Consider the following 57671-nt stretch of genomic DNA (forward strand, 5'->3'; position numbering starts at 1 on the left):
AGCGAGGCTGGCGATACCCATGCAACGCCCGAACAGCTGCCCCACAAGTAGCCCGCCTGGCGATCGAAGGACGGCGGCGAGGGCGAGTTGGCCAACCGACGTGGATATTGACTGAACGAGGGTCCTGGTCGCCACTGCGTGGTAGTCACGCTTCCGGATTGCAGCCTGACTAAGAATCACGTACACCGCGGTTAGCCAGACAGTCGGCGGAAGGAGCCACAACCATGGGAGAAGTGACAGGCTCGACTGGTCATCCAGATAGGGTCCGCCGAGAGCAACTCCACCGGTAAGGGCGAGGGAAAAGATCGTAGCGGATACCAGAGCCAGTCGTATTAGCAGTCCACCCTTGATTTCCGAATCCGGGAGTGGCGCCGCCAATTCAAGACGTAGTCCAGCGACGATGGACAGCACCGCGACCATCGGCAATTATGTAGGAGAACACTCCGAAGTCATCCGGCGAGTACAGCCGGGTAAGGAACGGAGCCACCAAGAGTCCCACAAGCGAGGCGACGAGGGTGCTCCCCGACATCGCAGCCAGGCTCCGCGTCAGCGGGTTGGCTGTCAGGCGGCGCCATGATCGCAGGGCCATCGTGCATTCTCCCCGAACTCTCATCCACCTTGAATCGAACATACTTGACTGCACTGAAGGGGCTTTCAAGATCCTCGTGAAGTTGGTGGGATCGTACGCGACGCGCGCGGCTGGAAGGACTGACCTGTCCCCGCTTTTCCGGACGGTTTCGGTGTGGTGATCATGCCGCATCCTCGGCGGCGTTGTACTGCTGTTCGTAGTCGATGGGGCTGAGGTAGTCCAGGGCGGAGTGGCGTCGGGTGGGGTTGCGTAGTGACCCCCGTCGTGGTTGACCACGAAATCGACGGCGGCGGTGACGCGGGTGCTCACGTCAACCGCCGCGATGCTTTTCCCAACAGGTCGTCGTCCAACGCCAACTGACCGATCGTGCGTTCGGCTTCCGACAACTGCTTGGCGAGCAGGTCTTCGCGAGAATCCCGCGAGCCCTTGTCCGCCAACGCGGCCTCCATCCCGGCCACGGCCTGCTCGCGCCACCGCGCGAACGTCGTCTCGGAGATCCCCAGCTCCCTACACGTCTGCGACACCGTCTTCCGCTTGGTCAATACGCCCATCACCGCGTCACGCTTCTGCGCCGCCGTGAACGTCGATTTCCGTCCCATCTGCATGAGCCGCCCCGGGATGTCCGGAGGCATTCGGTTGTGTCTCATCCGGTGGGGATGGGACGGTTGCGGGCAGCGTAGTGGACGTCCTCGACATGTTGCGGGGTGAGATCGTCGATGGACTCGTGGGGCCGGTCGTTGTTGAACCAGTCGACCCAGTTCGAACGTCTCGATTTCGACGTGTTCGCAGTCACGCCAGGGGCCTTCGGGACGGATCAGTTCGGTCTTGGAACAGCCCGATCTGCGATTCGGCCAGGGCGTTGTCGCAGCGCGTAACCGACCGAACCCGACGGAGGCGTCGACCCCGGCGTCGATCAGGCGGTTGGTGAACGCGAACGACGTGTATTGGGCGAGTTCAACCGGTCGTTGCAACACCGGGTTGTTGAAGTGAGCGTAGCTGCTCCTCGAAGACCTCGGCGGGGGTCTTCCAGCCGAGGATCTTGCGGGGTCGGTTGTTGAGCGCGAGAGCGACGGCCTCGAGGTCTTCGGCGGACCAGCGCGACAGGTCGGTGCCCTTGGGGAAGTACTGCCGCAGCAGCCCGTTGGTGTTCTCGTTCGTCGGGCCGCTGCCACGGCGAGTGCGGGTCGGCGAAGAACACCTTCGTGCCGGTCTCGAGCGCGAACTGGGCGTGGCCGGACAGTTCCTTGCCGCGGTCCCAGGTGAGCGTCTTGCGCAGCTGCTCGGGCAGCTTCGTCATCGACGCGGTCAGCGCGGCGTTCATCGCGACGGCGCCGTAGCCGCCCAGCGCTGGGCCGTTCTTCACGTGGCGGCTTCTCGCCCCAGCCTTCCAGCCGGGGCAGGTGCACCAGCAGCGTGGAGCGGCTGCTGCGCTCGACGAGCGTGCCGATCGCGGACCGGCCCGTGCCGATGATCAGATCGCCCTCCCAGTGCCCAGGGACGGCGCGGTCCGCGGCCTCGGCGGGACGCTCGCTGAGAACACGACATCCGCGGTGACATGCCCTTGCGGCTTGTTCTGCGATCGGGCCCGCGGCTGCCGCAGTGCGCGGCCGGTGCGCAGACAGGTGACCAGCTCGCGTTTGAGCGCGCCACGGCCCTGGATGAACAGCGACTGGTAGATCGCCTCGTGGCTGATGCGCATGGACTCATCATCGGGGAAGTCGACCTTCAACCGGTGCGAGATCTGCTCCGGGCTCCACGCCGTCGACCACCGCCGGTCCTGCCGGTGCGGCTTGTTCAGCCCCTTCCACGCCGGCGGCTGTCGGACCCGACGACGATGCGTGCCGTCGGGCCGGCGGACGTTGCCCGGCGAGCCGCTCCTGGACGTACTCGCGCAGCCGGTCGTTGGTCACGAGCTTCGCGGTCTTCGGGCGCTTCGCGGCCTGCTGCGCCTTCCACTGCGCCACCACCGCCCGGTACTCCTGCTTCCCGCTCCGGGTGGCCGCGTTGCGGCGCAGCTCGCGCGAGATCGTGCCCGGGTCGCGCCCGATCCTGCGGGCGATCTCACGCACGCCCGATGTCCTTGGCGCGCAGCAGCGCGATCTCCTCGCGCTCCTCGAACGACAGGTAGCGGCCAGTGGGCTCGGCCAGGCTGATCGGTGGCATGCCGCCAGCGTGGCGAAACCAGCGCGATCCCGACCGGCACCGACACGCCCACCGTCAATCGCCGCCTCCGCCGTCGTGATGCCCGTCGCGATCAGACGCCAGAACTGCCGCTGCACCGCCCGCGACGGCTCAGGCCGCCCCGGTGAGCGCATCGGCGGCCGCAACGCCCGATCCGCACGCCACTGCCGCCGCGCCCCCTCCGGCGCATCGCTGGTCTTCGCTGCTCCAGTCGCTCGTCGCCACCGCGAACACCTCCATGATCAAGGTGTTGCGACGACCAGTTGAATCCGCCTTGGACTGCCGCGCGTCGCGGTGATGGACCAAGCCCGGACAGGTCGCTGACCCCGCGTCGGCGCCGGTGCCACATCGCCATGTCGAGCGCGTCCAGCGACCAGATCGGTGCGTCATGGTCGTGGCCGCCCGCCAGCCCACGATCATGCGGGAGAACACGTCGAAGATGAACGCGACGTAGACCCAGTCCCGGCGGGTCCCGACGTAGGTGAAGTCAGCGACCCACAGCTGGTTGGGCGCAGTGGCGGTGAAGTCGCCGGTCCACCAGGTCCTGGGACGCCGGCTCGGCGCCGGTCGGCGATCGTGGTGCGCACCCGCTTGCGCCCGCTGACGCCCTCGGCAGCCCTTGAGCCGCATCAGCCGCTCGACGGTGCAGCGCGCCACGTCGTGAGCCGCGCTGCCGCGCAGATACAGCCAGATCTTGCGCGCCCCGAAGACGTCGCGTCAGCTTCTGCTGGTCGCGCTGCGGCGATCATACCGCCACGATCTGCTCGGTCGCCGCGCCGCCGCGCGACGGCGGTCGCGTCGACGGCGTCGTAGTAGGTACTCGGGGCGATCTGCACCCGTGCTGCGACAGCACCGTGCAGATCGGCTCGACCCCGAACTCGCGCGCGGTAAGTCGGTCGATGAACTCCACTAGAACCGGTGTGGGCGGTCGAGCTCCGCCGCGAAGAAACTCGACGCCGCCTTGAGGATCTCGTTGGCCCGCCGCAACTCCGAGTTCTCCTTCTTCAACGCCCGGATCTCAGCGATCTCCTCGCTGGTCTTACCCGTACGGGCACCGCCGTCGATCTCGGCCTGCCTCACCCACTTGCGCAACGTCTCCGGCGATCCGATCCCCAACTTCGACGAGATCGAACGCAACGCCTGAGACTCGTTGACGTAGTCAGACCTGGACTCCACACACCATCCGCACCGCGCGCTGCCGCAACTCCAACCGATACCTCGTAGAACGTGACATGAGACTGCATCCTTCCAAGGAAATCAGTCTCCGGACATCCCGGGGCGGCTCAGTCGTCGTCTGAGTCGGGCGACGAGCCCGGCCCCCAAACAAAATGAGTCTCCAAACTACATCGGTGGTCCAGGGCTCAGGCGATGCCGGCCGACCCCGCGGAAACCCAGCCACGTGGCTTGGGTGGGGAGAGCCGGGCTGCGCCGGAGATCGTGGTCGGACTTTGGCCAGAACCATGGACAGCGCCCTTCTGGTCCTTGCCGGGGTCAGGGTCCGTTCCGCTTGGAAGTAAGTTCAAGGATCCGCCAGCCGAGTGCCGACGCCCCAAAGAAGACTCGTGCGTTGAGGTCGCCGGAGAACGCAACGGCGACCGCCATGGTCACAGCTAGCCCCAGACCGAGCAGGGCCAAGTCGGACGTTCTTGCCTTTGACCCCAAGACCACGATGGTTCCCAGCGTCAGCGCCGATGACTATGCCGCCCACAATCCATCCGCCCTCGACAAGGGCCTCCGGGCGAGGGTTCTGCATCAGAGAACTCTGAACCCGGACATCCAACTCCAGTTGCCGTATCCGATACCGTTCGGAAACTGCTGTATGATTGGCCGAGGTTCCGGAGAAGAAGGGCAGGCGAGCCTCGGTCGCCAGCGACGCGTCGCTAAGGGCACTGGAGACTTCGCATCTGGCTCAAGCCCACTGGCAATGCTATGAAGGCCAACGAAGCAGCCAGCGCGGCAGCGGCCACGGCCGCTCGGCGCCCCGACCGGCCAGCGAGGAGGATGACGCATGTCACCCCTAACACCGCTGCGAGCGCCGGGCCTCGGGAATCGAGTCGGAGAAGTGCTGCGAGGAGGATGAGCACCGAAGGCACCGCAACAGCGGCTCGGAGCCGAGCGTTGAACGACGAGCCAGACACATGCCACGAGGGCGGCGGCGACCACCCTCGCAGACCAGATGGGATTTGCCCCGAAGACAGCGGTGCGTCCGTCCATCACTTCTGCGCTCAGGAGCGTCGCGATGCCCAGGAAGACCCCAGACCCGTCAGGCTCCCTGCGAAGGCAAGGACATCCTGCGGACCTTGGAGAACCTGTCGGCCAGGGCTGTAATGAGACAGGACGTCGCGATCGCCGATATCCTTCTCGGCCCCGTACTCGGACTGAACCGGGGTGAGGAGGCTTGGGCAGTAGCACCACGAAAATAAGGCCCAGGGTCAACCAGAAGGACGGCCGCGAGAAAAGTCGCACGGCCAGCATCTCCCCGGCCGCTAGAAACACCACAGCACCGACTAGCAAAGCGGCAATCGCGGTTACTCGGAGAGGGGGAAGGGCGGTACCGGCGAAAAGCAGGGTGCAAGAGGCCCCCCCTGAAGGCGTGAGCCCAAGGCAGTCCAGCGCCGTCTCGCGATATGGCCACGCCATCACTCCCGGGGAATCGGGCCTCCCACTTGGAAGCACCGAGGAAATGATACCCACCAGGGGCGACAGAACGTCCTTGGACGACGTCTACGCACGTCCCGGGCCGCAAAGTGGCTACTCCTTACATGGCTCCGCTGGCCGGTGCGGCCGTGTCGGCGGTGAACGCAATAGATGGGCTCCTGCCGCTATGCGCCTCGCGGTCTGGTTACCGAGAGTTCCGGCGATCCGGGAGGGGCTGGCCGGAATAATCGCGATGATGGCTACGCCCGTTCGATCGCGGCTGATGGTCACTTCCGCCGCTGTTCTAGACTTCCGGTCGGATGTATCGGACAAGTGGATCCGCTGGAACTCGCTACTGTTCCCGGCTGAATGTGGTTCGGTCACTTGGTTCACCCGTAGCCCCGGCACTCTACCTCTGAGGGGCATTTGGAGTGATCGGCTGAAAGGCAAGGAGTTGTGCATGCTTGAGGCCAGAGCCGTTCGGCGGACGATCACGCCGGAGCGCCTACCTATCGAACTGGGTGGCTATGCCCAGGGCGAGAGGGCCTCCTCTATTGACTCCGACCTTGAGATGAACTGCGTGGCCCTGACAGATGGAGTCGAGACCGCAGTGATAGTCAGCCTGGATCTTCTGTACGTGACCCACGCTCTTCGTAAGGCTGTTCTCGCTGGGGTGGCCGACGCCGGAGTCGACGACTCCAGCCTGTTCATGGCCGCATCCCACACGCACTACGCTCCTGCGATCGATGAGACGAAGCCATTGCTTGGAACGCCCGACATCGGCTTCCGCGACCAGATGCTCAGCACCATTGTCGAGGCAATCCGAGACGCAGTCCTTCGCGCCCGAATCGGCCGTTGTCCTTGCGAGTGCCTATGGGCGCGTGGCCACAGGCGTCAATCGTCGGAGGGGGCGCGTGGTACGGATTGGCCGAGGTGGAGTTGAAGTCAACAAGACTGCGATGTGCCCCAATCCGAGCGGATCGACCGACCCCGTCGTTTCCGTTCTCGCACTTCGAGACGGGGATCGCGCACTCGCGTATATCTGGTCGGGAGCCTGCCACCCAACGGGGCTCGCGGAAGGTGACACCATCAGCGCTCACTGGCCGGGCGATGTGCGCGACGAACTCCGTCGGGTTGAGCGCGCAGGCCATGTGGGCAGCGAGCACGTTCCTGTCCTCTTCCTCCAGGGTTTCTCCGGAGACGTTCGGCCTCCGAGCGGGCACCCAAAAGGAGGCCGCGCAAAGACGCTCCTGCGCCGAATCCTGTCTGGCCCCACGTTCGAGCCGCTCGATCCCGCCGAATACTCGCAGTGGGCAGGCGCGGCTGCCAGTGGGATCGCCCGACTCGCACGCGACTGCGTTCCTCAGGCCGCCACGGCTTCAGTCAGTTTCGCCAGGGTTGAGTTGCCCGCATCGCAGTTCGCTACTGACGCTACCCACTTGCCCCCAGTCTCGTTCCATCGGGTCACGGTTGGCGGCGTTACTCTGGTCGGCGCATCAGCCGAACTGGTCAGCGGCTACGCAGTACATGTCCGTGCGATGGCTCCGGAGATGCACGTAATTCCTGTGGGATGCATCGACCACGTCATCGGCTACTGGCCCACCAACCAGATGTTTGAGGAGGGAGGCTATGAGGTGGTCGAGCACTGTCCGAGTTTCGGAATATCCGCCTGTAGTTCCGACATCGAGGAGTCGGTCTTGAAGCAGTTCGCGAGAATCCTGTCTGGCACGTGTAATCCACAGAGTGGCCACGCGATCGAGACGGAAGGCTCGTGACCCCTCCAGCCTCCTGTCTACCTCCCACAGTAGCCAGCTCGTCGTTGCGAGGATCACGAACAGGGCTTGGGCGGCACCCAAACCGGTCCAGCGGATTGCGCCCCCGTCAGATGCCCTGCGAACTATCAGCCAAGGGGAGTCTCGGTTCCTGTCGCGCAGGAGCACGGGCCTATTCGACGCACGTCGGAGGACTTCAGCGAGAGCAACGGCGGCCTTGTCCGACTCTGCCCCGATCTGCGGACACCACCTGACTACATCAACCTGGGGCGGCCGATACGCTTGGACTCGTGATTGACCAAATCGAAGCGGATCTACGCGCCTTGGGCCTGACAAGTGGTGATCACGTGCTCGTGCGCGCGGCCGCCAGCAAGTTGCGGCTGCAATCTGTCGAGGGTGGAGTCCGCCGTGACTCCGCTAGGGAACTGCTTGACGCCGCGCTGAAAGTCGTCGGCCCTGAAGGAACGGTGATAGCACTTACTTTCACGCCGAGTTCCTTGATGGCGATTGGTGCCAGCAGAATGGCCCCGTACAGTCTCGCTAGCCCTCCCGTGACTGGACACTTCGCAGGTCTTGTGGCAAGTCACCCTGAAGCACGACGGAGCACCCATCCAACCAACTCGTTCACCGCGATTGGGGCGGCCTCCGACAGCTTTGTCCGCTTTCATACACCAGACGCGCACGCGTTCAGGCCGATGGAGGATCTGGTTGCCTACGCTGGCAAGATGCTTCTAGTGGGGTGCATCGAATCGTCACCTGGATTCAGTACTGTGCACCTCGCACAGTTCCATCTAGGACTGAGCTCACGCTCCCTGCTCTCCAGACATGTGAGCAGCAGATACATTGAGCTTTGCTGGACATCTGAGGACGAACCTCGCAACAGACATCCCAGGTTGCTCGATGGGGTTCGGACGTCTATACGCGGAGTACCGTGCTCGGGGAATCCTCTCGGAAGGGACCGTCGCTGGAGCGGCCTCAATGCTAATCGAGGCGCCGGTCGCCTACACAACTGAGTACGAATGTCTCCGGCGCGATCCGACATGTGTGCTGTGCGAAGATCCGCAATGCATGCGATGCCGAGGAACCCTGACCTACAACAGAGCGGAATGGGCCAGTTATTGGGGGCGCACCGCGCCGAAGCAGATCAAGGCACGACTGAAAGCTCATCCGAAGTCTCCAGAACGCGGCCCACGATGAACAAGCGTTCCTTGAAACTAGGCGATAGCGTCGCGCTCCGTACTCAGGTCACAAGCCAGATGGTGAGTGAGTTCGCACACCTCAGCGGTGACCATAATCCGTTGCACCTGGACCAAGACTTTGCGGCACGGACTCGCTTTGGTAGATGCATCGTCCACGGTCTCCTGTTGGCTTCGTTCTACTCAAAACTCCTCGCTGAGGATCTACCAGGACCAGGAACGATCTATCTGTCGCAGTCGCTACACTTCCTCCGCCCCGTCTTCGTCGATTCAATGGTCACGACGTCGGTTGAACTAGTCAGCATCGAAACGGCAGAGGGTAAGCGGAGCTTCGACGTTCCACCACACTCGACAGCGGCAAGGAGGCCGTCTCTGGCGTGGCCGTCGTTCTGTATCGGTAACCTCCGGCGGGTTGACTCCACCCGGTACGATTAGCGACCCAAGGCCGGAGCGCGCCCGGTTGTCGGTTCATCCGGGTCATGAGCGCTGCGTACGTTCTTACGAGTCCACGCGAGATTCCCGGGCATTTCGGCGTGACCTCTGAGTGATCCGCGGATTTGTAGAGTCTTGCTCGGCCCGGCTTCGGGTCAGGAAGCTCGAGGATTCGATGTCGGCGAGGAAGAAGCATTCCCGGAGGAGACCGTTCGGAGGTTGTAGTGGACCGAATTCAAAGTCTCTTGACGCTTGGCTTTGGTCAGGATCTCGTCGGCTGATTTCGGTCCAGACGAAGGGGTGGCAGCGGTCGTTCCAGCCGTCGATGAAGGCGCGGATCTTGGCGTTGAGGTCTTTGACCGAGGTGAAGGAGCCGCGGTGGATGGCTTGGCGTTCGATGATCGAGAACCAGACCTCGACCAAGGTTCAGCCACGACCCTGAGGTCGGGGTGAAGTGCACATGGACGCGGGGATTCGCCGTCAGCCAGTCTCGGATCTCGACCCGTTTGTGCGCGGCGTAGTTGTCCATGACCAGGTGCAGTTCCTGATCGGGGTAGGCGCGTGCGACTTGCTTCAAGAACGCCAGGAACTCCTGGTGGCGGTGCCGTGGCTTGCAGGCGCCGGTCACCTTACCGGTGGCGATCTCCAACGCCGCGAACAATGTGGTGGTGCCGTGCCGTTTGTAGTCATGGGTGCGCCGCTCGACGCTGCCCTCACGCATCGGCAGCATCGGCTGGGTGCGGTCCAAGCGCTTGGATCTGGGACTTCTCGTCGATGCACAACACCACCGCGTTCTCCGGCGGCGCCAAGTACAAACCCACGACGTCGGTGACCTTGCCGACCAACTCCGGGTCAGTGGAGAACTTGAACGTCTGCGACCGGATGAGCAAGACCGATCTGCGCGCGCGCCCCATGTTCGCGCGCACCAAAGAGGCCATCGAGGCGCACCTGACCGTCGTGTTCGCCGCCCTGGCCGTGGCCCGCACCATTCAGCAACGCACCGGCCTCGCCCTACGCAACGTCATCCGTCAACTCCGCCCGCTGCGTTCCGCCACACTGGCCATCAACGGCGCCGAGCAGACCTTCCCACCCCAGATCCCACCCGAACAGCAGACCATCCTCGACGCCATCAACCGCGCCGAAGCCACGCACTAAGGAAATGAGCAAACACGGGGTGCTGCGACAGTACTTCCCCAAGGGAACGGACCTGTCGCGCTGGTCCGCCGAGGACCTCGAGGCCGTCGCTCACGCCCTAAACAACCGGCCCCGCAAGATCCTCGGCTGGAAGACGCCCGCCGGAGGTCTTCGACGAGCAACTACGCTCCCTTCAACAACCCGGTGTTGCAACGACCCGTTGAACTCGCCCAATACACGTCGTTCGCGTTCACCAACCGCCTGATCAACGCCGGGGTCGACGCCTCCGTCGGTTCGGTCGGTTAAGCGCTGGACAACGCGATGGCCGAATCGCAGATCGGGCTGTTCCAAACCGAACTGATCCGTCCCGAAGGCCCCTGGCGTGACTGCGAACACGTCGAAATCGAGACGTTGAACTGGGTCGACTGGTTCAACAACGACCGGCCCCACGAGTCCATCGACGATCTCACCCCGCAACATGTCGAGGACGTCCACTACGCTGCCCGCAACCGTCCCATCCCCACCGGATGAGACACAACCGAATGCCTCCGGACATCCCGGGGCGGCTCAGACCTGCGCACTAACTTGATAAGAGTCGGGTATTCGATCGTGGCGAGATCATTATCGTTGCTCTGATTATGGCGTTTGCTCCAGAGTGGAAGGACCCCTTGAAGTGGTCCAATGACCGTTCAACTCTCAGTCCTCGCGAGGCCGGAATCACAGATGCGATCCTTCACAGCGGGAGATGGGTAGTTGATCAGCACAGCCCTGTAGGTGCCCTTGAAGACGAAGAGGCTTCCGGCTGCGGCACCGACCACGCCGCACTGGCGCCGAGCAAGCGCCTCGATGTCCGCCAGTCGAGCCAGCTCCGCCGAGGATCGTCAGAGGGATGTCGATCATGGCCGCATCTCGGAGGCAAGTGCCAGGTCGTAGCCCTGCATCTGGCCGTCGCGATCGATGGAGTTGACGACAATCTCGCCGGCGCCGGCCTCCTGCATTTGCAGAGCCGCCTCAAACGGGACTCGTGCCTGGTGCCTCTTGGTGCCGTTTACTGGTGCGGCAACTCGTAGCCTCTTGCGAACGCAGCGCCGCTCGTTTCGTCGGCACATCGAGAGTGACCACAACGCTCTGGCGGCCGACCTCGTCGGCCGTTCGTGTCACCAGCGATGGGTCGGCGATAGCGGCGGAACTCATGGAGACCTTCTCGACGCCGAGGCCGACGATCCTCTTGGCCTGGTCGGGGCTGAGTTACTCCACCGCCGTAGCACAGGGGCATCCGACATTCCGCGGCCAGACGCGAGATCATCCGGTAGTCCGGCTCCGACGCCCTTCGCGGTGGCATCGATGTCGAGGACGATCAGTTCGTCGGCTTCCTTCTCGTTGAAGATCCGCACGGCGTTGATTGGGTCGCCGACGTACTTGGGGTCTGTCGAAGCCGACGGTCTTGACCAGACCGCCCTTGTGGACCAGCAGGCACGGGATGATGCGCGGGCGCAGCATGTCAGAGACTCGCGAAGTTCTTCAGGAGAGCGACGCCCCAGTGGTGGCTCTTCTCCGGATGGAACTGCACGCCGAAGACGTTGCTCGCGCTGCACCGCGCAGTCGAATGTGAAGCCGTAGTCCGCTGGTCGCGAGGACTGCGCGCGGTCGTGCACAGTCGAAGTAGTAGGAGTGGAGGAAGTAGAATCGGGCGTCGTCATCGAGTCCCGTGAACAGGGGCGTCCGATGGTGTCGGCCGCGACGTCGTTCCAGCCCATGTGCGGGGTAGCGGTAGGCTCGCCGCCGCTCGGGTGGCTGCGAAGCTCCTAACGTGCGCCGTCGATCCATCCCAGGCCGGGCAGCGACTCCTTCGTCGCTGCCGTTGGCCAGGATCTGCATCCCGACGCAAACACCGAGGATCGGGACTTCTTGCCTGCTCGACCAAGTCGCTCCAGGACTGGCTGCATGCCCGAGGCCTCGAGCAGCTCCATCGCGTGATCGAACGATCCGACGCCGGGCAGGATCACCTTGGTCGCGCCGCTGCAAGCTCCTCGGCGTCCGAGCCCGGGCCGCATTCGAAGCCCAGGCGCTCGAACATCGTTGAGGAAGGCCTGCGACGTTGCCCAGGCCGTAGTCGACGACGTGGATCATCGGAATGAGCCTCCTCTCGACGCCCAGTCCGGCGCAGCACGTCTGCACCCAAGTCCGATGAGCCACCGCTTGTTCTTGTAGTCGCGGTAGGTCTTGTTCTCGCCCTTCGAAGATCTCCTGCAGCTCGTCGACGGTCAGAGCCCAGCTTGCTGGCGACGTACTCGAACTCCTGGCTCGAGGAAGTGCTCATCCATTTCCGGGTGCGCCAGCCGCGCGATCGCGTCCTCGCGGGTCATCTGACCTGGTCATGATCAGGCTCGAGAAGTGCGCCTTGCGCTTGTCGAACCCGAACTTCCGCGGCAGCCAGAAGTCCTCGTAGAAGCGGGTGAAGCGCGACTCGTGGTGCTTGTGCTGAAACGGCTGCCAGCCGAACAGTCGCTGCAGTTCCTCCTCAGCCTCCTTCTTGACGTACGGAACCAGGTTCAGCGGCTTGCACGACCTTCATCCCGAGGAGCCGTCTGATAGAGCACCTTGTACATGAGGATGTCGACCAAGGGGAAACGTATCGAGGGGTCGCGTCCCGAATCTGCCTGTGGATGTCCAGGAATAAGCGTCTTGTCGATGCCTGGGTAGCCGCCCCACTCTTCTGGCTCGCGACAACACTCCGTGGAGTAGTTGGAGCCGGTCAGAACGTACTTCACCCCGTGCTTGTCGTGCGAACGTATAGAGGGCAGAGAAGAAGGCAGCATCTTGCACTAGATCCTGGTCGGGAATCTGAGACCTCAGGAAAGCCAACTTGCAGGTCCTTCACTTCCTCCCAGTTGACCACCTCCGTGTACAGGTCAAGCCCCAGCCCATCGACCAGCTTCTCGATGTTCGCCGACCGCCTGGTCCGTGTTCCAGCCGGCATCAACGTGGAACAGGAGGGGTCTGAGTCCCATCTTCTCCGTGGCCACATAGGTCGCGTAGGAACTGTCGAGGCCACCACTCAGGCCGATGATGCAGTCGAAATCCCGTCCTTGCCCTGCCGCTCTGATCTTTGAAGCCAGCTCACCCAGTTCTCTTTCGCCTCTGGAATCCGTGTGCCAGTTAGGTGCGATGACTGACGTGTAGTTGCGGCAGTAGTCACACACACCGTCGTTGTCGAACCGAATATTTGGGTCCGTCGTGTCCATGACGCATGTTTCGCATCGTTGGTAGTGGGTCGGGGTCAACGCCGTCATCAAGTCACCTCCCGCTCAAAGTCGAGTAGAACGTTCTGCGAATCCTATAGAGGAAAGGGTTCGTGCTGGACAGTGCGCGCAAGCGGTCAACCACTGCCACTCGGGATGTGAGCACTCCAAGCATGCTTCCTCGTCTGCGCATCCGCTCGCATCTCTGTTTGGCCCGGATCCGTTGGGTCTCCCCTTGGGTCAAGTCTGCGCGGTAATGCTCGAGAAACAGATCGAGGGCTACCATTCTCTCAGCGATTTTCCTGCTGTATTCCTCAAAGTCCTCGGTCATGTTCGCACTGGTGTTTCCGGCGTGCACCCTCCAGTCGCAGGCGATGACATCTGAGTGAACCACACAGACCTTGTGGAGATGGGTGGCTGCCAGAGCCATCCAGGTGTCCTCGCTGGGAAGCGACTCCGGCACGGGGAACACGGTGTCCACAGCCCTGCGATTCATCATGATGGATGCTCCGCTTGGATTGCCTAAACCGGGGGTCTTCGGGACGACCACTCCATTGAATTTCGGGTCGTCCGAAATAGTACGGATCTTGGCCAAACCTATGACCGCCCGCTCGTCGCCGAATGGACGGACGCTCTCGATACGTGCGCGCAAGCTGCCAGGGGGCATGACGTCATCACCGGCAAACAGGCACACGTACTCCGCTCGAGAAGCCGCGACCCCCAAGTTGAAGGCGCTGCATTTGCCCTCCCGTGGATTATGGAACAGCCTGAGGCGTTCGTCAGATCCCGCAAGTGCTCGCGCCACCTCCGTCGTCGCGTCTCGTGAATGGTCATCGACTAGGACCACTTCGACGTTCACGCCTTCTTGGTCGAGGATGCTGCGAAGAGCCTCGGCGAGGTAGGTCTCCTCGTCTCGCGCCGCAACCACCACTGAGCAGTTGACTTCACCGTTCATCCCCGTGGTCCTCCCCTTGCATGTCTTGAGTCAGTCAAGGAGCGCGAACCTCCCCCTCCTGTCCACACAATCACTCCCGAGGGCGCGCATTCGACGCCCCAGGCGCGGCCGAGCAACCTGCTCAATGATCGAGCGTCAATATGTTACCTCTTTGATTGCGCACACTCGGGGGGGTCGCCTGGGTCGGAGTGGGGTGTACCAAGGGTTGTAGACAGGTTCTCTCGACAGAGAGGATGCGTTCATGTCGGAACGACGTCGCAAGTTCAGTTCCCAGTTCAAGGCCGAGGCGGTGCAGCTGGTGTTGGAGACCGGCGGCCCGATCGCTGAGATCGCCCGCGAGCTGCCGATCAACGAGGGCACACTCGGGAACTGGGTGAGCCAGCCAACTGGCTGCTCACACGTAACCAGGTGCGCACGAAACCCGGGGCGGTTCACCCCGGGCGGCTCAGATTCCGCAACAGCCTCTAATCGGCGAACTCCGCGAACCTTGGCGCCAAGCGTTCGCTTTCCCGGGTCGTGATGTGTGTCGCGTCCCGATAGCGAGAAACGCCTTGACGAATGGTTGAGCAGTGGTCCTCGGTGCAGAACTCATCTTGGAGATCGAGTACATCAGCCCCTGCTTCCTGTGCCACACGATCGAGGGCTGATCGCGTGGGGCCTTGGATCTGGGCAATGGCGAGCAAGTGGACCGTGCGGTCGCAGAGCCCAAGGGCGAATGGAACCACCCCACAACCAGTCGGCTCCCAGATCGGGGGAGGGTTTCTGTATGTCGGAATCGTCTGCACAAGGTGCACCTGCTGTCCTGAATGCTCAAGGACTCGCACAGTTCGGCGCATGGCTACCTCCATGACCTCTAGCTTGTCATCTTGATCACGGAGAACCGTGTCCGGACGCGTTCGCAAACCGGTGGCCGGGTCCCACCAGTACTGGTCAATTCGCGGCAATGAAAACGTCACCGGGGGGGGCGGTGCGAAGCCACCGGACAACCTCCTCCGCGTACTGTTGGCAGTGATCGAAGGCTGTCGATGGGATCGGGTCAGAGACGAACTCACTCTTCGTGGCTGCAACAGTTAAATCTAACCCGTCGACCAACGGGCATGAGGAGCCGGTAAATATCCAGACTGGGCGATTCAGGATTGCTCCAGCCCCAATAGCGGCTTCCGAGAACTGCTCCGCATTGGAGTCCCCGACCAGGTAGATGGGGCGTCCCCGTGCATCTGCATTCCACTCACACCCGGAAATTGCCTGTCGGTCGAAGGCCTGGGAGATGTGGCAGCCGCGAACCCTCCCGGCGTGCTCCTCAACTCGGTCGTGAGCGGCGTCCTTGAGGCCCTCCGGCGACCAGCCCATCGGGCCCGCTATCCCCACCACACCCGCAATGGTCAACGGGACGGCCAGAGTCACCGCCACAAGCATTGCGAAGCGTCGCCCACGAAGACTAGTGAGCGCCCGTATGGGCTGTTCTACCCAGCGGTAGGAGGCAACTGCTGGAATCAAAGAGGCGACCGCGGCCAGCACCAGAGCAAGCCCACTACTCGGCCACAGAATCCGCGCAAAGACGACAAAAGGCCAGTGCCAGAGGTAAAGGGAGTAAGACCAATCACCCACTCTCACCAACGGTCGAGTTGCGAGAAGCCGGCTGCCCCCGTTAGCAGGCTGCTTTCCAGCGGCCAGCAGAAGCAGGGTCCCACCCACTGGCAGGAGGGTCCATGGACCAGGGACCTGTGAGGTTCCAGCAATGACCCAGAGCGATAGCGCCAGCATGGCAAACCCAATGAGCGCCATCGCAGTCGCGACTTGCCGCGAAGGGGTGGCAACACTCCATGCCAGGGTCAACAGCGCCCCAGCGGCGAACTCCCAAAACCGCGTGAACGGACTATAGAAGCCGAACAGGTACTCCGCTTCGCCAAGCCCCGAGACTTCCTGCCCAATAATCGCGAGGGCGAATGAGAAGGCCGCGACGATCGCCACGAGGAGAATCGCGGACCCCACAGGCCGCTGCAACCGGCGACCTGTGAGCCATCCGATGAGCAACAGGGCGGGAAAGGCGAGATAGAACTGTTCTTCAACGGATAGCGACCAGGTATTGAGGAGTGGGTTCGTTTCGGCAGGGGCATCGAAGTACTGCCCCGTGCTCCCGGCAATTACGAAGTTTGCCGCCAGTAGCATCGCCCCGACGGCTGTCTTTGCTGCGATCTGCTGAGGACCAAAAGGCGACAACATGAGGGCGCTCAGCAGCATGGTCACGCTTACGGTGAGCGCCAATGCCGGAGTCAGGCGCTTGAACCGGCGAGCATAGAACGCGCCGAACCGAATGCCGCCGGTCGCGAGCCACTCTCGGCGGAGCATACCCGTGATGACGAAGCCGGAGATTACGAAGAAGACATCAACACCAACAAAACCGCCAGGCAGAGGGAGACCCGCGTGGAACGCAACCACCATCAAGACCGCGACAGCTCTCAGTCCCTGAACGTCGAGTCTGCGGTTCTTTGCGCCCTCCCCATGGCGAACCGACGGGGCACCCGTGAGAGCGACAGCTCTGACCGCATCGGCCATTGATCCACCTCCCCGCTGCTGAGTGTTCAAGAGTACGGCGCCGAGGGTCCACCTTAGGCCGAACACCTCCGCTGCGATGCGCGGCCCTTGACCGGCAGGACGCATGTCCGCGTTGCTTTGACCGACCAGTCCCGAAGTGAATCGCCCTGGGTTGTTTGGAGGCTCCTGACCTTGGAAACGAGGATGGAGTTATGCCGAAGGAACAGACACCGGGGAAGCCGACGACGCGTCGCTACACCGCCGGAGGAGAAGGCCGCAGGCGGTGCGGCTGGTGCGGACGCTGCGGGCGGAGTTGGGCACCGACCAGGGCACGGTGCAGCGGGTCGCCGCGCAGCTCGGGTACGGCGTCGAGTCGGTGCGCGTCGTGGGTGCGCCAGGCCGATATCGACGATGGTCACGTCGCCGGGGTGACGCACTGCGGAGGCGGCGCGGATCAAGGCAGTTGGAGCAGGAGAACCGGGAGCTTGCGCCGCGCCAACGAAATCCTGAAGCGGGCAGCCCAGTTTCTTCGGGGCGGAGCTCGACCGCCAACACAAGAAGTAGTCGGCGTTCATCGACGCCAACCGCGAGCGAGTTCGGAGTCGAGCCCATCTGCCGCGGTCGCTGCAGGTGGCTCCGAGCACGTACTACGCCGCCAAGGACCGCGACGCCGTCGCCGCGGGCGCACCGCGACGCGGCGATGACCTGGTGTCTGACGCGAGCTGTGGGAGGCGAACTACCGCGTCTACGGGGCCCGCAAGCTGTGGAAAGCCGCCCGCCGGGCCGGCCACGACGTCGGCCGTGATCAGGTGGCCCGGCTGATGCGCGCGGCCGGCATCGAGGGGGTGCGGCGCGCGCAAACGGGTCACGCACCACCAAGCCCGACCCAGCCGCCGCCCGGCACCCGGATCTGGTGAAGCGGGAGTTCACCGCGACCGCACCGAACCAGTTGTGGGTCACCGATCTGACGTTCGTGCCGACGTGGGCCGGGGTGGCCTACGTGTGCTTCATCGTCGACGCGTACTCAGCGGATGATCGTGGGCTGGCGGGTCGCCTCGCCACATGCGCACTCAGATGGTCCTCGACGCGATCGAGATGGCCCGCTGGTCACGCGGCACCCAGCTGCCCGGGCTGCGGTGTCACTCGGATGCGGGCAGTCAATTCACGTCCGTGCGCTACGGCGAACGTCTCGCCGAGATCGGGGCGGTCCCCTCGATCGGAACTGTCGGCGATTGCCTGTTAACCGGCTAATCGGGGGTTGGCTGCAGCGTTGACCGTGTGCGAGCACGCCGAGGGGTATTGGATTTCGCTGCCTGATGGGCGTAGTGCTGGAGGCATGGACCACGGTCATGTCTGGCTCAGAAGCAGTGGCTCGGGGTGGCGGCTGGAGGGGGACGATCCGCCGCTTCTCGTTGAGGCGAATGAGTACTTGCGGTATCTGGCGGATCGCAACTATTCGCCGAGGACGATCCGGACCTACGGGTACGGGCTGCAGGCGTTTTTCCGTTGGCTGGTTGCTGTCGAACTGACCGTGTCCATCGTGAACACCCAGGACGTGTTGGCGTTCCTGACGGCCTGTCGGCAGGAGATCGTGCGGGGTCGTGGCGGACCGAACGTGGTCGACATGCGGGGCAGGCGAACCGATTTGCTGGCACCTGCCACGGTGAATCTGCGGCTGGCAGCGGTCAGTGGCCTGTACGAGTTTCTGGCCATGCGTGATCCGTCGTTTGTGTCTCCGATCCCCAAGGGCCGCGCCAGTTCCTGGTTCGCCGCTGGTGAGCGCACCGGTCTGCTGGCTCACACGAAACGCCGTCCCGCACCCCGCTCCCGGCTGCGACTGCGCACCCCCCAGCGGCTGCCGCGAGCGTTGTCCCCGGTCGAGGTCGCTGCCTTGCTGGGTGATTTGCGCTCGACCCGTGATCTGGCCATGGCCGGTTTGATGTTGTACTGCGGGCTGCGATCCTGCGAAGTGCTGGCGCTGCGCGTGGTTGATGTCGATATCGGCGGCCGTTGGCTGCTGATCCAGGGCAAGGGCGGCAAGGAACGCCGCGTGCCACTGGACGGCGACATCGCCGCGGTCATCAACACGTACCTGTTGGTGGAGCGCCCCGACACTGAGGCACCGGAACTGTTCGTAGTGGCCAAGGGCCCCACTCGCGGTCAGCCGCTGACGGCGGCTGGGTTGCGTGCGGTGTTCCGCTACCACCGCAGTGTGACCGGGGTGACCGCCGGGGCTCCGCATGCCTTGCGCCATACCTTCGGGACCGCTCTCGCCGAAGCCGGTGTCGACCTGGCAGTGATGCAGGCACTGCTGGGCCATGCCCACGTCGACACCACCGCCCGCTACATCCATCTTGCCCCGACTCATGTGAAGGCCCAATACGATGCTGCCCGCACCCGGCAACGCCGCCAGTCGTAGTCCCTTGGCCGTATCCCGCCAGCCGGTGGCCGAGGCGCCGGAGCTGGTGCTGGCTGCCTACCACGCCCACCAGCAGGTCACCGGCCGCGGCAACCCGGCCTACGACTGGGCTGCACGAGCGTTCCTGCGGCGCTGGCCTGCGGTGCGGTCGTGGGAGAGCGAGCCGCTGCCCGTCCAGTTGGCGGCCAACGCGTCCATGCGACCGTTCATCACGTTCCTGCTGGTTACCGGCCGCCTGCATCCGGGGTGGGACTACCTGGTGCACCGGAAGTTTTCCTCGATCTGGCGTGACGTGCGCGGCACTGCGATCGGCGGCGACCTCGAGGCGTTCATCGTCACCGCGCGATCGGCCGGCTACACCGAGCGGGTCGCCTCGGCGATGGCCTCACAGGTGATGGCCCGGGTGTTGTTCGCCACCGGGAAACGGCTGCCGCAGGTCACCCACGCCGACTTCGACGCCCTCACCGCGGCAGGAGTCGAACGGCAGGCTCAAACCGGTCGAACCTGGAAGCATTACCGGGCCACCTCGACCGCGACCAGGACCGTGTTGTTCCACATGGGGATCTTGCCCGTCCTGCCGCAGACCTTCGAGCAGCGGTGGCCGTTCGCCCGTCGGATGGCGTCAGTCCCCGAGCCGATGCACTCGATCCTGGTCCGCTACCTGCAGGCCAAATCGGTGACCTGCAGACCGAACACCGTGTCCGGCCTAGTGGACCGAATTCAAAGTCTCTTGACGCTTGGCTTTGGTCAGGATCTCGGTCGGCTGTCTTGGTCCAGATGAAGGGGTGGCAGCGGTCGTTCCAGCCGTCGATGAAGGCGCGGATCTTGGCGTTGAGCTCTTTGACTGAGGTGAAGGAGCCGCGGTGGATGGCTTGGCGTTCGATGATCGAGAACCAGACCTCGACCAAGGTTCAGCCACGAGCCCGAGGTCGGCGTGAAGTGCACGTGGATGCGGGGGTTCGCCGTCCAGCCAGTCTGCGGATCTCGATGTGTTTGTGCGCGGCGTAGTTGTCCATGACCAGGTGCAAGTTCCTGGTCGGGGTAGGCGCGGGCGACTTGCTTCAAGAACGCCAGGAACTCCTGGTGCCGGTGCCGTGCGCTTGCAGGCGCCGGTCACCTGTGCCGGTGGCGATGTCCAAGGCGGCGAACAACGTGGTGGTGCCGTGCCGCTGGTAGTCGTGGGTGCGCCGCTCGACGCTGCCCACCCGCATCGGCAGCATCGGCTGGGTGCGGTCCAAGCGCTTGGATCTGGGACTTCTCGTCGATGCACAACACGATCGCGTTCTCCGGCGGCGCCAAGTACAGCCCCACGACGTCGGTGACCTTGCCGACCAGCTCCGGGTCAGTGGAGAACTTGAACGTCTGCGACCGCCACGGCTGCACCCGATGCTCGCGCCACACGTCCAGCACCGCCGTGGCGCTGACCTCGCAGGCGGCGCGCCAGCAACCGCGACGACCAGTGCGTGACCCCCAGCGATTTCGGCGGCGGCTCCAACGTGGCCGCCAACACCTTGGCTCGGTCCACCGTGCGCGGCTTGCCCCGACCGCGGCGCATCACCGAAGCCCGTCGACACCCGACTGCCTCGTAGCGGCTGCCGCCAGGCTGATCACCGTCGGACGCGACACCGCCAACCGACGCGGCGATGCTGGTATTCGACTCACCATCGGCCGCCGCCAACACGATCCTCGCCCGCTGGGCCAAACCAGCGCGAATCGACGACGACCGAGTCCACGACGCCAAGACATCGACATCGCCAGGACGCAGTACCAACGCAGCAGCAGGATGAGCAGGCATCCCCCATCATCACGGACAACCAAGCGTAAAGAAACTAGGCGCGCAGGGCACTAGCTACCCGCTTGGCACACTTCGGCACGACCGTGGCGGCGCTGGACCCCACCGCGACCCCGGCCACCATGGACAGTGTTCACCACATCGAACCCTGGCTGGTCGGCCTCACCCACGCACCAAACACCAAGACCGGCGGCATCTTGTCCGACCGCGGAGCAGGCGCGCCGGATCCTGGCCGTCGGCGAACTTCTTCTCCGACATCAGCGAATGGGACTGGCCCGAAGCTCCCAGCCCGGCGGTTGCTCTACTCCTCCGACAACCCGCGACTTCCCCAGCCGCTGCCCAGGTTCCTGCCTCCCGACGCCGACCGCCGCCTCACCGAGGCACTGCAGACCAGCCCACCAGCGTCTGGCCGCCGACGCGCTGCTACTGCAACGCGCCTGCGGGCTGCGAATCGGTGAACTACTCGACCTGGAACTCGACGCCGTCATCGATACCCCGCAAGCCGGTTCCTGGCTGAAAGTGCCGCTGGGCAAACTCGACACCGAACGCATGGTCCCCATCGATGACGAGATCGTCTCACCTGATCGATCGGATCACCGCGACCCGCAGCCCAGGACGGCCCATCCCGCACCCCCGCACCGGCCGACCCGCCGACTTCCTGTTCACCGCCCACGGACACCGCCTCGGGCCAAAGCGGGCTACGCGTGGAGCTGCGCCGGGCCGCGACCGACGGCTGGGATCGGCCACGTCACCCCGCACCAACTGCGCCACACCTACGCCACCGCCCTGGTCAACGCCGGGGTGTCCCTGCAAGCCCTCATGGCGATCCTCGGGCATGTCTCCGCCGAGATGAGCCTGCGCTACGGGCACCTATTCGACACCACCATCCGCACCGAATACGAACGCGCCCTCGACCTGGCCAAGACCCGCATCGGCGCCCTGCCCACAAACCAGCGCTTGCTACCACGGACCGCCACCACGGCACGGCCTGGACCGACCACCCCGACCATCAAGACCGCGCTGGCCGGCGGCTACTGCCTGCGCGCACCGGCCCAGGGAGCCTGCACCTACGCCAACATCTGCGAGCACTGCCCCAGCTTCCACACCGAAGCCGAGACACGCCACGTCCTCACCGCGTCAACGCGACACCAGCCGCAAGCCCTCGCCGACGACGCCACCGCACGGGGATGGGACACCGAAACCGAACGTCACCTACGACTCATCACCCAGACTCAACAACCTACATCGACAACGCCGCGACACGCCCGAACACCATGTGAGCGAAACAGCGCCAACAGTGGCCCAAACGATTCCCACAGGCCCCGATTAGCCGGTTAAAGCTTCGATAACGCGTTGGCCGAGTCCGTGAACGGCTACTACAAGGCCGAACTGATCCGCGGTCCCGCCCACGGCGGGCCGTGGAAGACCATCGACGACGTCGAACTGGCGACCCTGGGCTGGGTGCACTGGCACAACACCAGCCGCCTGCACGGCTACCTGAATGACCAACCGCCAGCGGAGTTCGAAACCGCGTTCTACGCTGCCAACAACGCCAGACAAGGAGCTGGTGGAAATCAAATAGCCCGAGCCTCCATCAGACCCAGTGCGACTCACCTCGTAGAACGTGACATGAGACTGCATCCTTCCAAGGAAATCAGTCTCCGGACATCCCGGGGCGGCTCAGGCGTCGGGGTGGGTGTCGTTATGTTATCGCGCTTAACGAAGAGCCTCCGTGGTTTGTCAGACCGGCCGGCGCGGGCACAGCGCGCGAGCTCTGCCGGACGCCAACGTTTCCAAAGAACACGGTGTTGCCGATCAACCGACGGAGGAGATTCAGCCCGGCCGCCGCGGATCCAGGGCGCTGGGCTAGACGACGTGGCAGTAGTATCCTCTAGGTTCTGGCGGAGGCGGGGGTACATGGCAGGCATAGGGCGCAAGCATGAGCCTGCCGCGGGGACGGGAGCACCCTGCTCGGAAAGCGCCAACCACACCGGCTTGCACTACTGAAGTCAGTACTTCCCGCCTGAGGTCTACCCGCAAACGCTCTCGCGGGTGGCCGAGAGCCTGCGCGAGTCTGGATTCGACGTTCACGTCTCCACCAGTGTCCCCAATCACCCGACCGGCGTGACCGCAACCCGGATATCGGGCGTCGCGGGGTTGCCGAGAGACCATTCAGGGGTTCCGCGTCACCCGATCCCCGGTGTACCCGAGCCACGACCACCACGCCCTGGGGCGGATCGCCAACTACGTCTCGTTTGCGGCTGGATCCTCCTGGGCCGGAAGACGGGTCCTGTCGACTGCAGACGTTTCGCTCGTCTGGGCAACCCCCGCAACAGCCGGGCTGCCGGCGTTGATCGCCGCTGTGCGTTATGGGACGCCATATGTGCTGTGGGTACAGGACCTTTGGCCCGACTCCGTGTTTGCCACTCAGTTCCTCACCCACCCGGCTGTGCGGCGAGTTGCCGAGACTGGCCTGAACCCCTACCTCCACGCGCTTTACTCGAGAGCGGCGCACGTCGTAGCAATTACGCCAGGGATGCGCGGAACGCTGGTCGAGCGTGGGGTCCGTGAGTCCAAGACGAGCGTGGTCTACAACTGGGTCGATGAAAGCGTGATGAGACCTGCGCGACCCAATGGCCGCTTGCGCGCTGCCGCCGGGATCCCGGAGGGTGGCTTCGTGATGGTGTTCGCGGGGAATATGGGGACGGGACAACGCCTCGGTGATTGGGTCGCAGCCATGGCTCTCCTGAAGGACGTCGCAGATACGCATCTAGTCTTCTTGGGGCGACGGGCTCCGACCGACCGCGATTGCAGGCGCAGGCGGCGGATCTGGGATTGGAGTCGGTGCACTTCGTTGACCCGGTCTCGATAGGGGAAGTGTCCGAGATGGTTGCCGATGCCGACGCGTCAGTGCTCTCCCTGGCGGACGAGCCGTTATTCCGAATCACGATGCCGAGCAAGACCCAAGCGGCCCTTGCGCAGGGAAAGGCGATCATCTGTTCAGCGCCGGGGGAGACGAGCGAAACAGTCAGGGCTTCCGGGGCAGGATGGTTGGCTGCGCCAGCGGACGTCGGCTCGATCGCCCACACTATCCGCGAGGCCCGGGGCTGCCAGCCCAGACGAGACTGCACGACGCGGCGAAGCGGGCCGCCACTACTACATGGCCAACATGAGCCGCGCCGTTGGTGCGGGCCGGTTGGCCAGCATCCTCAGAACCGCGATGGCTGAGGGGAAGCATTCGCGATGATCGTCGCCGTCACGGGAGCCGATGGCTTCATCGGCACGCATCTCTGCGAAGCCCTGGAGCGTGGGGGCTTCTCCGTCCATCGGCTGCAACGGGCATCCTCCCTGCAGGCGCCGGCCCTGGATTTGGCTGCCCCGGTTGCCGATTGGCAGGCAGCACTCGACGGATCGGATGTTGTCGTCAACCTGGCTGGGTTGGCGCATGATGTGCGCGGCCAGACGCCGGAGCAGGTCGACGAGTACCTGGCCGTCAACGCGCACGGGGCAGCCCGCGTCGCCTCTGCGGCCGCCTCGATCGGCGCCCAGCGGTTCATCCAAATAAGCACGATCAAGGTGTTGGGAGAAACCCCGCGTGACGGAATCCGGTTTCGTGAGGGCGACCCACTTGCCCCAGTGGGCGTGTACGCCGTATCGAAAGCCAGGGGTGAGGAACTGATCCGCAGCCAGCTGGCCGGTCGAACGGACTGCGTCGTCGTCCGACTCCCCCTCGTGTTCGGAACGCCATTCAAGGGGAACCTCGCCGTTTTGGAGAAGGCGATTAGGCGCGGGATACCCCTCCCACTGGGCCATTCGAGCATCGGAGCTCGTACCTACGTTCAGATGGGTGAACTAACGGATCTGATCCTCAAAGTGATCCGGCACAGCGAGCCCCTTCCCCCCATCCTGCACGCTCGGTCTACCCCTGACCTCACAGCTGCGGAGGTCGCACGCCTAGTCGGCCGAGAGATCGGTCGGCAGCCACGCATTGTCTCGGTTCCGTCGAGCGCCCTCAAGCGTCTCGCCAAAGCAGCCGGCAAGCCGGAGTTGGCCTCAAAGATCTGCGACTCAATGCTGGTCTCTGACGACGAGACTCGCCAGGCGCTGGGGATCTGATCGGCTTTCGTGACCGCAGCCTGGAAGCCCAGGGCGCGGACAACGTCAACCGCTGACGCCTTGGTTCGTAAGCCTGGGGGTTGATGAGTAGAGGGCAAGAACTACGAAAGCGGCAAAGGTGCCGAGCCAGATGAGCCCAGCCCCATACCCCCACCAGACCAGTGCCACCACCAGCACCTGTATTCCTGCCACCGCAAGTGCTACAACCGAGTGGCTACGTCCTCTTACCGTGAGCTGCTGATAAGTGTGTTCTCGATGGGCCTCGGTTAGTGGCGCTTTTCGTCGGTATCGCCGGATTAGCGTCACCCCTGTGTCAGCCAAGTAGACCGCGCACGGGGCCACAGCCAACGTCAGTGGCACGCCCGCCGCCCAGACGATCCATCCCAGCGACGCGATAACGAAGCCCAGTGAATAGGAGCCAACGTCTCCGAGGAAAACCTTCGCCTTGGAGATGTTGAAGGGCAGGAACGACGCGGATGCCCCAGCCAGTGCGGCTCCAATCACGACTGCCGAGCCGGAGTCGTAGGCAAGGCCCATCAGCGCGTATGAAGTCCCAGCGACGAGTCCGGTAAGCCCTGAGATCCCATTGATCCCGTCCATGAAGTTGAAGGCGTTGACGTATGCGGCTATCCATCCGGCCACTGCCGGGACTGCGAGGATCAGGGGAGCGGGCTGCCGAGGAACAGCCCGGCCAACGCACCCACCGCAAGCAGGACCGCCAGACGAAACTTGGCACTCAGCCCCCGCAGGTCGTCGGTGAGGCCGACCGCCCCAAGGACCAATGCCCCGACAAGGACGACCGCCACATCCCAGCCACCCTCGCGCCCGAAGATGAGACCCGCACCGAAGGCAGCGACCACGGCAATCCCCCCACCTCGCGGTGTGCCCACGAGTATGGCTCGAACGGGAATTTGGGATATCCATTATCCCCCGACGCTTCAGCCACACGATGAGCGGCGGTTGCAGCGTCAGGCCCACGATGAGGCTCGTTAGCAGGGTCCCGCCGACTATCACGTCGCGGCGCACCTCCCGCTGAGCGTGACGTTCGGCCCGCGCCCCAGCCGAGGAGCTCGGCCCTCCACCGCCCCATCGAATCCTCACCGATTCTCCCTGCTGAGCGGTCTCGGCGATCGTCATCTTCTGGAGGATCCTGCTCAACACGATCCGGACCTTCTGCCTGAATGGATGGTGGTCTTCTCATTCCGTGAACGCCCAGAGGATGCTAACTCATCTTTACCGCCACAGGTCAAGCCGACAGAATCGCCCACGACGGCGAGTCGCCTGACCTGAACCGGACCTGGCTCTACGCGGCTGGAAGGTAATCGGAGCAACGGAACCTCGAACAAGGCGGCACTACTGACGGCCACGAGTCTGTGACAGCGCCTCGGCAGCGGTGGAACCGTCCGCCTCCTTGGGGCGGTCGTCGGGCTTCGCCTGCCTCGCAGGCTGTGCGTAGCCGCCGTAGCCATACCCATATTCATCACCACGGCGTTTGGTGGGAGCGAAGTTCAGAACCGTTCCCAGTAGGCGGGCGTCGACTTGCTGCAGCGAGTCAAGCGATTTGGCGACCATGATCAGCAGTCGTCTTGCCTTGTGTCGCACCACCAAGATCGCTCCATCAGCGACTGGCCGCCGTGATACTCGCGTCGGCCACCAGAAGCAAAGGTGCGGTGTCGAGGATGACAGCGTCGAAATCAGTTCGAAGTTCATTCAGGGTCTGGTGCATGTGATCCGATGCCAGCAGTTCCGATGGGTTCGGCGGTATGGAGCCACTAGGCAGCAGCGTCAACAAGTTGCGATTCCAGGGCAGCACAGCTTCTTGGAAGTGAATCTTCCCCCGCCAAAACGTCCGTGAAGGGCCAATGGACGACTCTACCCCGAGGTATTCTGCCACTCTCGGTCGACGCAGATCCGCTTCGACCAGGCAGATGCGAAGCCCGGACTGGGCCATGGATATCGCCAAATTGCAGGCTGTCGTGCTCTTGCCCTCTCCGGCGACTGGAACGATGTGACTGCCAAGACCTTCGGTGGATCACCAACGTCGACGTACTGCAGGTTCGGTCCGGATCTGACGAAAAGACTCGGACCGGGCAGCCTGTTGATCCAAGGCTGAAAGCGGTTCTATCTCGGCATTCGCGTCAAAGTTGACAACGCCGAGGGGGGTCGACCCAGAGATCTGGATAAGGTCACTGGCTGCCTTGACAGACGTGTCCAACCGGTCGCGCAGGACGGCGGCTCCGATGCCAGCCGCAAGCCCCAGGATCAGAGCCAGTCCTAACGTTGCCGCTTTGTTAGGCGAATACGGGTCCGGTGGCGCCACCGCAGGACTGACGATGCTTACTTTGAGCGGTGACCCGAGTTTCGGATCGGTCGTCTCGAGGTTCTGAATCGCAGCAGCGAGGTTCTGAGCGATTGAGTTGGCGATGGCGGCAGCCTGGGCGGGGTCCGCGTCAGCCGCTGAGACCTCAAGAAGCACAGTCTGGACAGGATTCACCGCCGTGACTTCCTCTGCGAGATCCTGTGGCGTCGTGGGCAAGCCCAATTCCTTGATGACCGGGTCGAGCACTTCGGGGCTGGAGACTAACTGCGCATAAGTCGCCACCCTCTGCTGGGCAAACACGGCGGCCTGGAACTGCTCGCCAGCCTGGCGGTCCCCGGAAGTGGCAGCACTTGAGACGAACAGTTGGGCGCTGGCCTTGTACATCGGTGTGTTCAGCAGAATCCAACCGACCGCCACTAGCAGTGCGATGAGGAGCGACCCGGCCACCAAGAACCACTGATGCCTGACCGACCCAATTACATTACGAAACTCCACGATACCTACCTGCTTCATGGTGCTTATCGCACCTAGGACCTGATGCCCCCCTGATCACGTGGGAGCTGAACGCACAGTCCGGCTCGCGCGGAGGATAGGATTCCCCCGAGCCAGCGGCCACCGATAATAGCATTACCCCTACCGTGTCACGCCCGAGTTCAGTCCCAGTCCCTGCGGGGTGGTATGGCAGGCCAAGCAGAGGTGGCAGAGAACTCCCACAATCCCAGCGTTGAAGGGCATTTCTGCGTTACCGCGCCGCACCAACCCCAAAGATCATCGGTGCATCAGGGCACAACCGTCAACCACGACGGGGGCAGTACGAGTGGGCGGCGTCTGGGCTATAGATTGATGACGTACTTGACGGCCACTTGGATCCTCTGGAGGGGACGGCACACCCGATGATACCCAGTACGAGATCAGCGCCACTGAAGTCCACTGTCCTCAGCGCCGGTGATCGGCATGTAGCGGCGCATGAGCAACGCGAGATCCCTGATTCCACCGTAACTCGCAATGGGAACCATGCTGACTTGGTCACATTCTCCTCTCGTGACCGATATCGTGACAGTTCATGACGCGCATAGGTAGTGGCTCTGCTCCACTCTGGCCCCGGACCTGGGCGTTCGTTACGCGGCTTCCCGTTCGAGTCGCCGCGGTGAGCACTGCGATGCTGATGGCTCTCCTTTGTTGGGCCTTTGCCTCGCCGGTGGCCTCGGCCCCCGATGACGACTTCCACATCGCCAATGTGTACTGCCTACATGACGCGGCATCTTGCGCGCCTGGCCGACAGAGCGACCCTTACCCTGCTTTGTTCGGGGGGATCCAGGTTGGTACGCGCCCAACGCAGCCCTCCCTGCGGACTGCCTAAGTGACGAGGACCCAGACAGCAACCGTCCTCAAGCACCGGACGACATCACTTACTACCCACCTGGGTACTACCGACTGTTATCAATATTCACTCAAGATACAATCCAGAGAATCCGTCGCGGCTTGGCGAGTGGCTGTAGCCGTTCTCACACTCTTGATGGCTTTGGCCTCTATCGCTCTGAGTCTCCCATTGTGGCGCCGACCATTGACTGTTGCGTGGATGGTTTCGTCGGTCCCGCTGGGAATGTTCCTTCTCTCGTCACACAATCCCTCTGCCGTGGCAATCGTCGGCGCCGCGACCGTTGTCGGTCCCGGCGTGGCAATACTGGACCACCGAACAGACAACTCCCGAACCGTGCTCACGGTTTTGCTGATTGGCTTCAGTTTGTTCTTGATGGTTGGCGGAAGGACCGAGGGTTTGCTTTTTGTGGCCATCAGCGCCGCCCTGATTCTCCTTCTCGGACTTAGGCGTCTGTCCGTCACAACCGCTGCTGTGAGTGCGGTCCTTATTCTTGCTCTCGCCCTAGTTTCATGGCTCGCTTTACCATCTCTATTTGCGAAGATAGGTGCCCTTGGCCTCGACGCTGCGGAATACGGGTACGCGTCAAGATTTTTGGGACGGCCTGGCGCGTTCGGCGGGAATGCCTGACCGGCTCGTACACCTCTCCCCTCGGCTGGCTCGATATCGCAATGCCCGAGTTAGTTACGGTAGCCGCTGGGGCTAGGCCTTCTGGGGTGCCATCATGCTTGGACTCGCCGCGATCAGTTGGCGCAAGACCGTAGCCATCGCAGTAGCGGCTGCGGCCATGCTTGGGATCTCAATCACTGCGTTTGTCGCCGCAGGATACGCTGGGCAAACTGCGTTACCATTTGCCCTTAATCTACCTGCTCAGTCATCGCTGTACTGGCTCCCGTCGGTCGCCGGTCCTGCCAGCTCTGGGGTCACGCCCAGTGGTGGGCCTTGTGCACATCCTTGGTGGTCGCGAATTGCGGTCTGCACTGCTATACGTAACCGTGCGTTACGTCAGCGGTATCAGCGCAGGTACTGCCTCGCCCCTGGCGCTAGCCGGAGTAGGGACACCGGATTGGTGGTGGGGAGCCTGGTTCAGCCCATTCTCCAACTGGCTCTCGGCTCGCTCGCCTTTGCTGCAGCGCTTTCACTGCTTGCCGAGTCTGTTGATGCGCCTCGAAAGGGACGGAACATCACCCACGAGTCAGTCGGCCCGGCGGTGAAGTGATTCTGACTTTGGGATTCCGACCTAAGGTCAGGACCGGGGTGGTGGGGTGTCAACCATCCCGGACAACCAATTGGAAGAGTAGCCCGAGCCTCCACTAGAACCAGGGCGACTCCACGCTCATCTCGGAAGCCGATCGGTACATCCGGCACTAGGGTATGTGAATGTTCCGGATCCTGGTCGTATGCACGGCGAACATCTGCCGCTCGCCGGCCACCGCAGCGTTGCTGCGCAATGAACTGCAGAAGCTGGTGGCTAATGGCGTCATCCATGTGGACTCCGCGGGCGTGTCCGCTACCGCGAACATGCCAGCCTGTGGCCTGAGCGGTAGGCTCATGAACGAGTCGGTGGCCCGGCGACATACCGGTAGCGCGGACCCGCGATCATCTTTGGCTAGGCACCGCTCTCGCAGGGTGACACCCGCGCTCGCGCAGCGGGCTGACCTCGTGCTGACCCTGGAGCGGGCACACCGTGCGGAGTTGGCGCGCATGGCCGCCACCGCGAGGCCAAAGACATTCACGCTGCGCCAGGCCGCGAACCTGTCGCGAGTGGTCCGTTCCTTCGTGGCCGCGCAAGAGATCCCGGTCGGCGCGCCACCACTGCCAGCGGATTCGGTGTCGCGATTGCGCTGGTGGGCAGCGGAACTCGATGCAGCTCGCGGGTCGGCACCCCGGCACATGAACTTGGCTGAAGCGGATCCAGCAGGGCTCATGGTGTCGTGGCACCCCGGATGATGTCCCAGACCCGCATGTGCTGGGTAGCGAGATCCACGGGGCGGCGATGGACTTGGTGGAACAGCAAGTCCTTGAGATTGCCTCAGCCATCACTCAAGTCGTGGCAATCGAGGCCGAAGGAGGCCCCAAGGCCTGATCGGCAACGCAAGAGGCGCCGACCATTGAACTGGACACCGGCGGTACTGAGGTTCGGGGCAATTAACGAATGGGCGGTCCGCTCCAAGACCTCGGCTGTGGCCCTCCAGAGTCTCGTGCAGTTTCTCGCCCGGGCGAAGTCCCGTGAACTCAACATCGATGTCTCTCCCCGCCAGGGCGATCATCTGATGCGCGACATCCAGAATCCTCACAGGTTGTCCCATGTCCAGAATCATGGTGTCAGCGGGTTCACCGAGCACGGCCGCTTGAAGTACAAGCTGAACTGCCTCCTCAACGGTCATGAAGTATCTAGTTACATCGGGGTGGGTGACAGTCAGCGGGCCACCGGATCTGGATTTGCTCCGCAAAGGCCGTCAAGACGGAGCCGCGGGTACCCAGCACATTACCGAAACGTACAGACAGGAACCGCCGACCGCCTGTGGCGGCGCCCGCCGTGAGACCCTCCGCTGTCCGTTTAGTCTTGCCCAGAACGCTCGTTGGGTCGGCTGCCTTGTCAGTGGAAATATTGACCAATACCTCCACGCCAGCCGTCAACGGAAGCATCCAAGACATTGGCCGTCCCGGTCAACGTTGGTCTTGGCGCCCTCCTTCCGGGTTGCGCTCGTAGCAGTGTCAGATGTTTTAGCGCGGCGGCATGAAAGACGATGTTCGGCCGCAGCCTGAGAAAGACCTCTATCATCCGCGCTCGATCTCGAATATCAGCCAAGACGAGGCAGGGATCCTCGAGCAGGCCTCTGCCATCAAGGCTGAGCTGAAGTGCGTGGAGCGCGGACTCGTCACGATCGAGCATTGACCAGCTGGCTGGGCCCCAGTCGTTTGATCTGCCGACACAACTCCGACCCGATCGATCCACCCGCACCAGTGACAAGGACTGAACTGGCCTGCGATGAACCGTCTGACCCCACTTAGATCAGTGTCAACAGGTGGGCGTCGCAGAAAGTCCGACAACTGGAGGTCCCGAATGTCGCTTGACGCCGATATCATCACGTCCGGCCAGTTCCGCGAGGGTTGGGAGGGCTTTGGCCTTGACCCCCGTGGCGGCCGCTACCTCGGACACGCGATGCACTAGACCCGCACCAGCCGACGGTGCCGCAATGACGATTTGTTCGATATCCCTCTCCACTACGAGTTGACCGAGCTGAGCGACAGTTCCCTCGACGCGGACCGGGCCGACTCTGAGGTGCCGCTTTCGAGGATCGTCCTCCACGAACAGGACCGGGTCATAAGGGGATTGGCTGTCCACCAGCAAACCGCGAACCAGTTGTGTACCGGCACTCCCGGCCCCGACCACTGCTACACGCCGCGAATCCGGATTCACAACATATCGGTCCCGCATAATCCGGTATCCGACTCGGACTCCCACGACCATGACGACGGCAGAACCTGCGGCCGAAAGCGGAAGGCTCAGCGGCAGCGGGCGATGGGCGCCCATGAATGCAAGGGCGGAGGTTGCTAATAAGGCAACTAGCCCACAGATGAAGACCAGGGCGAGTGCCTCATCGAGCGACCCGACCATGTGACGGCGGTCGTACAGGCGCATAGCCGTCGATATGATGAGGAAGGTGGCGGCCACCACCGTTGCCACCACCAGAACAGCACTCCAGGGAACTTCAGGCAACTGGCCATCGAAACGGAGCGTGGCGAAAGCGGCAAAGGACATGATCCAAACGACGAAGTCCCAAATGGGGAGGATCCACCGTGGCTTCGGCCGCCGAATTTTCGCTAGTCACCCACAGCTCCCCCCGGTCTGACATTCACCTGCGCAAATAGTACCTGCGATCCGACGACCATGGACGTTCGGGCGTCAGGCTCCGACCACGCAGGGCAAGTCTCCCCGGCGCACCACGTCATTCCTTCCTCTGTCGAACCAAGATCAGGAGTGCCACCGCCAAGAACAGCGCGCCCAAACCGGACACAACGCCGATCACAAGGTCGGTTTGACTTCGCTCAATGAAGTACGGAGCGAAAGAAGCGGCTGTTCGCTCCGCGCCGAATGGGAACAGCTGACTCACGAGCACGACCGCAACCCTTCCAGGACACGCATCTACCGGGTCCTTGCCAAATGTGCAGAAGAACCATATCCGGTGGCTGTGCCCGGAATCAGCCAATCGGCCGCAGCAGCGGGCAGCATCAGCCCGCCGAACCGATCAGTACCGGGACCTCGTCCACCGTCAGTTCGCTGGTCTCTTCGCAGGTGTTGTCCGGCAAGCGGCACACTTCGGCGGAGCCCCCCAACGGATAGGCCACCTGGACGTTCTCCTTATCGCCCTCCTCAGGCTGCGCCCACGCGATGGAAATTCTCCTTGCCATCCTTGATGAACGCGCACCGAACCAGTTCGCCCTTCTGCTCGCATCCGTTGAAGCGCGTACCCCTGACCCAGTCAGCGAACGTCGCCAGGCCAATCGTTGCCGGGTCCCCGGGTCGAGTCTGGATTCCCGGGAATGCGTCGTACTGCTTGGTGGCGAAGTACCAATAGTTGCGGGGGACATCCAGACGCCACCCGTCCAGGTAAGTTCGAACCGCCCAGGCTGCCGCGCGATCGCCGGTGATCCGACCATTCGGTTCACCTCCGGGAACCCCTACGAAGTAGTTCACCTCGGTGTCCCACAGTGGCTTGCCCTTGGGGGCGCCCATATCGGCCAGCATTTCGCGGAACTTGGAGATCTGCTCACGCCGCGTGGCCGGACCGGTCTCACCTGGCGGGTAGAAGTGACCGTTGTATACATCGAACGGCCACCCGGCCTGCTTCAAGTCCTCGAGGTATGCGGTTACGAAACCATCCAGATAGTCCTGGCGGTGAGTCTGCATACTCGACATCGTGACGATCGCCTTAGGGTCTTCTTCGTTGACGACCTTGCGCAGTATCTTGGTCATCTCGGTGAGTTGCCCCGGCGTCCCCTGGAAGAACTGAGGAGAGGAACCCTCATTCCAGACCTCATACGCCTGGATCTTGCCCTTGTACCGTTTGACGACCGCCCGAACGTAGTCCTCGTAGTCCTGCATGTTCTTCGGCGGCGCAGAGGATTTGGGACCGAACACCTCAACAGATGGGTCCTTGACCTTGCCAGCTGCCCACTTCGGTGTTCCGCAGAACGAATACACCAAGTACTCTCCACCGTACTCCTGGTGAGCAGCCACAGTGAGGTCGAACAAGGGCCAATCGTATTGCCCCTTCTTCTTCTCGACGGCGCGCCACAGCGGTGCGCAGTTCATCCGCAAGTTGCCCGACTTGGTCTCAGGATCGGCATGGAAGGAGTGCATGGTGAGCTGTTCTCCGGTGACGTCAAACGGGGTGCCCTCGGGCAATGGCTTGAAGTCGCCGGCAACCTCCGCAGGACTGGCACCCGGGGCAGCCGGTTCCTGGCTCGAGCAAGCCGACAGAACGACAACTCCGGCCAGAGCGACAACGCCCATCGCACGCAACATGTATCAACAGCCCCTAGTCGTCGGTGATCTCGGGCGAGTGTAACTGGTCCCTGGTTCGGGGCGGCCGAGCACTGACAGGCACGGCCCACCGTCGGTCTGGGCCACCCGACCTCACCCTGAAACGCCATTCCCGCCACTACCAGCATGGGGAACAGGTAGCTGATGGGGAAGTAGGTCAGACCCATCGGCACCTCCACGGCGGCTTGGACGCACACGAGCACCAGCAGGGCTACAGCGAGATGCGCACTACCCTTCGGTCGCGACAAAGTAGCGATTGCCGCAGTGAGTGCGACAGCGGACAAGGCAGCCAGTCCCACCAGTCCCGACTGGGATGCTGCCTCGAGAATCTCATTGTGCGCGTGCAGTGGGTGCCACCATTGGGATGGCCCCTGGTCCCAGAACGTGTTGCTGAACGCGTCTGTCCCGTAACCAGTCACCGGTGAGTCCCGGAACAACCACTCCGCAACCGACCAGGGAACTTGTCGTCCGGTGAACAGTCTGTTGAATAGTTGCTCAATCGGCAGAGACTCGGCGATGGGAGTGAACAGGATGAATGGGCTCATGGGGATGAGCAGCGCCAGGGCCACTACCGCCGCACGCAGACGGTCTTGCGTGGCCACAACGACCAGCGCCAGGACCGCGAGGATCGTACCGGCCACCGCGGCTCGGCTCTGGCTCCACAGCACGGCGACGACACACAAAGCAGGAATCAACCAGGTCACCCAGCGGACCTTGACCAAGGGGAGTAGGAGCGCCAAGAGCAGGGTCGCCGCCGCGATCGGGCCCAATGTATTCGGGTGAAGTGTGATCCCACGCAGAGCTGAAACTCCGAAAGTGGTTCGCTCGTAGTCCCCGACTGAGTGGAAGGCCCCGTCCACAAGGCCGGCCGCAGTCGCGACCCCGTATGCCAGGCTCAGAATCACGATGGTCGCCCCCACAGCCACAGCTGTCCGGACCAGCGCCGTGGCGCGGGGTGGTGCGAGCACCAAGACCACAGCGACAGCCGCCATGGCGATTGTCGCTGTGGGCAGAGGTTCACCGTGAATTATCGAAGTAATCCAGGGGGACAACCAGAAGGATGCGACGGCGATTGCTGCGCACAACCGCGGGATCGAGACCCTTTGCGTGGCAAGCAGAAAGCAGGCAGCGCACACTGCAATGATCAGTGTCCCAATATCCAGCCAGCCGGGGTCACGAGCAGGCGGAAAGGTCATGGCCACAACGATTCGAACAGCGGCAACCACCAATACCACTGCCGGCACCACTCGCTGCCAGACACCTACCGGCGTTGTGGCTGGCGGAATCGACCGACCCACGCCACCCTGCCCCGCCTCACTCGTCATCTTCTGGGGTTCTTCACAGCGATCCGTTGAGGTGCTGCAGAGTCCGACCCCCGGTCATGTAGCCCCCCGGGGTCCACGGCCACGGAACCAGATCCGGTCGAAACGGTCACCACGCCTCCGGAGGCCCGCCAGAAGCCGGGCTGGACGAACAACCCGCCCTGATGCGAGCCGCCTTCGCGCACCACGAAGTCCTGACCTTTCTCATCCACGTCGAGTACGTGGCCGTCGATACTCACTTCGGTGCGAAGGTTGTACTGACCCGGCGCGAGCAGCAGCGGGTCCATCACCCATTCCACGTACCGATCACCAGCGTTGACCTTCATCAGGCCGTCCGCCCCGGAATGCACCGCCATCACCGTGACGTCGTCGCTGTTGCGGATCTGGAGGCCGAAAGCGACGCGATCAACCTGCTCACGTGCCGAGTAGCAGATGCGTGCGGTAGCCGCAGCGCCAGAGAGGAGTCGCGGCAGCGACTCACCTGCGGGGTCCCGGAACTCGACGGCGGTCACACGGATCTCCCCCGACCCGCGGCGTTGCGATTGATCCATCGGCCCGGGCTTCTCCGGGCACGGGCAGCGGCCTTGCTGGCTTCGATCTCATTGACACGTTCCAGGTATGCCTGCGCGACCTTGCGCGTGGGACCGATCTGCTGCACCTCGCCGCGCTCCAGCCACAGTGTTTCGTCGCACAACTGTTGGACCTGCCCGAGACTGTGGGAGACCAAGACCATCGTGGTGCCGCTGCGGCGCAGTCCATGCATATGGTCGAAGCATTTCCGCTGGAATTCCTCGTCACCGACGCTGATGACCTCGTCGACTATCAGGATTTCGGGCCTGACCATGACCGACACGGCGAACCCCAACCGCACGTGCATTCCCGACGAGTAATGCTTGATCGGATTGTCGATGAACTCACCGATATCGGCGAACTCAATGATCTGATCCATCATCCGGTTCATCTCTTGCCCGGTGAAACCCAGGATCGTCCCGTTGAGCCTGATGTTCTCCCGACCGGTGAGTTCGGGATGAAACCCGGCTCCCACCTCAAGCAGTGCCGCCACTCGCCCATTGACCGTCACATTCCCTGACGTCGGTCGGTAAATTCCGGTCAGAACCTTCAGCGCCGTCGACTTGCCGGATCCGTTGTGGCCGATGATTCCCAGCGATGCCCCCTTCGGAACGGCGAAAGTCGCATCCCGCAGCGCCCAGAAGTCCCGGTGCCCAGGGGGCCTCCCTCGGGCCAGCCGTTCCTTCAGCGAGTGTGTCTCACCTCACTGCGGATGCGGAACTTCTTGGACAGACCACACAGCCTGGATCGCAGGTTCGGTCATATCTCCTCACTCAGATCTTGACCCCAGCGTCGGTGGATGAACGCAGCCGCCCCAGCGGCGAGCACCGTCCAGCCGACCACGTAGGCGATCGTCTTGGGGCCCGGGCAAGCGTCAACCCATAGATGAGGTCACGCGAGATCTGCACCAACGCAGTCATCGGGTTCAACTCGATCAGGGCACGGAGGGGGACGCCCCGTGCATCCTCAGGGATCAGATCGATGGGGTAGATCACCGGTGTCACGAAGAACCACATCTGCAGGAGGATCGCCGTGATCTGGCCGGTGTCACGGAAGCGGACGTACGACACTGCGAGGCAGTAGCCCAGACAGGTGGCGAACAAGCGCGGTGACGACCAAGACAAGGGGATAGAGCAGCCAGGTCCAGCCGACGTTGAAGAACACCAGCATGAGAATCAGCATCACTGCGGCCTCGAGCAGTCGCTCGATCAGACTGGTGATGGCGGCCGCGAAGACCGGCACGTAGGAGGGGATGTAGACCTTCTGCATCATGGGCCCCATCCCCACGATGGACCCGATGCATGCGTTGACGGTCTGCGCGAAGAGGTTCCAGGTGACCAGGCCGCAGAAGAACCAGACCGCGAAGACTCCCTCGTGTCCGTTGCCCATCGGCGGCGCCTGCGCTCGGAAGATGACAGCGAACACGAGGCTGTAGATGAACACCGTCGCAAGGGGGACAATCAGCGTCCATATCCATCCCAGGGCGGTAGCCGTGAAACGGCCCTTGAGATCGCGGATGGCGAAAGCCCAGATCAGGCGCCAGTGGGATCGCGCGCTACCTTGCCGCATCGTGATGGAAGTATCAGACATTGACCGGTCCTTGGCTGCCCCTCGAACTTGGCGCCATCAGACGATTCAACCCCTCGCCCCCAAGTCGCCGCGGAAGTGGCGTAAGAAGGTTACCTCAGGGATCCACGCCGCCGGTGGCGGTGACCGATCTGAGTGGCGCAACCGCAGCAGGCTGGGGGACTTGAGATGACCACGGCGATAGGGACAACGCGTTGGGCCGCGGATCCCTGGCGGCTGTGGTCCGTCTGGGCGCCCTTGGGTGCGGCCTTCGCCTTCTGGGCCTTCGAGGCGCTCCCCGGGTTCAACCCCACTGACGACGGCTTCGTCTTGGCCCAGGCCTGGCGAGTCACCCACCTCGAGGTTCCCCACCGTCGACTTCACCTCACCGCGACCGTTGGGGTCGGCGTTGATGCATGCTCCGGAGACCATGATCCCGTTCGGGACGCTGGCATTCAGCCGTCTCGTTGTCGTGCTGCAGATGCTATGGATCGCGGTGGCTTCGGTGCGGTTGATGACCGACCGCCGCTTGCGCCTGAGCGGGATTCAGGGCTTCACGCCGCGTGATGATCGCGTTTCTGCTGAACGTCTCGACCTGGCCGATCATGGCCTGGCACACCATCGATGGGCTATTCCTCGGCATCTCCGCCCTGTGGCTGGCTTTGCGCACCGCGTCCTCCTCCCGGTGGGCGCATGCCCAGTGGACGGCCGTTTGGCTGATGGCCGGCTCTGCCCCGCTGATCAAGCAGGGGTTCGCCGTGGTCCCCGTCCTGGTGGTCCTGCTGGTGAGCCTGACCGGGCGGGCACGAGGACTGCTCTACTTGCCGGTGGCGATTGTCCCCGGAGTCCTCTACCTCGTGCTCACCCGCGACACACCTGGAGGCCTGGGGGGACAGTTGTACTCCGGCAGCCTGGCGGAGCTTCGGCAACCGGCGGAAACCCTGCTGGCAACCGAGCAGTCCAGCGCCGGGATTCTGGCCGTCGTCGCGGTGGCCGTCTCATTCGCGCTCGTGACCTGGGTGCGGAGAGGCCCGTCCCTGGTCGCCTTCACCGCGGCCGTGATCGCGATCGGGCCGATTCTGTACGCCGTGTCTCGCGATCTGGGCGGCATCTACGGAGTGTGGCCGTGGATCGCGACCATCACCCTGATCGCCTCGACCGTGCTGACCATTACACGGCTGGATCTGGTGGCAAGCGCAGCCGGACTCTTGGGCCTCGCGTACGCCACTGCCGCGTCCTGGGGAGTCACCAATCCGGGGTTGATCGCCGGAGCCATGGTCGCCGGTGGGCTAGGGCTGCTGGCATACCGCCGGCAACAGGCGGCTGCCGAGGTCGAGAGCCCACCCCCTCCTGGCTTCTCCCTCGCGACCATGCTGATCCTGGCAATCTGCGCGCTGATCGTGCTGCCAGCCCGCGCCTCGGCCCCCTACCGCGACGTGCCACGATCCGGCATGTCTGCATCGGTCGACGATCCGCGGCTGGCGCTGATCCGGATGAGTCCGCAGACGGCCGCCTACATCGACGCTCTGCGAGACTGTCTCGCCCGCTACCCGGCGACCACTGTCGCTGTGCTTCCCGACGGTGCCGGGCTGTATCCGTTACTGGGACTGCGCAATCCCTTCGACAGCGACTGGTGGTGGACCGATGAGCGTTCAGGTGATCACGAGCAACGGGTCGCCGCCACGGTCGCCCAACTCAATGCGAGCGACGACTGGCTGGTTCTGTTCCAATCATTCGACCTCGCCTACCTTGCCGGGCTGAGTCCCGATCAGGTGAGAACCCCGGGCGAACCCTTCTCCTTCGTCCCAGGGGACATCCAGATTCTTCAACGGCTACACGGAAGACCCGTGCAGTGTGGGTCGCTCACCGGCGTCTACCGGCCGCGCGGTTCAGCATGAATCACAACCGTCCGCTGCTTCGGTCGCTTCATGCCAGGACGGCCGGGTACTGTCCCAGCCATGCCGTGTACCCGTCGCCTCGTTGACGGATACCTGAAGGCTGCGCTCGACCAGTCTCGGGGGATCGGGCGCTCGCTAACCCCGCGCGTTCACCGGGGTTCGCCCATCTTCGCGACCATCGCGGTACTGGTCACCATGATCGCAATGTCAGCCCCCGCGCAGGCGAGGGAAGGCGAATCGGCGACGGCGCAAGTGTCCCTGGGAATCCACAACTTCCAGTCAACCGACGCCTGGAACTTCCTTCATGTCGCGCCGCAACTAGTGTCTCGCCTCAACTGCGATCCGGTGATGACCGCAACGCCTCGGGCGGTCAGAGCAGCAGCGCATCGTCAGATGGAAGGTCCCCAGGCCGTGTTGGTGGGCTGCGGATCGGGGCCAGGTGACCGGAAGTACGGATCCGGTCCTATGTCAGGTCCAGCGGGACCTGAGGATGCGGCCGGGCCCGGTTCAGCCGCAACACCTACGGTCGGTCGGTACACGCGGTGGCTCACGATGCTTGAGCGGACTCTCGGGGACAAGATGTGGCGTCTCCAAGTCTGGAATGAAGCCAATCTGAGCCAGTTCTATCGAGGATCACCAGGGGACTTGGTCGACCTCACATTCGCGGCGGCCCGGGTTCTCGGGCGAGACAGGGTAGTCGCTCCCTCCTTCGCGTTGATCACGACCGACACCATGTCGGGTGGCTGGCACGACGGACGCCAGTTGACTCGGGCGGAGTTTCCCACGGTCTACTGGCAGCTCCTCGCCTCGCGGGCGAGGCAGCGGGGACAGCGAATCCCTGTCTCCGCTGCGACATACAACGGGTACGGTCACGGCGTCACTATTGAAGCCGCAGCTCGGGAACGACTTGAGGGCCTGTTGAACTTCCGCAGGACTGTCTACCGCGCACTGGGTGACCGCGACCTCCCGCTCTGGGATACCGAATGGAACCTTCGCAATCAGGACTCCTCCAATACCGCGTACGTCCCGGGCGGGTTTCCTGACAGCGCCGAGACGGCTCGAGTGTGGTCGCAATCGGTCATCGATGCCGCGTGCCTCGGTTACGAGTGGCAGTTCCCCTATCTATGGACTGACCGCTCTATCCAATCGGGATGGGAATCTGCGCAGATCCAGTTATCGCCCGAAAGTCGGCATGTCAATGCGCAGTTTCGGCGGATCAATGGGCAGACCATCTCGTGCCCCACGAGGAGCTCTGGGTAACCCACGACGGCTGCGCTGGGGAACCGCCCTCACAGTGCGATCCACACGAACCGATGCGGACCCGACTCCCTGCTTGTCCCACTCGGCTCCGACTGTGTGCCAACCGAGGCGTTGGTACAGCGACAGAGCCGCGACTCGTGCCTCCGCCCACAGCGTCGCCGCGTCGTTGGCGGCCGCGACGGCCTGCGCCTCGCTCACCAGCGCGGCCCCGACGCCCAAGCCGCGGTGTCTCGGGCAGGACCGCCACGCTGCGCAACTGCCAGGCAGGCCTGGGGGGCTCGGCTAAGTCGGGTCGCGGCCACGGCGACCGGCCGAACCGGGCGGCTCCGACGATGGCGCCGTCGCCGGCATCGACTCGCGCCACCAGCTGCAGCCAGTCGGGCGGCGGTTCGCGATCCGTCGGCAGCGGGCCGTTCGGCCGCATGATCCGTGTCTGCAGCGCGTGGGCAGCTGCGATATCGGCCCCCTGCGCGATCTCCACCAGCGCGCTCATGTCAGTCGGACTCGCAGTCCATGGCGCGGCCCTTCAACGTGCACTCGGCGAACTGCTCGCCCGCCGGATCCAGATGTTCGATCGTCCAGCGGCCGGCCTTCGTTCCCGGTGTGGCCATCGCGAAGCCGAACCGAACATCAGTCCACAGCTTCGTGGCGGTCGGGTACGGCGTGATCCCCGGCTGGATCGGTGTGCCGTCGGGGTTGGCGAGCGGGCCGAAGGGCGGAATCGCGTACCCGGTCGTAGGGTCCAGCAGTGTCCCCCCGTTGCCGAGCACCAGGCTCGGCGGCTGCTCGGGGATCTGCACGAACTGCGCGATGTGATTGTGGCTCGACAGGATCATGCCGTAGTTGTCCAACAACCCCTGCGCAGCGTCGGTCTGGTCCAGCGATGACCACGGCGTCCACAGCGGGTTGTCCGTCGGAGCGAACTGCGTCGTGACGATGCTGAAGATCGGCCGATGCGTCATCAGCCACGACTCCTGGCCCGCCCGCGGTTCAGTCAGCGCCTCCGCATTGACGTAGGTCGGGCGCTGCATCGTCGCCCAGTCCGTGACACCGGTGTCGGAACCATAGGCGGAGTCGACCAGACGCCAGCCGCAACTTCCGGTCGTCATCGACCTTGAGCGTCGTTGCCCACGTGGCCGTCGTGGCCGGTTGAGGTGCGACCAGGCCCCCAGCGGTCTGCACCGGCGCGCACAGTCCCGCGGTGCCGGGCCGCGGGTCGAGGAACAGGAAGAACCCGTTGCCGCCCCGGTCACACGTCTCATGGTTACCGCGCAGCATCACGACCGGCGCCACCGACAACACCGGGTTCATGGGCAGCAGCACATCGGCCAGCCACCCGTAGTCGCTGTCCGTGAACGGCATCCCCGTCACCGGCGGTGGACTCCCCCCGCACAGCGCCTGCTTGTCGGCCGGGCACGCCTCCTCGCGATAGAAGTAGTCGCCCACGTTCAGCACGACATCGGGATGCTGCTGGGCGATCCGCCGCGAGATCTTGGCGGCCGGCCACGCATCGGGATCCGCACAGTCCTGGATCGTCGATCCCCTGATGCGGCACCCGGTGTCGCTGACCATCGCGATGGAATCCACCTGCTTCGGCATCGCCGCTGGAATCTGATGCCCGCGCATCTGCGCGCTGGTCAAACCCCTCGGTAGACCCTTCGAACACACCGTCACCGACGCGAAAGCGCTGGCTGCCGTGCCTGGCGGTCGCCGCACGTCCATCTTCAGGCGGCTCCTACGGCCCCTCGTGTCGGTCACGTTCACCTTGGGGCACGAGTCACCGCGCGCCACCACCGCCCGCGCCACCAGTCGCGAAGCCGCGGCGGACCTCGGCGCGATCAGGGAGTACGCCGCGATGACTCCCGACGGCAGTTGCCCCTGGCGCGCGGCAGCACCAGCGCCGAGCGGTTCCGCATGCCCGGGCGCCGCATGCACAGTCACGATCACTGCGAGGGATGCGAGCAGCGTCGCCGACTTGTACGATCATGATTCGATGCTAGGCCGTGTCTCGAATCTGAAGCCCCCGTGGACCGCTCACCGGTACCGGACGGCAGTCCACCTCAAAGGACCTAAATGGTGATCCGGTCCGGACGCCGAGAGGGGGCCGGAATGACTCCGGCCCCCTCCGCGAACGATCCTCTAATGAGGCTCAGCCGACCGTCAGCGGCCCGGTGACATCATTCGGAGCTTGGATCACCTCAAAGGCGACCAAGGCATCGGACGGATCGGTCTGACCGCCCTGATAGCAGGAGCCATCGCTGCCCCGGTAGTAGAGATTGATACCGCCGCCTGGAAGGACCTGCCCGGTCAACTGATAGGCGGTCGCGGCCCCCAATGCGGGTTCTCCAGTTGGCGTTTGGGTCGAGCGAGTTACGGCTCGGCCGGTGCCACCAGCAGTGCCGGCCAACTGATTGGCCCGCTGCACCGAATTCACCCAGTAGTACGGGGTTCCGGAGCACTGGATATTGAGGAAGGCCACATCCCAGTTGCTGTTCTGCAGAACGCCGGTGTTGTCGTAGGTGTAGATACCGCCACCATTCAGGACCTGGACCATCGGTTCAGGGCCGAACCAGCTGTAGCCCATGAACGAACCGATGGAATTGCCGTTCTTGTCCTTGACCGACAACTGCGGTCCGGCAGGACCTGTCGAACCGGGGGCTCCGGGGGCTCCAGGGGCTCCAGGGGCGCCATTCGAACCGCTGTTTCCCTTGGGTCCCTTCTTGTTCCACTCCATCTTCTTCCAGCCCTTGGCGCACTTGTTCCCGTCGCGGATCTTCATGTCACCGGACTTCTTGTTGACGCAGACCTTGACCACGTTCTCGGCAGATGCCTGAGTGATCATGGGTCCGGTCAAACTCGCGCCGCCAGCGACCATGACAGCGGTCGCCGCAGAGAAGGCGCGCATACGCATCTTCGACATCTTGTCTCCCTCTTTAGGTGCGGGAGCTTCGAATCGACCCCCGTCGCCGACACTCTGCCACAAGGCCGACCAGTTTGTGCGCGAATTCCGGGTGAAAGCGCGCGGCTGGCGTAGCCTCATGGGTGGAGCCGACGTTCGAACACCCCGACTCCCCGTACGGGCGTAGACGGGATTAGTGGGATGCGTCGCCGACAATCGCCATAGCCCATGATCCGCGACTTCCGGGAACGGGTTGACTTCGAATGCGCCCAGCACGTCAGCCCCATCATCCCAACCAACAATCCACTACGCTACCCGCAAACGTCTCGTCCCCACCGGATGAGACACAAGCGGATGACTCCGGGACATCCGAAGCAGTTCTCGGGTGCATCACAAGGAGGGGGAGCCTTGGGGACATTTCCGTCAGCGGCGATTGGCCGTGTTTCGGGTCTGACTGCCAGCCCTCCGCTGGGGCTCCCCCCGACGCGCCCACGGGTCGGACTTTGGGGCTCACGCGGTCACCTTCACGCCCTGCGTATTGTTACCCGAACTCTGGCTGCCATTGCTTGTTCGTTTGCAGTGCTCGGTGCACCCTCGCCAGCGGCGGCCAGCCCTGAGACAAACCGCAATCCTCGCGTGCACTTGGGTGTCCACAACTTTCAAACTTCGGATGCCTGGCCCTACCTCGATCGCACGCCCGGACTAGTAAGTCGTCTCAACTGCAGTCCTTTGATGACGAGCACATTCAGTGAGTTGCACTCGGCGGTCTCGAAACAATTGGAGGGGCCCAACGGCTTGTTCGTGGGGTGCGGATCAGGGCCCGAACACTGGAAGTACACGGAGGGTCCGATGTCGGGTCCGTCGGGGACGCAAGATGCGATGGGAGTCGGAACCGCCGCGACACCCACCGTTGCGGCCTACAAAGAGTGGGTCAAAACCCTGAAGCGTGCTTTTGGTGACGAGTTGTGGCGATTCCAAGTCTGGAATGAAGGCAACCTACATGTTTTCTACCGAGGATCCCCGAGAGACTTGGTGGACCTGACGTTTGCCGCCGCCGAAGTCCTCGGGCGGAAGAGGGTGTTGGCGCCTTCGTTCACCTTGGCTTCTAGTCAGGGTCTGTCGGGCGGCTGGTACCGAGGAAGGAACCTCACGCTTGCCGAATACACGCGCGTCTACTGGCGCCTCCTTGCAGAGAGAGCGGCCAAGAGGGGAGAGGATCTTCCGGTCGCTGCGGCGACCTACAGCGGATATGGGGGTGGCGCGAGCGTGCAGGAAGCGGCCAGAGCACGATTACTGGCCCTGCGTTCTTTCCGCAGGCTGGTCATCCAAGCCACGGGGAACAGAAGCATCAAGTTCATGGATACCGAATGGAATCTCCGAGGATCTCTGCCTGATCTCCCGGGATTTCCAGACAGCCCCCAAACAGCCCGTGTGTGGAGGCAGTCCGTGAAGGATGCTGCGTGTCTAGGGTTCCGGAGACAGTTCATCTACACATGGACGGACAGGCCGACGTTGACGGGTTGGCTAGCACAGGGTGTGCAGTTCACTCCTGAGACCACCTACGTGAACCAAGCATTCAGCCAAATCAACCATCGCCGAGTTCGCTGCGGGTAAGCGGCCGAATCCCGGGCCATTAGGGGTTCCTGACCTCGGAACCAAGAATGAATGGAGCCATGCCCCGAGAGCCAACGCAGGAGAGCAGTCGCATCGTCGCTAACGTGACGCCTCGGATCGCGACCTGGTCGTTCGTGGCGGCGCTCGCCATCGTCGGGGTCGCGGCAGGCTACGTGCTGTGGCGCGACCGCGGCTGGCTGTCGTCGTCGGACCTCGCCTTCTTCGAGATCGAACTCATGCGGATGCCCGGCGAATGGCCACTGGTCGGCGCCTACTCCCGGTACGGCTGGAGCCATCCCGGGCCGCTGCTGTACTACCTGCTGTGGGGGCCGTGGCGGTTGTTCGGCGGCGCCTCGGTGGGCCTGCTGTTCGGCATGCTGCTGCTGCACCTGTCCGCTCTGGTGATCGCCTGGTTCGCGGCCCGGTTCCGGTCGTTGGCAGCTGCGGTTCTGGTAGTCGGCGCCCTGCTGATCGTCTGGGCCGGGGACCGGACCTCGGAGGCGCTTACTGCCCTGGAACCCCTTGGTCGGGCTGCTGTTCGGCGGCACGGCGCTGGTGGTGGCGTGGAACGCCTCCATCCGGGGCCGACTCGGGCGCCCTCCTGCTGTTCCCGATCGGCTCGCTGCTGGTGCAGGCACACGTGTCGACAGCACCCGTCGTGCTGGCGTTGTGCCTCGCCGGCGTGCTCCTGGCGGCCTGGCCCGTCGGCCAACGCGATCCGATCCCTTGGCGGTGGTGGCTGGCGGGTGTCGTCGTCGCCGTCGTCCTGTGGCTCCCACCGCTGATCGACCAGGTCGCGGGCAGCGGGAACCTCGGCCAGATCCTGGCGGCAGCATGCGCCGGAGGTCCCGGCCTCGGGCTTCGGCAAGCGAGCCACCGTGCTTGATCGACGCCTTCGCCGTCCCGCCGTACTGGTGGAATCCCGACGACTCGGATTCCTGCCCGACGGAGTTGGCCCCGCCCTGGCTGCTGATCCTGCCGACGGCTGGCACTCGCGGTCGCTGCTGGTCAAGCGGGATCCGACCCAGCTCCGGTTCCTGGCACTGGCGGGTGGCAGCACTGGCAGTTGCTGGGCTGAGCGTCTCCCGCTTCCTCGATCCGTTCACCTACCTCGGCGCCTGGATTCCCGGCATGGTGATGGTCGTGGTGGCCCTGTCGCTGTGGATCCTGTGTCGCCGCCGCCGGCGCGGAACGACTCCTCCTGCTGGCTGTCCCCGCTGTTGCTGGTCCTGCCCGCCGCTGGGCGTCGCCGTGACGCTGGTGACCAACCCACCCCCGCTGGACCACAACACTGCGATCACGCGGGATCCGGCAACCGCCGCAATCAGTCACCGCAGGGACTGGCCGACCCCGGCGTCCACCTCAGACGTCGACATCCTTCGAGGTCCTGCCGGCGCTCGTCGCATCGTTGCAGCGCCGAGGAGTCCCCGTCAGCGCCACCACACCTGGCGACTGGCCGGCGCACCTGCAGTCCCTGATCGAATCCGATCCCGCTGACCGGACACCGATTCAGATCCGCGAGATCTGAGGATCCGGACACCCCTGCCCCGCGACGGCTGGCGGGTCATCGCCGCCGGCGACCCCGTTCACCGCCGAGGAGTGGCAGCAGATCCGGGAGCTGCGCCGGGGCGCCACCGACCCGAGTCTCACCGACGACGAACGGGCGCTGAACGGATGGGCGCTGGGCTGCTCGACGGCCGCTACGCCTGGCAGATCCTGGCACCAGCGGACTGACGCCGCCCCTGGCCGAACACTCACTACGGCTCGAACTGACTGGACTGCGAGGGCCGGGTGACGCACTCGCCGTCGACTCGAGTCGGCCAGGCCGCCGCGCGCTCGGCACCGAGCGACCCCGACCTCCCCCGCCACGCCTGCGGACTCGGCCCGCCTCCCATCGCCGGATCCGTGGTGTCATATGCCTCGGAACCCGAGCGAAGGAGTCCTGGACGTGAGCGACACCCCGGTCAAGATCGGCGTGGTACTTCCCCTGTCCGGTGCCGAGCAACTGTTCGGCAGCCAGGGCCTGCAAGGCGCCCGGATGGCCGTCGGCCGAGATCAACGCCGCCGGTGGGAGTGCTCGGCGGACGCCCGATCGAGCTGGTCGTCGAGGACCAACAGACCGACACCGGCGCTCGCCGAGACAACTGACCGAGAAGGTCATCACCGAGGACCGCGTCCTCGCCGTCATGGGACCCACCAGCAGCGCCGACCGCAACGCGATGCTCGCGATCTGCACGCAGCATCGCACCCCACTGCTGTACGCGACCGACTACGAAGGCGGGCGCCTGTTCCCGGTACCTGTTCTGCTACTCCCCGATCCCCGACCACTACGTCAAGCCGCTCGGTACCGCACCTGATGGCCGACGGCGGCAACTCCTTCGCCATCATCGGCGCGGACTACGTGTGGCCCACATCGATCGGGGCATCCTTCCGCGCGGAGGTCTCCGCCCGCGGCGGGACCGTCGTCAGCGAGGAGTACCTGCCCCCGGACGTCGGCGAGTTCGACAAGAACCTGCAACGCATCGCCGACTCCGGCGCCGACAACGTCGTCATGATGCTGCTCGGCACCAACGGACAGGCCTTCATCCGGCAGTTCGCAGCCCGGCAATGGAAGCAACGTCCCACGTTGACGGTGATGGCCTTCAACGAGAACTACATGCAGGGCCTGACCCCCCAGGAATGCGAGGGCATCATGACCGGCGCCCCGTTCCTGGCCAACCTGAACCGCCCCGAGACCATCTCGTTCGTCGAACGACAGAAGGCGATGTTCGGACCCGACACCGTCGTCAGCTACTTCGCCGAGTCGCACTACGGCCTGCTGATGTTCCTGCACGACAGCCATCGAGAAGGCCGGCACGGACGACCGGGAAGCAGGTCATCGACGCCATGGGCGACCAGACGCTCGTCATCGGCAACGGCCCCGTGACGCTGCGCGCCGAGGACCACCACATGATCCTGAACATGGTCATCGCCCAGGTCCAGGACGGGGAACTGACGATGACCGACTACATCGGTCCGGTCGCGCCGGCCGACCAATGCCGGGGGCACGGTCCGCGGTAGCACGGCGCAGGGGAGGCCGTGACCTGTAACCCTGAGGCGCTCGGGATCCGGCGGTCACGACGAACAGAGCTGCTCCTCGAAAACGCCCGGTGATCGGGTGAAACCCGGGGCCGACCTCGACGGCCGAGACTCGCCGCCGCCCCTTCCAGTGGGACACTGGACGTGAAGCGCAAGGAGATGCGCGACATGCGTGCTGTGCCGTCACTGTTGATCACCGGCGCCGCCGGACTGAGTGTCCTGCTGGCGGCATGTTCGGGCGTCGCAGCGGACACTGACCAGTCCCGGTCCGTCGTCGCGCCCATGGCGTTCACCGAACAGACCAAGGTCGCGAAGGTTGCCGACGGCGACTCCTTCTACGTGGTCGGCCGGGACGTACCGATCCGGATGATCGGCATCGACGCCCCCGACAAGTCCACCGGCGACTGCTACTACGACGAGGCCACCAGCAGCGCTGGAGCGGCTCATCGACATGAAGCGCAAGGTCACGCTCTCGGCCGAGAACCGCAAGTCCTTCTCCGTCGGCAACGGCATGAAGCGCCCGCTTCGCTACGTCAATCAGGGCGGCCGGGACCTGTCCATGCAGATGCTGCAGCAGGGGTACGCGGTGTTCAACACGACCATGACCGAGCGCGCCCGCGAGGTGTCCTACGCCAACGCCGCCCAGTTGACCGCGAGCAAGCGGCTGCGTATCTGGAGCAGCACCTTGTGCGGACCCGCGCCGCCCGCCGCGCTGCGCATCTTCGTCAACTACAACGCCGACCGCTTGGACACCCAGAACATCGGCGGCAAGTACGTGCGCATCGTCAACGACGGACCGCCTCTCTACCTGCGGAACTGGCGGCTGCGGCTCGGCAATCGCAAGTACTACACGATCGGTTCGATCACCCTTCAGACCGGTCAATCGCTCGTGCTGCACAACGGCAGCGGTGCCCCGTACGTCGCCGACGGCGACCAGCACATGTTCTGGGGCTTCAAGATCGATCTTCCCGACCCCCGCACGTCCCTGAACAAGGTCGGTGCCGTGTACCTGCAGGACCCGTCCCGCAACTACCGCTTCTGGTCGATCTGGCCGTGCATCATCAACTGCACCAGCGACCCAGTGATCGGCAAGCTCGGAATCCAGGCGATCTACCACCCGCCCGAAGGCCCGATGTCCGAACGCATCCTGATCACCAACACCTCCGCCGAACCGGTGGACGCATCGTTCCTCGTCGTCGAAGCCGGGTCGTCGGTCTTCGAGATCCCGCGCGGCAACGTCCTACAGCCGGGGCAGTCACTGACGATCTGGGTCCAACCCCACGGCGGCGACTACACGCTCAACCGCGACCGGCCCACCTTGTCCGACGACTCCGACTCGGTGCTGCTGCGCGGCAACGACGGCAAGGTGATCGCCACCCACGATTGGTGAGCCGAATCCGCCACGGCAGTTCGCGGCCGTGCTGCGGATCGCTTCGTTCTGCGGCCCCCGCGCTGGGCCAAGCGTCTTCTCACAGGTCCCGGCGACCACCAACGACTACGCTTGCTCTGCGCTGGGGCGGCTACGCCTCGCCCGGGAGTCCCGAGGGTTCCGCTCGCTCGGCGAACGGACGGTTGTCACGCGTCGCCCGGGGATTCCCGTTCCGCATCTCCCAACGAATGGTGGGAGTCCAGGTCGTAGTTCGGCGCCTGATCCGGCTGCGGATCGCTCAGTAGTCGGTTCACCCACACGAGCATGTCCTCCGGGTCGAACGGCTTCTCCATGAAGAACGACGCACCCGCCGCCCAGCCCTGCCACGTCGTCTCATCGTCCGCGTACGCGGTCAGGACGATGATCGGAACCCCCGACCCCTCGCCCCGCAACTGACGCAGCACGTCCAGACCCGTGATGCCCGGCATCATGTGATCGAGGATGATCAGATCCGGTTGAGACCCCGACACCGCAGCCAACGTCGTCGGTCCGTCCTCGGACTCGAGAACCTCGAAGCCCTCGACCTCGAGCATGTCGCGCAGCAACTCCCGCACAGACGGCTGGTCATCTGCGATCAGGATTCTCTTCCCCCGGCTCATGACGGCATCCTAGACGCGGATCGACACCCATGTCCGTGGGTTATCGCGGAGCCCGGGAGCGCGCCGATGGATGGACCTGGCGAGCCGGAGACGGCTGCGTCGCCGGTCGCTGGCGACCTGGCCGGCATCTACGACGACTTCGCCAGCACCTACGCCGACCACCGCGACGAGTTCGACATCAGCGAAGTCCTCGACGATCTGCGCCGCCTACTGCCGGCGACGGGCGACCTCCTGGATCTCGGATGCGGGGCGGGCGAACCCGTGGCGGCGAGTTTCCTGGCCCACGGCTGGCGCGTCACCGGGGTCGACATCAGCGACAAGATGCTCGCTCTCGCCGCTCAGTACGCACCGGGCATGACCGCGATCCACGCCGACATGCGGGACGTGCGTCTCCCTGGTGAATCTCTGGATGCAGTCACTGCCGTCTACAGCCTGTTCCACGTGCCGCGCTGCGATCACCCCGCGCTGTTCGCGCGAATCCGGCAGTGGCTGCGGCCCGGTGGCCTGGTCATGTTCACCTACGCGACCCGCTCCTACACCGGGCGCGATCGCTTCGAGGGGACGATCTCCTTCATGGGTCGCGATCTGTTCTACAGCCACACCACACCGGCCGAGTTGATGCAACAACTGACTGCCGCTGACCTGACCGTCATCGAGGCTCGGGACCGTCTGATCGGTGGCGAGACGTTCCTGTGGGTCACTGCCCGGCGCTGAGTTCCTGAGTTGCTGCGGCTACTCGGCACTCTCCCCGGATTCGGTGCCGAGATGTCGCCACATTTGGCGACATCAGGGACGGGTATGGCGGGATCGCGGCAATCCGTCGGCGAACTCGGCCGGCACCGGGCTACGGGCACGCCCGGGCTACGGCGCTGCGAGGCTGGGACCGGGCGCTGGCGGATCGGGCACGTCGGGCTCGGCCGGCACGGGCACGGGCTACGGCTGCGCGGTGCCGACCTGACAGCGCGGGACCGCCCCGTACTCCTGGCAGGCGATCAGGACACCGGTGTGGGTGCGCAGCCGGATGGGGTGCTTCGCGCCCCCGGGTCGGGTGAGCACCGGGTCCGGTGCCATCAGATGGTGCGTCAACCGATCGGAGACACCCACGCCCATCCGCAGCACGAGCGACTCACCAGGATCGACGAAGGTCCCGTTCGGGAACTCGTAGACGTGGTCCTGAATCTCCGCGACCACGTACGACAAGTCGACCCGCGCTCCGCTGACGTTGCTGAAGGTGACGGTCTCCTCATTCGGATCGTCGGGGCGGCCCGGCGGGTTCCACACGACATCGATCGTCCAGTTCTCGTTGCCCATGCCGGGATGGGTGCACGCGACTCGACACGGATAGATGCTCCACGCGCGAATGTCACCGTCAGGGTCGAACAGGTACCCCCCACCGCCCGCGTACTTGGACTTGCCGGGGATCGGGAACCGCACCTTGTTCCCCGGCCAGTGGAACTCCGTGGGGGTATCGATGCCGGCGCCGAGGCGGACGATCACTTCGCCTTGCGCCGGGACAACCGCAGCGGCCGGGAAGTGGTAACTGTCGTGAGCGGCAGCCCGCAGCCGCCACCCACCGACCGGAACCGCCAAGTCGCTGAGGTTGCGGATCCGGATGAACTTGTTGCCGGGCGCCGCCCACTCCGCTCCGCTGCCGTTGTAGTTGATCATCAACTGCAGCGGCGACTCCTGACTCGGGCCAGGGGCACAGAAAGTCCCGCTGAACAAGCCCTGGCCAGACGCGGCCGCCGTCTGCGCCAGCGCCGAGTAGAGGTCCTCGTTGATGATCTCCCGGCTGAGCGAGTAGGGCAGCGCCAGTCCGGACTTCAGGATCTCGGCCTGGACGTCCACGCCGCTCGTCAGGAACACGTTGCGCAGCAGTCGTCGGTATCCGCTGTTGGGGTTGACGCGCGCGATCCGGTCGAGCGACTTCAGGACGATCGGACGGCGGTCGACCAAGCGGGTCATGAGGTCGGACGCCTCATGGAATCCGCATTCGCCGTCCTCCATGGTCTGCATTCCCGCGGTGCGGATGATGCGTTTCTTGCGGGTGTCTCCCTGGATCCGAGCCACGATGGTGTCGCCGTCGATGATGTCGAGCACTTTGGCCGACTCGCTCTGGACGGGTCGCCCGTCCGGCACCACCGGATCGGCACTTGCCTGCCGCGCCTGCTGCCCATCCGCGGCACTGGCAGCAGGAAGAGCGATCGCCGCCGCGAGCAGCGCAGCCACGGCGCCAGCGGACCCGAACCCTCGGAACACGCCAGCCCCCATCCGTCCGGGACACCTACTCCTTCGAACGTAACACCGGCTTGGGCGTTGACGCCTGCGAGCGTCCGGAGCGTTGACCCGAGCCGTGTCAGCCGAGTTCGCGGATGGATTGGCGTGATCCGGCCATCCGGTGCCGCCCTGTCGCCGCATGTGGCGCGATCGCGGCATCCGCGGGTCAGGGACCGGGCGTGGCAGCCACGAACAGCGACTGGTTGCCCACTCCGATGCGGCCGTCGGCGTCACCCAGGACGGTGGTCGCCAGACCCACGCCCTGCGGATCGAGGAACGACTGCGACCGCATCCACACGTCAGTGCCCACAGGCGCGCGGGTGAGGTGGACGGTGAGCTCGGTGTTGACGAAGATCAGGTCCCGGGGATTGGCCACGGCCGAGAGCCCACTGCCGGAGTCCGCGACGAGCAACACACGCTCCAGCGGAGCCAACTCCCGATCGGCAACCAGCGGCAATCGGCTGCGCGTCCACGCGGTCGCCGGGCCAGGCGTCTCGAAGGCGCCCTCCACCCACGCCCACTCGATGGCCTGCAGGTAGCCGGGATTCCACCCGGCGGAGTCGAAGGTCCGGAACTCGGCCGGGGGCGGTGGCGGCTCGGTTTCCGTGTCCGGCACCGGTGTGGGCTCGAGCCGGCTCAGCCACGCCCTGGCGATCAGAACCGTCTCGCCGTCGACCGCGAGTTCGGCGTCGGCCATCGCCACTCGGCGCCCCGGACGGCTGAGCGACACATCGACGGTCACCTCCCCGATGGGAACCGGCTTGAGGAACTCCACCGTCAGGCGCGTCATCAGCGCGTCCGTCGGGACGGATTGCCCAGCGGTTTGTGCGGCGATCTCGTGGGCGAGTAGCGCGCTCGGTGGACCACCGTGCATGAAGTCCGGACTCCACGGTCCCACCACGTGCTCCGTGGGCTCGAAACGCGCCGGGCCAACCGGGTGGAAGGCCGGACCAACCGGGAGGAAGGCCGGGCCAACCGGGGGGAAGGCCGGGCCAACCGGGAGGAAGAAGGCGTCAGTCATGGGTTGAACGGTAGTGCTCCTCGGGGGTCGGCTGAGTTCGCCGACAGAATGCTGCGATCCCGCCAACCCGTGCCGTGATGTCGCCGCATCTGGCGGGGTCACGTCGTTGGGAAGCTGGGGCGCGGTTCTGAGGCGACTCGGAGGGAGCTGGGGCGCGGGGCGCGGGTCGGGTCAGGGAACTGGGGCGTGGGCGCGGGCGGAGCTGGGGGCGTGTGGCAACCTGTCGTCGTGCCAGATCCCGTGGTGAACGCCGACTTCCGCACTCCGGTCGGGTGGGGCTCGGGGCACCTGCAGACGGTGCGCAGCAAGGTGGTCCGGCGGCGCTACGAACTGCACCGGTACGGCAGCCAACGCGCCACGCTCGTGGACCTGGATGACGGCACGGGTGATCAGTTGATCGTCCAGTTGCACCGAGCGCGGCAGGTGCCCGACGGCGACCGGCGCCGAGGTCTGGTGGTGTTGATCCACGGTCTGGGTGGGTCCGCGGAGTCTGACTATGTGCGGGCGAGCGCGCTGGGATTGTTGGCCGCAGGCTTCAACGTTGCCCGTGTCGACCTGCGCAGCGCCGGGCAGTCCGGCGGAACGAGCGCGCACATGTACCACGCCGGAAAGACCGAGGACGTCCGTGCCGTACTGCGCCACCTGGCCGACGTGCCCGAAGCCCGCGACAACGAGCCCCTGGCTCCCACGCTCGCGGTGATGGGGTTCTCGCTGGGGGGCGCCGCCGCGCTGAAGCTCCTCGGAGAGCCGCTGGACGGCCTGCCGGTGTTCGCGGGGGTGGCCGTGTCCGCGCCGCTGGATCTGACGGTGGGAGCCGGGTTCCTGAGCAATGCCACGTTCGGCCTGTACGAGAAGTACATCCTGTCGGCCCTGCGGCGTGATTCGCTGCGGTCCGCACCGGGTGGTCGACCCCGGGTCACCGAGCAGGAACGGCGGGGCATCGAGCGCGCCCGGAGCCTGCCCGAGTTCGACGATGTGCTCACGGCGCCGCGCAATGGATGGCGTGACTCGGCGGAGTACTACGAGGTCAACTCATGCAACCAGTTCCTCGGAACCATCACCGTTCCGACGCTGGTGATCCACTCCGTGGATGACCCGATGATCCCGGCGTCGCCCTACGAAGCGATCGACTGGCACGCCCTCGCGGTGTCGGGCCCGGTGCGACGCGCGATCACCGCGCGGGGGGGCCACGTGGGGTTCCACGAACTCGGCAACCCGCTGCCCTGGTACGTCGGGCAGGCCACCCAGTTCCTGACCGCGCAGGTACCGACCCGCCAACTCTGAGCACTGGGTAGTGAGGCGGAGCCAGGTGGATGGCTCGCTGGTGCGGAGCCGGCTGGACTGGTCGCACAAGCAGAGCCGGCTTGACGGATCGCGTCCACGGAGCCGACTCAACGGCGGAGGAGGGAAGGTGGACGCCCTGGCCGGCCCGAGCGACTGACCGGGCGGGCGTCACCAGACCGATCAGCGGGCCGGGATAGCCGCGGACCTCGACCCTGCGAATCTTGGCTTGGCGGACTACCGTCGACGAATGAGCGACACCTTGGAACTGTTCACTGCCGACCCCGGCTCGGTACTCGCGATCGTCGCGCACCCGGACGACCTCGAGTACGGCGCCGCGGCCGCGATCGCGAAGTGGACCGAGCAAGGCCACGACGTCTCCTACCTGCTGGTCAGCCGGGGCGAGGCCGGCATCGACTCCATGGAGCCCGCCGAATCCGCCCGGGTCCGCACTGCCGAGCAGATCGCCAGTGCTGCCGTGGTCGGGGTCAGCGACGTGGAGTTCCTCGATCACCCGGACGGTCTGATCGAGTACGGAGTACCACTGCGGCGGGAACTCGCCGCCGCGATCCGCCGCCACCGACCCGACACGTTGATGCTGTTCAACCACCGCGACTCGTGGGGGTTCCCCGGCAGCCGGAACAGCGCCGATCACCGCAATGTCGGACAAGCTGCCCTGGACGCAGCCGCCGACGCCGGCAACCGCTGGATCTTCACCGACCTGGAGCTGCCCGCCCACTCCGTGAGTCACTGTCTGGTGGCCGGGTCGCCACAGGCGACTCACGCGATCGACGTCACCGGCTACCTCGACGTCGCGGTCGCATCACTGAAGGAACACGCCGCCTACCTGGAGGGCCTGGGGGATCACCCGATGGCCGACCCGGAGTTCGTGCGCGCGTTTTGTGAACAGGCCGGTGCGCGAGCCGGAGTCGGCGCTGCGGTGGCCGTGGAGGTGTTCGGTTAGGTCGTGTTCGGAGACGCTGGGGGTGATCACCACGCCTGGGAGTCCTGGCACATGCGTTGTGCGTTCGGAATCAGCGAGATGCCAGCCGGGCGACAAGCATCGGATGATGAGCGCGAAGAGCGCTCACCGCGAGGAAATCAGCGCGGCAGATCGCCCGGTTCCCGCAGGACACGGCGAGGCCCTCCACGTCGTTGCAGGAGGCTGCCACATCCAGTGACGGTCACCCGGTGGCGCTGAAGGTTCCGGTGGTGTCGATCTTTGTCTTGCCGTCGAAACTCGGGAGGTCAGGACACGAGTAACTGCCGGACAGCGCGGTGTCCGTGAACTCCGTGATGGTGATGTCGCAGATCGTGTGCCAGGAGTCGACATAGGCGTTCGCGTTGCCGGGTGCGGTCTCGACTCTGATGAACGCGTCGACCTCCCCGGACTTGAGGTCACCGGAGACGTTGAGCGCTTGGTCGCCAGTACGCCACCACACGTCGAAACCGTCGTCAGGGGCGAACGTGGAACTCTCGCTGGGGTCGAGCGGGGCGCTGAACACCGTCTGCGTGGCTCCGTCAACGGTCACCTCGGCCGTTCCCGATGTGTAGGAGATCGCCTTGGCCGGACGCGTCGTCGCCATCGTGGTCGGTGTGGGCGACGCCGACGGGCTCGGGCTGGTTTCCCCGCCCCCGCCTCCGCTCCCGCCGCAAGCGGCCAGCACCATCGCCATCGGAACTACGACCCAGGACTTACGCATGGCGCCTCCGCTCGTGATGGCGTCCACGATAGTCAGCGCCACCCCCGTGGTGCGCGTCAAGGACAAGCGACGTCGATCAGACCGGGGTAGCCGGGGGGCCGGTGGCGACCTGGGCTTGGATGTTGGCCAGCGACCCCGTGAACGAGCGACGCAACTGAGCCACGATGTCGCCGAGACTTCCGGCCTGTTGGTGGGAGGCTTCCATCTCGGCCGCCAGGGCCGACAGTTCCAGGGCTCCGAACACCGCCGCACTGGACTTCAGCGAATGCGCCGCCCGCTTCACCGCGTCGGGATCGTCCGCCGCGACCGCCGCCTCCAGCTTGGCGACCAACTCCCCCGACTCGGCCTCGAACACAGTCAGCAACTCGTCGAACTCCTCGCCCATGATCGAGCGCAAGTCGTCCAGAGTGGCCGTATTGACCGCTCCGGCCGCTCCATCGTCGGAGTTGTCCGCGATGACCGCAGGTGTCGGCGCCGGGCTCGGGGCCGTCCATCTGGCGAACACCTCGCCGAGTTGGTCCAGCGTGAACGGCTTGGAGATGTAGTCGTCCATCCCCACTTCGATGCAGCGTTCGCGATCTCCTGCCATGGCGTTGGCGGTCATCGCGACGATCGTCACATCGGAGTTGGGTCCGGATCCCGACCTGATGCGCCGCGTGGCCTCGAACCCGTCGAGTACCGGCATCTGACAGTCCATCAGGACGAGGTCGAACTTGGCTCGGTCCAGTTCGTCCAGCGCCTGCTGGCCATCGGGAACCACCTCGACGGACACGCCCAGCAGTTCGAGCATCCCGACGGCAACGTTGCGATTGACGGCGTTGTCCTCGGCGAGCAGCACCCGCATGCCGGAAGCGTCTGAGTCGCCCCCCACCTCGCGGCGAGGCTTGGGGGTCTCCGCGTCACTT

At 64.5% G+C, this 57671-nt stretch carries 46 protein-coding genes, 14 pseudogenes and 2 other annotated features (1 of these 62 running past the window's edge); of the genes and pseudogenes, 26 read left to right on the forward strand and 34 right to left on the reverse strand.

Annotated features, from left to right (window positions below; genetic code table 11):
* Positions 1–379 precede the first annotated feature (379 nt).
* From V9E98_00065 to V9E98_00095, 7 genes and pseudogenes are all read right to left on the reverse strand, one after another.
* The gene (locus V9E98_00065) at positions 380–589 is read right to left on the reverse strand and encodes a hypothetical protein (GenBank protein ID MEI2715406.1); all 210 of its coding nucleotides are present in this window, start codon (positions 587–589) and stop codon (positions 380–382) included.
* A 305-nt stretch (positions 590–894) separates the two neighbouring features.
* Complete coding sequence (locus V9E98_00070) at positions 895–1236, reverse strand: transposase (protein ID MEI2715407.1); 342 nt, start codon at positions 1234–1236, stop codon at positions 895–897.
* A pseudogene (locus tag V9E98_00075) lies at positions 1233–1539 on the reverse strand (integrase core domain-containing protein). The gene V9E98_00070 and the pseudogene V9E98_00075 overlap by 4 nt, the downstream one beginning before the upstream one ends.
* A gap of 4 nt (positions 1540–1543) precedes the next feature.
* Positions 1544–2904, reverse strand: a pseudogene (locus tag V9E98_00080) (IS30 family transposase).
* On the reverse strand, positions 2882–3400 hold the full coding sequence (locus V9E98_00085; GenBank protein MEI2715408.1) for a DDE-type integrase/transposase/recombinase: 519 nt from the start codon (positions 3398–3400) through the stop codon (positions 2882–2884). The pseudogene V9E98_00080 and the gene V9E98_00085 overlap by 23 nt, the downstream one beginning before the upstream one ends.
* Positions 3380–3472: pseudogene (locus V9E98_00090) on the reverse strand (hypothetical protein). The gene V9E98_00085 and the pseudogene V9E98_00090 overlap by 21 nt, the downstream one beginning before the upstream one ends.
* A 119-nt stretch (positions 3473–3591) precedes the next feature.
* Positions 3592–3721: a sequence feature (AL1L pseudoknot), on the reverse strand.
* Complete coding sequence (locus tag V9E98_00095) at positions 3680–3946, reverse strand: transposase (GenBank protein ID MEI2715409.1); 267 nt, start codon at positions 3944–3946, stop codon at positions 3680–3682. (Overlaps the previous feature by 42 nt.)
* Before the next feature lie 1921 nt (positions 3947–5867).
* Here V9E98_00095 and V9E98_00100 point away from each other — a divergent pair.
* Together V9E98_00100 and V9E98_00105 are read left to right on the forward strand one after the other, a co-directional pair.
* Positions 5868–6350, forward strand: coding sequence for a hypothetical protein (locus V9E98_00100; protein ID MEI2715410.1), 483 nt, complete (start codon positions 5868–5870; stop codon positions 6348–6350).
* 496 nt (positions 6351–6846) lie between these two features.
* Positions 6847–7182, forward strand: a complete 336-nt coding sequence (locus tag V9E98_00105; GenBank protein MEI2715411.1) for a hypothetical protein — start codon at positions 6847–6849, stop codon at positions 7180–7182.
* A 1780-nt stretch (positions 7183–8962) separates the two neighbouring features.
* Here V9E98_00105 and V9E98_00110 read toward each other — a convergent pair.
* Positions 8963–9688: pseudogene (locus tag V9E98_00110) on the reverse strand (IS630 family transposase).
* On the opposite strand from V9E98_00110, the pseudogene V9E98_00115 reads away from it, so the two are divergent.
* The 3 pseudogenes from V9E98_00115 (at position 9687) to V9E98_00125 (ending at position 10472) form a co-directional block, all read left to right on the forward strand.
* Positions 9687–9962: pseudogene (locus V9E98_00115) on the forward strand (hypothetical protein). The pseudogenes V9E98_00110 and V9E98_00115 overlap by 2 nt on opposite strands.
* Positions 9963–9969: 7 nt before the next feature.
* Positions 9970–10165: pseudogene (locus tag V9E98_00120) on the forward strand (IS30 family transposase).
* 4 nt (positions 10166–10169) lie between these two features.
* A pseudogene (locus V9E98_00125) lies at positions 10170–10472 on the forward strand (integrase core domain-containing protein).
* A gap of 365 nt (positions 10473–10837) precedes the next feature.
* Here the strand turns inward: V9E98_00125 and V9E98_00130 are convergent.
* From V9E98_00130 to V9E98_00145, 4 genes and pseudogenes are all read right to left on the reverse strand, one after another.
* Complete coding sequence (locus V9E98_00130; protein MEI2715412.1) at positions 10838–10939, reverse strand: HisA/HisF-related TIM barrel protein; 102 nt, start codon at positions 10937–10939, stop codon at positions 10838–10840.
* Positions 10940–10952: 13 nt separating this feature from the next.
* Positions 10953–11171: pseudogene (locus V9E98_00135) on the reverse strand (HisA/HisF-related TIM barrel protein).
* A 1682-nt stretch (positions 11172–12853) separates the two neighbouring features.
* Positions 12854–13186 carry a hypothetical protein gene (locus V9E98_00140; GenBank protein ID MEI2715413.1) on the reverse strand — a complete coding sequence of 111 codons (333 nt, stop codon included), beginning with the start codon at positions 13184–13186 and terminating at the stop codon, positions 12854–12856.
* Between the two features lie 52 nt (positions 13187–13238).
* A complete protein-coding gene (locus V9E98_00145; protein MEI2715414.1) occupies positions 13239–14138 on the reverse strand; it encodes a glycosyltransferase family 2 protein in 900 nt (299 codons plus the stop codon).
* Between the two features lie 241 nt (positions 14139–14379).
* On the opposite strand from V9E98_00145, the pseudogene V9E98_00150 reads away from it, so the two are divergent.
* Positions 14380–14514: pseudogene (locus V9E98_00150) on the forward strand (transposase).
* 554 nt (positions 14515–15068) lie between these two features.
* Here V9E98_00150 and V9E98_00155 read toward each other — a convergent pair.
* Positions 15069–16694, reverse strand: coding sequence for an acyltransferase family protein (locus tag V9E98_00155; protein ID MEI2715415.1), 1626 nt, complete (start codon positions 16692–16694; stop codon positions 15069–15071).
* Between the two features lie 191 nt (positions 16695–16885).
* Here V9E98_00155 and V9E98_00160 point away from each other — a divergent pair.
* From V9E98_00160 to V9E98_00170, 3 genes and pseudogenes are all read left to right on the forward strand, one after another.
* A pseudogene (locus V9E98_00160) lies at positions 16886–17906 on the forward strand (IS3 family transposase).
* Positions 17196–17312: a sequence feature (AL1L pseudoknot), on the forward strand. It overlaps the preceding pseudogene by 117 nt.
* Positions 17907–18009: 103 nt before the next feature.
* A complete protein-coding gene (locus V9E98_00165; protein ID MEI2715416.1) occupies positions 18010–19092 on the forward strand; it encodes a tyrosine-type recombinase/integrase in 1083 nt (360 codons plus the stop codon).
* Entirely contained in the window at positions 19058–19873 is an 816-nt protein-coding gene (locus V9E98_00170) for a hypothetical protein (GenBank protein ID MEI2715417.1), read from the forward strand. Before V9E98_00165 ends, V9E98_00170 begins: the two co-directional genes overlap by 35 nt.
* Here V9E98_00170 and V9E98_00175 read toward each other — a convergent pair.
* Positions 19851–20887: pseudogene (locus tag V9E98_00175) on the reverse strand (IS630 family transposase). The gene V9E98_00170 and the pseudogene V9E98_00175 sit on opposite strands and share 23 nt — an antisense overlap.
* Positions 20888–21433: 546 nt before the next feature.
* On the opposite strand from V9E98_00175, the pseudogene V9E98_00180 reads away from it, so the two are divergent.
* The 4 genes and pseudogenes from V9E98_00180 to V9E98_00195 all read left to right on the forward strand — a co-directional run bounded on the left by V9E98_00180 (position 21434) and on the right by V9E98_00195 (position 25000).
* Positions 21434–21751: pseudogene (locus V9E98_00180) on the forward strand (tyrosine-type recombinase/integrase).
* A gap of 465 nt (positions 21752–22216) precedes the next feature.
* Positions 22217–22423 (forward strand): annotated as a pseudogene (locus V9E98_00185) (integrase core domain-containing protein).
* Between the two features lie 622 nt (positions 22424–23045).
* Positions 23046–23756: pseudogene (locus tag V9E98_00190) on the forward strand (glycosyltransferase).
* A 371-nt stretch (positions 23757–24127) separates the two neighbouring features.
* Positions 24128–25000, forward strand: coding sequence for an NAD-dependent epimerase/dehydratase family protein (locus V9E98_00195; protein MEI2715418.1), 873 nt, complete (start codon positions 24128–24130; stop codon positions 24998–25000).
* A 45-nt stretch (positions 25001–25045) separates the two neighbouring features.
* On the opposite strand, the gene V9E98_00200 is transcribed toward V9E98_00195, so the two are convergent.
* From V9E98_00200 to V9E98_00220, 5 genes are all read right to left on the reverse strand, one after another.
* The gene (locus tag V9E98_00200; GenBank protein ID MEI2715419.1) at positions 25046–25642 is read right to left on the reverse strand and encodes a hypothetical protein; all 597 of its coding nucleotides are present in this window, start codon (positions 25640–25642) and stop codon (positions 25046–25048) included.
* A 17-nt stretch (positions 25643–25659) separates the two neighbouring features.
* Positions 25660–25890: a hypothetical protein gene (locus tag V9E98_00205; protein MEI2715420.1), complete on the reverse strand. Its 231-nt coding sequence runs from the start codon at positions 25888–25890 to the stop codon at positions 25660–25662.
* A 463-nt stretch (positions 25891–26353) separates the two neighbouring features.
* Positions 26354–26608, reverse strand: a complete 255-nt coding sequence (locus tag V9E98_00210; protein MEI2715421.1) for a hypothetical protein — start codon at positions 26606–26608, stop codon at positions 26354–26356.
* A gap of 10 nt (positions 26609–26618) precedes the next feature.
* Positions 26619–27008, reverse strand: a complete 390-nt coding sequence (locus V9E98_00215) for a CpsD/CapB family tyrosine-protein kinase (protein ID MEI2715422.1) — start codon at positions 27006–27008, stop codon at positions 26619–26621.
* Positions 27009–27032: 24 nt separating this feature from the next.
* On the reverse strand, positions 27033–27815 hold the full coding sequence (locus V9E98_00220) for a Wzz/FepE/Etk N-terminal domain-containing protein (protein ID MEI2715423.1): 783 nt from the start codon (positions 27813–27815) through the stop codon (positions 27033–27035).
* A gap of 2263 nt (positions 27816–30078) precedes the next feature.
* Between V9E98_00220 and V9E98_00225 the strand changes: the two genes are divergently transcribed.
* Complete coding sequence (locus tag V9E98_00225) at positions 30079–30648, forward strand: hypothetical protein (protein ID MEI2715424.1); 570 nt, start codon at positions 30079–30081, stop codon at positions 30646–30648.
* Between the two features lie 790 nt (positions 30649–31438).
* Positions 31439–31597: a hypothetical protein gene (locus V9E98_00230; GenBank protein MEI2715425.1), complete on the forward strand. Its 159-nt coding sequence runs from the start codon at positions 31439–31441 to the stop codon at positions 31595–31597.
* 123 nt (positions 31598–31720) lie between these two features.
* On the opposite strand, the gene V9E98_00235 is transcribed toward V9E98_00230, so the two are convergent.
* The 6 genes from V9E98_00235 to V9E98_00260 form a co-directional block, all read right to left on the reverse strand.
* Positions 31721–32464, reverse strand: a complete 744-nt coding sequence (locus tag V9E98_00235) for a hypothetical protein (GenBank protein ID MEI2715426.1) — start codon at positions 32462–32464, stop codon at positions 31721–31723.
* 612 nt (positions 32465–33076) lie between these two features.
* The gene (locus V9E98_00240; protein MEI2715427.1) at positions 33077–34219 is read right to left on the reverse strand and encodes a hypothetical protein; all 1143 of its coding nucleotides are present in this window, start codon (positions 34217–34219) and stop codon (positions 33077–33079) included.
* Positions 34220–35570: 1351 nt separating this feature from the next.
* Complete coding sequence (locus V9E98_00245; GenBank protein ID MEI2715428.1) at positions 35571–36083, reverse strand: Wzt carbohydrate-binding domain-containing protein; 513 nt, start codon at positions 36081–36083, stop codon at positions 35571–35573.
* Positions 36080–36829: an ABC transporter ATP-binding protein gene (locus tag V9E98_00250; protein ID MEI2715429.1), complete on the reverse strand. Its 750-nt coding sequence runs from the start codon at positions 36827–36829 to the stop codon at positions 36080–36082. The genes V9E98_00245 and V9E98_00250 overlap by 4 nt, the downstream gene beginning before the upstream one ends.
* An 85-nt stretch (positions 36830–36914) precedes the next feature.
* Positions 36915–37211: a hypothetical protein gene (locus V9E98_00255; GenBank protein ID MEI2715430.1), complete on the reverse strand. Its 297-nt coding sequence runs from the start codon at positions 37209–37211 to the stop codon at positions 36915–36917.
* Positions 37189–37731, reverse strand: coding sequence for an ABC transporter permease (locus V9E98_00260; GenBank protein ID MEI2715431.1), 543 nt, complete (start codon positions 37729–37731; stop codon positions 37189–37191). The genes V9E98_00255 and V9E98_00260 overlap by 23 nt, the downstream gene beginning before the upstream one ends.
* 542 nt (positions 37732–38273) lie before the next feature.
* Between V9E98_00260 and V9E98_00265 the strand changes: the two genes are divergently transcribed.
* Positions 38274–39605 carry a hypothetical protein gene (locus tag V9E98_00265; protein MEI2715432.1) on the forward strand — a complete coding sequence of 444 codons (1332 nt, stop codon included), beginning with the start codon at positions 38274–38276 and terminating at the stop codon, positions 39603–39605.
* 552 nt (positions 39606–40157) lie between these two features.
* Positions 40158–40865, forward strand: a complete 708-nt coding sequence (locus tag V9E98_00270) for a hypothetical protein (protein ID MEI2715433.1) — start codon at positions 40158–40160, stop codon at positions 40863–40865.
* A 494-nt stretch (positions 40866–41359) separates the two neighbouring features.
* On the opposite strand, the gene V9E98_00275 is transcribed toward V9E98_00270, so the two are convergent.
* The 3 genes from V9E98_00275 to V9E98_00285 all read right to left on the reverse strand — a co-directional run bounded on the left by V9E98_00275 (position 41360) and on the right by V9E98_00285 (position 43785).
* Entirely contained in the window at positions 41360–41896 is a 537-nt protein-coding gene (locus V9E98_00275; GenBank protein ID MEI2715434.1) for a hypothetical protein, read from the reverse strand.
* Complete coding sequence (locus tag V9E98_00280; GenBank protein MEI2715435.1) at positions 41856–42806, reverse strand: metallophosphoesterase; 951 nt, start codon at positions 42804–42806, stop codon at positions 41856–41858. Before V9E98_00280 ends, V9E98_00275 begins: the two co-directional genes overlap by 41 nt.
* Before the next feature lie 208 nt (positions 42807–43014).
* Entirely contained in the window at positions 43015–43785 is a 771-nt protein-coding gene (locus V9E98_00285) for a hypothetical protein (GenBank protein MEI2715436.1), read from the reverse strand.
* A gap of 1697 nt (positions 43786–45482) precedes the next feature.
* On the opposite strand from V9E98_00285, the gene V9E98_00290 reads away from it, so the two are divergent.
* The 5 genes from V9E98_00290 (at position 45483) to V9E98_00310 (ending at position 48438) form a co-directional block, all read left to right on the forward strand.
* A complete protein-coding gene (locus V9E98_00290; protein ID MEI2715437.1) occupies positions 45483–46163 on the forward strand; it encodes a hypothetical protein in 681 nt (226 codons plus the stop codon).
* A 97-nt stretch (positions 46164–46260) separates the two neighbouring features.
* A complete protein-coding gene (locus V9E98_00295; protein ID MEI2715438.1) occupies positions 46261–46875 on the forward strand; it encodes a hypothetical protein in 615 nt (204 codons plus the stop codon).
* Positions 46876–47372: 497 nt separating this feature from the next.
* Entirely contained in the window at positions 47373–47735 is a 363-nt protein-coding gene (locus V9E98_00300) for a transporter substrate-binding protein (protein ID MEI2715439.1), read from the forward strand.
* Positions 47732–48304: an ABC transporter substrate-binding protein gene (locus tag V9E98_00305; GenBank protein MEI2715440.1), complete on the forward strand. Its 573-nt coding sequence runs from the start codon at positions 47732–47734 to the stop codon at positions 48302–48304. Before V9E98_00300 ends, V9E98_00305 begins: the two co-directional genes overlap by 4 nt.
* Positions 48265–48438, forward strand: coding sequence for a hypothetical protein (locus V9E98_00310; protein MEI2715441.1), 174 nt, complete (start codon positions 48265–48267; stop codon positions 48436–48438). Before V9E98_00305 ends, V9E98_00310 begins: the two co-directional genes overlap by 40 nt.
* 201 nt (positions 48439–48639) lie before the next feature.
* Here the strand turns inward: V9E98_00310 and V9E98_00315 are convergent, their stop codons facing one another.
* Positions 48640–48924 (reverse strand): hypothetical protein, encoded by a 285-nt coding sequence (locus tag V9E98_00315; protein ID MEI2715442.1) that lies wholly within the window; start codon positions 48922–48924, stop codon positions 48640–48642.
* Here V9E98_00315 and V9E98_00320 point away from each other — a divergent pair.
* Complete coding sequence (locus tag V9E98_00320; GenBank protein ID MEI2715443.1) at positions 48908–49846, forward strand: lamin tail domain-containing protein; 939 nt, start codon at positions 48908–48910, stop codon at positions 49844–49846. The two genes, V9E98_00315 and V9E98_00320, sit on opposite strands and share 17 nt — an antisense overlap.
* A gap of 185 nt (positions 49847–50031) precedes the next feature.
* Here the strand turns inward: V9E98_00320 and V9E98_00325 are convergent, their stop codons facing one another.
* Positions 50032–50484, reverse strand: a complete 453-nt coding sequence (locus tag V9E98_00325; protein MEI2715444.1) for a response regulator — start codon at positions 50482–50484, stop codon at positions 50032–50034.
* A gap of 66 nt (positions 50485–50550) precedes the next feature.
* Between V9E98_00325 and V9E98_00330 the strand changes: the two genes are divergently transcribed.
* A complete protein-coding gene (locus V9E98_00330) occupies positions 50551–51198 on the forward strand; it encodes a methyltransferase domain-containing protein (GenBank protein ID MEI2715445.1) in 648 nt (215 codons plus the stop codon).
* 219 nt (positions 51199–51417) lie between these two features.
* Here V9E98_00330 and V9E98_00335 read toward each other — a convergent pair whose 3' ends face one another.
* Positions 51418–52713 carry a lamin tail domain-containing protein gene (locus V9E98_00335; GenBank protein ID MEI2715446.1) on the reverse strand — a complete coding sequence of 432 codons (1296 nt, stop codon included), beginning with the start codon at positions 52711–52713 and terminating at the stop codon, positions 51418–51420.
* Between the two features lie 214 nt (positions 52714–52927).
* Positions 52928–53782 (reverse strand): thioesterase family protein, encoded by an 855-nt coding sequence (locus tag V9E98_00340; protein ID MEI2715447.1) that lies wholly within the window; start codon positions 53780–53782, stop codon positions 52928–52930.
* Positions 53783–54010: 228 nt separating this feature from the next.
* Between V9E98_00340 and V9E98_00345 the strand changes: the two genes are divergently transcribed.
* Both V9E98_00345 and V9E98_00350 read left to right on the forward strand, forming a co-directional pair.
* On the forward strand, positions 54011–55066 hold the full coding sequence (locus tag V9E98_00345; GenBank protein ID MEI2715448.1) for an alpha/beta fold hydrolase: 1056 nt from the start codon (positions 54011–54013) through the stop codon (positions 55064–55066).
* A 247-nt stretch (positions 55067–55313) separates the two neighbouring features.
* Positions 55314–56027 (forward strand): PIG-L deacetylase family protein, encoded by a 714-nt coding sequence (locus V9E98_00350; protein MEI2715449.1) that lies wholly within the window; start codon positions 55314–55316, stop codon positions 56025–56027.
* Positions 56028–56247: 220 nt separating this feature from the next.
* On the opposite strand, the gene V9E98_00355 is transcribed toward V9E98_00350, so the two are convergent.
* Together V9E98_00355 and V9E98_00360 are read right to left on the reverse strand one after the other, a co-directional pair.
* The gene (locus V9E98_00355) at positions 56248–56649 is read right to left on the reverse strand and encodes a hypothetical protein (protein MEI2715450.1); all 402 of its coding nucleotides are present in this window, start codon (positions 56647–56649) and stop codon (positions 56248–56250) included.
* A 193-nt stretch (positions 56650–56842) separates the two neighbouring features.
* Positions 56843–57671 carry the 3' portion of a response regulator gene (locus V9E98_00360; GenBank protein ID MEI2715451.1) on the reverse strand. Its footprint extends 698 nt past the window's final position, so 829 of the gene's 1527 nt are visible here — the last part of the coding sequence; the start codon falls outside the window, past its right edge; its stop codon occupies positions 56843–56845.

Source organism: Candidatus Nanopelagicales bacterium, from assembly GCA_037045355.1.
GTDB lineage: Bacteria > Actinomycetota > Actinomycetes > S36-B12.

Bases quoted from the DNA above. Each gene is read 5' to 3' on its own strand.
- V9E98_00165 (MEI2715416.1), top strand. From the start codon at position 18,010: ATGGACCACGGTCATGTCTGGCTCAGAAGCAGTGGCTCGGGGTGGCGG.
- V9E98_00100 (MEI2715410.1), top strand. From the start codon at position 5,868: ATGCTTGAGGCCAGAGCCGTTCGGCGGACGATCACGCCGGAGCGCCTA.
- V9E98_00350 (MEI2715449.1), top strand. From the start codon at position 55,314: ATGAGCGACACCTTGGAACTGTTCACTGCCGACCCCGGCTCGGTACTC.
- V9E98_00265 (MEI2715432.1), top strand. From the start codon at position 38,274: ATGATCGCGTTTCTGCTGAACGTCTCGACCTGGCCGATCATGGCCTGG.
- V9E98_00260 (MEI2715431.1), bottom strand. From the start codon at position 37,731: ATGTCTGATACTTCCATCACGATGCGGCAAGGTAGCGCGCGATCCCAC.
- V9E98_00285 (MEI2715436.1), bottom strand. From the start codon at position 43,785: ATGTCGAAGATGCGTATGCGCGCCTTCTCTGCGGCGACCGCTGTCATG.
- V9E98_00355 (MEI2715450.1), bottom strand. From the start codon at position 56,649: ATGGCGACGACGCGTCCGGCCAAGGCGATCTCCTACACATCGGGAACG.
- V9E98_00140 (MEI2715413.1), bottom strand. From the start codon at position 13,186: ATGGACACGACGGACCCAAATATTCGGTTCGACAACGACGGTGTGTGT.
- V9E98_00225 (MEI2715424.1), top strand. From the start codon at position 30,079: ATGTTCCGGATCCTGGTCGTATGCACGGCGAACATCTGCCGCTCGCCG.
- V9E98_00320 (MEI2715443.1), top strand. From the start codon at position 48,908: ATGAAGCGCAAGGTCACGCTCTCGGCCGAGAACCGCAAGTCCTTCTCC.
- V9E98_00240 (MEI2715427.1), bottom strand. From the start codon at position 34,219: ATGGGCGTTGTCGCTCTGGCCGGAGTTGTCGTTCTGTCGGCTTGCTCG.
- V9E98_00155 (MEI2715415.1), bottom strand. From the start codon at position 16,694: ATGGCCGATGCGGTCAGAGCTGTCGCTCTCACGGGTGCCCCGTCGGTT.
- V9E98_00070 (MEI2715407.1), bottom strand. From the start codon at position 1,236: ATGAGACACAACCGAATGCCTCCGGACATCCCGGGGCGGCTCATGCAG.
- V9E98_00170 (MEI2715417.1), top strand. From the start codon at position 19,058: ATGCTGCCCGCACCCGGCAACGCCGCCAGTCGTAGTCCCTTGGCCGTA.
- V9E98_00195 (MEI2715418.1), top strand. From the start codon at position 24,128: ATGATCGTCGCCGTCACGGGAGCCGATGGCTTCATCGGCACGCATCTC.
- V9E98_00130 (MEI2715412.1), bottom strand. From the start codon at position 10,939: ATGCAGGAGGCCGGCGCCGGCGAGATTGTCGTCAACTCCATCGATCGC.
- V9E98_00270 (MEI2715433.1), top strand. From the start codon at position 40,158: ATGCTTGAGCGGACTCTCGGGGACAAGATGTGGCGTCTCCAAGTCTGG.
- V9E98_00145 (MEI2715414.1), bottom strand. From the start codon at position 14,138: ATGAACGGTGAAGTCAACTGCTCAGTGGTGGTTGCGGCGCGAGACGAG.
- V9E98_00230 (MEI2715425.1), top strand. From the start codon at position 31,439: ATGAAAGACGATGTTCGGCCGCAGCCTGAGAAAGACCTCTATCATCCG.
- V9E98_00325 (MEI2715444.1), bottom strand. From the start codon at position 50,484: ATGAGCCGGGGGAAGAGAATCCTGATCGCAGATGACCAGCCGTCTGTG.
- V9E98_00235 (MEI2715426.1), bottom strand. From the start codon at position 32,464: ATGTCCTTTGCCGCTTTCGCCACGCTCCGTTTCGATGGCCAGTTGCCT.
- V9E98_00310 (MEI2715441.1), top strand. From the start codon at position 48,265: ATGGGCGACCAGACGCTCGTCATCGGCAACGGCCCCGTGACGCTGCGC.
- V9E98_00340 (MEI2715447.1), bottom strand. From the start codon at position 53,782: ATGACTGACGCCTTCTTCCTCCCGGTTGGCCCGGCCTTCCCCCCGGTT.
- V9E98_00275 (MEI2715434.1), bottom strand. From the start codon at position 41,896: ATGCAGCGCCCGACCTACGTCAATGCGGAGGCGCTGACTGAACCGCGG.
- V9E98_00085 (MEI2715408.1), bottom strand. From the start codon at position 3,400: ATGCGGCTCAAGGGCTGCCGAGGGCGTCAGCGGGCGCAAGCGGGTGCG.
- V9E98_00330 (MEI2715445.1), top strand. From the start codon at position 50,551: ATGGATGGACCTGGCGAGCCGGAGACGGCTGCGTCGCCGGTCGCTGGC.
- V9E98_00065 (MEI2715406.1), bottom strand. From the start codon at position 589: ATGGCCCTGCGATCATGGCGCCGCCTGACAGCCAACCCGCTGACGCGG.